This window comes from Mesorhizobium sp. WSM4904 (assembly GCF_029674545.1).
GTDB lineage: Bacteria > Pseudomonadota > Alphaproteobacteria > Rhizobiales > Rhizobiaceae > Mesorhizobium.
The window spans coordinates 1,967,603-2,022,571 of record NZ_CP121354.1; the positions used below are offsets into that span (position 1 = coordinate 1,967,603).

Consider the following 54,969-nt stretch of genomic DNA (forward strand, 5'->3'; position numbering starts at 1 on the left):
GAGACGGCGGCGTCGCTGGTGGCGCCGCCGCTCGGCGGCCTGGTGCGCATCGGGATCCCAGCCGAGTACGGACGCTCGATCCTGTCGCGGGCGCTCGGCGAATTCGCCAAGCGCCATCCGCGTGTGGAGGTCACGGTGCGCTACGCCCATTCGGCCTCGCAGGTGAGGTCGCTGGCGGCGGGCGAGCTCGACCTCGCCGTGGTGTTCGAGTGGGAAGGCTTTTCCGGCGGCGAGGTGCTGATGCACGATCCGACGGTATGGGTGACATCGACGCTGCACCACATGCATGAGGAGCGGCCGGTGCCGATCGCGCTCTACAGCCGCGACGGCTGGTGCCGCGACTTCGCGATCAAGTCGCTGCAGCAACGCGGGCTCGACTACCGCGTCGCCTATACCAGCGACACCAATGGCGGCCTGACGCTGGCGGTCACTTCCGGGCTGGCGATCGCGCCGATCTCGCGCAGCAACATCCCAGCAGACTGCCGCGAGCTGACCGCCGCCGACGGCTTCGGCGACATCGATTCCTCCAACGTGGTGCTGCACCGCAATCCGCTTGCGACCGGCGAAGCGATCGACGGCATGGAGAACGCGATCCGTGAGGCCTTCCTGCTGACCAGGCAGGCGCAGGCAACGGCCAACCTTTGATCCGCGACTTTGGCAAGATGCTTTGGTCGGTCCGACCTATTGGCGAATCGCCAGCGCGGCCGGCGGAGCTTCGACAAAATGGCCGTGTGAACTATTTCAGCTCGAGCAGCCGTTCGAGATAGCTGCGCTCGATATCGGGGCTGAGCGCATTGCCGAGGCGCTTGCGGATCGCCTCGAGGATCTGGCGGGCACGCTGCACGTCGATCTCGTCCGGCACCTTGACCGAGTTGCCGTCGTCGGGGCCTTTCGTGGCGCGCGGCCGGCCGAGGGGGTCGCGGTCGGCGTCCTGCTGACGCCCGCCCTGCTCGCTGCCGCCTTGGTCGCCCTGCATGGCCTGCATCTGCTTCATCATGTCCTTGGCGCCACGGCGCAGCGCCTCCAGCGCGCGGCCCTGGTGACCGACCGCCTGGTCGCCTTCGCCTTCGCCCAGCGCCTGCTCGGCGTCGCCCATGGATTTGCCGGCCTCGCCGAAGCCCTCATTGGGCTGCATGCCCATGCCTTCAAGGCCTTTCTTCAGCTTGTCGAGCTCGCTCTGCAGTTGGCCCTGGCCCTCCTGCAGCTGCTTCAGCGCGTCGGAGAATTCCTGCGGCGACATCGGCTTCTGCCGGCCGAGCGGGTCGCGATCGTTGCCGGTGCCTGGCTGCTGCCCTTCCTGCGACTGGCCCTGCTGGCCATCCTCGCCCATCTGCTGATCGCCATTCTGACCGCGCTGGCCACGCTGCATCTGGTCGAGGCGGAAGGTGTCGTTCATCATCTCCTGCTGACGGCGCATGATCTCGCCCAGCTTGTCCATCTGCTGGCGCATCTCGCTGTCCTGCTCGCCGCCTTGCTGCTGGCGGCCGGCCTGCAGGTTGTTCATCATGTCCTGCAGTTCCGACAGAAGCTGCTGGGCTCGGTCGCGGTCACCGGATTTGGCGAGGTTCTCGATCTCGTCCATCATCCGGTTGATGTCGCTCTGGCGCAGTTCCCGGCCGTTCTGCTGCATCTGCGGCGCGTTGGGGTTCTGCTGCGCGCGCTGGGCGAATTCCTGCAGGAACTGGTTCATCGCCTCGCGCAGTTCCTTCATCGCCTTGTTGAGCTCTTCGTCGCTGGCGCCGTTCTTGATGGCGTCCTGCAGCGCCTGCTGCGCCTGGCGCAGCCGCCGCTCGGCGGCCGACAGATTGCCTTCTTCGATGCCGAGCGCGATCTCCCACAGGTAACCCACCTCGTTGCGCAGCTGATCATCGGTCTCGGCGAGCTTCAGCCGGCTCCTCGCGCTCATGATCGCGAGATAGTGCGACATGTTGTCGAACGTATCCTCGGGGCGCAACGTGATCGCGTCCATCAGGTCGAGCACGCGCGGCTTGGCGTTGGTGTCGAGCGCCAGCAGCCGGCGCTGCTCGATCACGGCGCGGGCCAGCGGATTGGAGAAGGGCCGCTCCGGCATCAGCAGCGTCTTGGTTTCGCTGGTGGCGGTATGGCCGGCATCGTCCGTGGCGGTGAGCGCCAGCTTGATGGTGCTGCCGGCCCAGACATGCTCGGTCAGATCCTTGGTCGTCTTGGCCGCGTTCGCCTTGCCGCCGCGGCGCGGCAGCGTCAGCGGCATGTCGGGCGGGCCGTAGAGCGGATGCGCATTGGCCGGCGGCGGATCCGACAGTTCGAAGACGGCCTTGGCGGAGGCCGCGCCATAGTCGTCGTCGATCTGGTAGTTGAGCTCGATGGCGCCGTTGACGGCGCGCTTCGGTTCGCCGACGAAACGGATCGTCGGCGGCTTGTCCGGAATGATGGCGAAGGCCCAGTGGCCGAGATCGTCCTCGCCGGACTTCAGCGTCAGCGTGCCATTGGTGCTCAGCTTGCCGGAGAACTGCCGCACCTTGAGTTGGGCAGCGGCTGGGGGCACCGGTTGGGCGGCGGCGGATGTGCCATCCTTCGGCGCGGCCGGCTCGATGGCGCGGTCATTGCCGTTCGTGTCGGCATAGTTCAGTGTTTCCTCACCGGTTCCGCCGGTGACGCGCAGCGAGACGTCGCTGCCCTGCGGGACGCTGAAAGTCTGCGCGGCCTGATTGACATCGGCGGTCAGGAACAGCGGCGGCTTGCCGGTATAGGCGGGCGGCGTCACCCAGGCATCGATGCGCGGCGGCACGGTATCGCGCACGGCACGCGCGACGAAGCCGTCGCCGATCCTGCCGCCAAAAGGCCCGAAGGAGAAGGCGAAGGCGGTGACGAACAGCAGCCCGACCAGTGCCCGCAGGCCCCAGCGGTCATAATCCGGCACGCTCGTGCGCGGCCTGTCGGCGCCGAGGCTGGAGAGCCGCTCGGCCATGCGCTTCTGGTGTTCGCGCCACAGCGCCTGCGAGAAAAGGCTCTCCGCGCCGCTCGGCCGGTCGGTCTGCACCTGCACGGGGCTGTGCAGCAGCTCGTTCGCGGCTTCGATGCGCCGGTCGACCTCGGCGGCGGAAGGAATGCGGAAGAAGCGCAGCGGATAGAGCGCCGCCAGTGCCGATATGGAGAACAGGATCAGGAGGGCGATCCGCGCCAGATCCGGCAAGCGCTGGAACAGACCCAGCCACGAGACGCTGAGAAACAGGCCGGCGACCACCGCCAGCGGCAGCAGCAACGGCCAGCCACGCTCGAAGATCATCGAGGTCCGCGTCGCCAGCCGGCTCAGGGCAAGTCGCCCGGCCAGGCCGCGTACGCCACTGGAAATGGGTCGTTCCGTCATCGGCCCTTCCTGCCCGGGCGGGATAGCCCGGACCTCATGAGCAGAGGATAACACCAAACACGGCGAAGGCGAGGCAGGTTCCGAAAACGTGAAGGGCTTCGCCCCGTTTATGGTCAGAAATTCGCGGGATTTGTGTTGGAACCGCAGACCAGAACGGCCAAACGCTCGCCGGGGGCCGGCGCATAGCGGCCGGAAAGCATCGCGGCAAAGGCGGCGGCTCCGCCGGGCTCGGCGATGATTCGGGCGCGATCCCACAGCGCTTTCTGGGCCGCCACGATGTCGTCGTCGCTGACCAGGATCGAACGCTCGACGAAGGCTTCCGCGATCGGGAACATCATCTCGCCGACGCGCTTCGGCGCGAGCGAATCGGCTGCGATGCCCTCGGCCGGCGCATCGACCGGCTTGCCGGCCTCGAAGGCGCGGTAGAGTGTCGGCGCGCCCTCGGGCTCGATGGCGATGATGCGGATGCGGCCCGCGAACCAGGCGGCGATGCCGCCGATCAGGCCGCCGCCGCCGACGGCGACCAGAAGCGTGTCGAGCTCGGGCAGGTCGGCCTCGATCTCGAGGCCGAGCGTGCCCTGGCCGATAAGCGTCTCTTCCTGGTTGAAGGCATGAATCTGCAAGGCGCCTGTCCTGGCGGCGAAATCCTCGCTGGCGGCGAGCGCCTCGGCGTAGCGCGCACCGCCGACGACCAGCTCGGCGCCGTAGCCGCGGATGCGCTCGAGCTTCGCCGGTGGGCTGACTTCCGGCACGAAGATGGTGGCCCTATGGCCGAGCTTCATGGCGGCGTAGGCGACGGCGGCGCCATGATTGCCGCCTGAGGCGGCAACGACGCCGGCTTCCGGCACCTGCCGCTCGAGCAGGTTGGTGAAAGCGCCGCGCGCCTTGAACGAGCCGGAATGCTGCAGGCATTCGAGCTTGAGATCGACCGGAAAGGCAGGTCGGCCGAAATCGGCCATGTCGACGCGCATCACCGGCGTGTGGCGCACATATGGGCGGATGCGCGGCTCCACGGCGGCAATGCGTTCGCGCGTGATCGTCGCCTTGGGGAACGTGCCGGTGTCCGCTGCGCTAGTGTTCAACATGGTTTGCTCCTCGGGATTGACTTCAATTAGTAACTTAGCAAAATGGCTAAATGCAAGAGGTCGACATCCTAAAGGCAATCGCCAACGAACGCAGGCTGCAGATCCTCGATTGGCTGAAGGATCCGCGCCTGCATTTCCCGCCCCAGGCCGATGGCGATCTGGTCGAGGATGGCGTCTGCGCGCTGCTGATCGCCGAAAAGCTCGGCATCACCCAGGCGACGCTCAGCGAACATATGCGCGTCTTGACCCAGGCCGGCCTGCTCAGCGCCAAGCGCACCAAGCAATGGATATTCTATCGCCGCGACGAGGAGAGGATCGCTGAAGCCAAGACGCTGATCCAGCAGAGGATCTAGCGCCTCGCTACGCTAGCCAATCGGGCAACGAATCCAGCCCAATCAGTTCCTCATAGGTCTGGCGCGGCCGCACGACATGGAAACGATCGCCGTCGACCAACACTTCCGGAACCAGCAGCCTTGTGTTGTAGGTGCCGGCCTGCACCGCGCCATAGGCGCCGGCGGTAGCGACGGCGATAAGGTCGCCCGACTTCAGCCTGGGCAGATCGCGGTCGAGGCCGAGGAAGTCGCCGGTCTCGCAGACCGGCCCGACAATATCGACCTTCATGCGCGGCGTGGCGGCCGGCGGCTGCACCACCGGCTTGATGTCGTGGAAGGCGTCGTAGAGCGTCGGCCGGATCAGATCGTTCATGGCGGCGTCGACGACCAGGAAGTTCCTGGCGTCGCCTTCCTTCACATAGATCACTTCGGAAACCAGGACGCCGGCATTGCCGACGATCAACCGGCCTGGTTCGAACATCACCTTCAGGCCGAGCCGGGTGACATGCTTCCTGACGATCTCGGCATAGGCGTCGGGCAGGGGCGGCGGGCTGTTGTCGAGGCGGTATGGGATGCCGAGGCCGCCGCCGAGATCGACGTGCTCGATTGAATGGCCATCGGCGCGCAGCACGCCGACCAGCTCCACCAGCAGCGCGAAGGCGTCGTCGAAAGGCTGCAGCTCGGTGATCTGGCTGCCGATATGAGTGTCGATGCCGGTCACCCGGATGCCGGGCAGCTCCGCCGCGCGGGCATAGACCTGGCGCGCCCGCTGCCACGGGATGCCGAACTTGTTCTCGGCCTTGCCGGTCGAGATCTTCTTGTGGGTCTTGGCATCGACGTCCGGATTGATGCGCAGCGAAATCGGCGCCACCTTGCCGAGCGCCACCGCGCGCGCCGAGAGCAGTTCGAGCTCCGGCTCGGATTCGACGTTGAAGCAGAGGATGCCGGCGGAAAGCGCAAAGTCCATTTCGCGCGCGGTCTTGCCGACGCCCGAAAACAGGATCTTGCTAGCCGGGATGCCGGCGGCCAAGGCGCGTCGCAATTCGCCTTCCGACACCACGTCGGCGCCGGCGCCTTGTCTCGCCAGCGTCTTCAGCACGGCCTGGTTGGAATTGGCCTTCATGGCGTAGCAGACCAGCGCGTCGAGCCCGGCAAAGGCTTCCTTGAAGACGCGCAAATGCCTGGTCAGCGTCGCCGTCGAATAGCAATAGAAGGGCGTGCCGACGCTGGCGGCGATATCGGGGATTGCCACATCTTCGGCGTAGAGCACGCCGTCGCGGTAGTCGAAGTGGTTCACGGGAAAAGGTCCGAAAATTGGAGCACGATGAGATCGGACGATCTCATCGGCTCTAGAGCAAGGGGTCGAGGATGAACTTCTTGTCCTTGACCGGTTTCTCCGGCTCGGGCGGCAGCGGCTGCTTGGCTCGCTCAGCATCCTTGCGCGCCTGCACTGCCGCTTCGTAGGGGGTATCGAGGCCGCCCCTCCTGCCGCAGGCCGTCACGGTGACAACCGCCGCCAGCAGCGCGAGCGTCACCAAAATCCTGCCTCGGGTCATCGATCCATCCGTTCGAAACTGTTTTGTCCAGCCGCCGCTTTTAGCCGAGTTTGCAGCGCATTGCATCCCGGCATTACGCCTTGGCCAGGCGCTTTTTCCAGTAGCGGATTTGTTTCTTCACTTCCGACGGCGCGGTGCCGCCGAAGCTCACACGGCTCTTCACCGAATTCTGCACGGCAAGCACCGAGAAGATGCCGTCGGTGATGCCGGGATGGATCGAACGCAGGTCCTCCAGCGAGAGCTTTTCCAGGCCGACCTTCTTCTCCTCGGCAAGGGCGACGGCGCGGCCGGTGACGTGATGGGCCTCACGGAAGGGGAGGCCGAGATTGCGCACCAGCCAGTCGGCGAGGTCGGTCGCGGTGGCGTGACCGGCGCCGGCGGCCTTCTTCATGGCGGTGGCGTTCACGGTCATGTCGCGCACCATGCCGGTGGTCGCCGCCAGCATCAGGTCGAGCGTCTCGGCGGCGTCGAAGACCGATTCCTTGTCCTCCTGCATGTCCTTGCCATAGGTCAGCGGCATGCCCTTCATCACCGTCAGCAGCCCGACGAGGTGGCCATTGACGCGGCCGGTCTTGCCGCGCACCAGCTCGGCGGCGTCGGGGTTCTTCTTCTGCGGCATGATCGAGGAGCCGGTCGAGAAGGAGTCCGAGAGCCGGACGAAGCCGAACTGCGGCGTCGACCAGATGATGATCTCCTCGGCGAGCCGCGACAGATGCGTGCCGCAGATGGCGGCGATTGACAGGAACTCAAGGGCGAAGTCGCGATCCGACACGCTGTCGAGGGAGTTGCGCATCGGCTCGCGGAAGCCCAGTGCCTTCGCCGTCATATGGCGGTCGATGGAAAAGCTGGTGCCGGCGAGCGCGGCGGCGCCCAGCGGGCTTTCGTCCATGCGCTCGATTGCGTCGTTCACGCGCGACAGATCGCGGCCGAACATCTCGACATAGGCCATGCAATGGTGGCCGAAGGTCACGGGCTGCGCCGCCTGCATATGGGTGAACCCGGGCATCACCGTTGCCGCGTGCTCCTCGGCGCGTTCGAGGAAGGCGGCGATGAGGTCCTTCAGCGCCTGGGCGACCCGCTGGCATTCCTCCTTGACCCACAGCCTCAGGTCGAGCGCCACCTGGTCGTTGCGCGAGCGGGCGGTGTGCAGTCGGCCGGCTGCCGGCCCGATCAGCTCGGCAAGGCGGGCCTCGACATTCATGTGGATGTCTTCGAGCTTGGTCGAGAATTCGAACCTGCCAGCCTCGATCTCTTTCAGGATCGTGTTCAGGCCGTGAGCGATTTTTTCTTGATCGGCCGCCGAAATAATGCCCGTCTGCGCCAGCATCTCGCTATGGGCGATCGATCCGCGGATGTCCTGCGCATAGAGTTTGCGGTCGAAGGAGATCGACGCGTTGATCGCTTCCATGATCGCGGCCGGACCCGAGGCAAAACGTCCGCCCCACATCTGGTTGCTGGCCTTGTTGTCGCTCATCGCTATAACCCGTGCTCCGGAGCAGTTCTAAGAAAAATGGCAGACGGCAATAAATTCTTCCCGGCCCCGCGCCTCATCCTCGCCGCTTTGGTGGCGGGCGTGCTGGCCGGCGCGGTCGCGGTATATGTCAGCGAGAGCGGTTCTGGCAACAACGCCCAGCCGCCGCAGGCTGCGGCAGACAACAGCAAGGATGATGTCGCCTGCAAGGCCAAGGCCGGGCGGGCCAAGCAAGTCGCCGCAAAGGCCGTCGGCCAGGTCGCGGCGTTGCAGCCGGCGGACCCGCCGCAGTCGCTGAGGAGCCTTGCCTTCAACGGACCGGACGGCAAGCCGATGACGATCGCCGACCATGCCGGCAAGACGGTGCTGCTCAATCTCTGGGCGACATGGTGCGCGCCCTGCCGCGCCGAAATGCCGGCGCTCGACGCGCTGCAGAAGGAGAAGGGCGGCAATGCCTTCGAGGTCGTCGCGGTCAATATCGACACCGGCGACGACGCCAAACCGAAGAAATTCCTCAAGGAGATCGGCGTCGAGACGCTCGGCTATTATCGGGATCCGACGATAGCTTTGTTCAACGAGGTCAAGACCCGCGGGCTGGCGCTGGGCTTGCCGGTCACCATGCTGATCGACGGCGAGGGTTGCCTGATCGCGCATATGAACGGCCCGGCGGAATGGTCGAGCCCCGACGCCAAGCGGCTGGTGGAAGCCGCACTTGCACCGTGATCCTCAAGCTCGGATGCGTGTCATCGCGACTCACTCCACGCGGACGGTGACGATAAGCGCGTCGTGATCGGCGCTCGGGCTGCCATCCGGCAACAGTGCCGGCAAAGTCGCCGCCGCGCTTGCCGCAAGGCCACGGGTGAAAAACCAGTCGATGCGGCCGATCGGCGTCGGATCGCCGGCGGCGCGCCGCTGCGTCGGCCGGTCGAGCGTGTTGGCGTCGCGCCAGCGGTAGCCGTGGTCGGCAAGCACCTGAAACAGCGGTTCGTGGCGCTCGACGTCGATCAGCCGGCCGGGTTCGGCGGCAATCCGCGCGCGCCAGGCGGCAGGGTCGTCGTGACGCTCTTCATGGCCGGCGGTCAGCGTGTTGAAGTCGCCACCGATCAGCACTGGCGCGTGCGCGTCATATTTGTCGATCTCCTCGAGGAGATGGCGTGTCTGGTCCGCGCGGCCGGCGGGATCGGTACGGTTTTCGAGATGCACCGAAACAACAGTCACGCGGCGGCCGCCGAGCAGCACCTGGCCGCCGATCGCCATGCGCCCGCCGATGCGCGGCTGGCCGCGCTCCGGGCGGAACCAGCCGCCGGCGGCATCCAGGCGAAAGAGGAATGGGCGCTCGAGCGGCACGGCGCTGGTCACGGCGTTGCCGTGGAAGCCTTCCCTATTCTCGGCCTCGCCCGTCGCCATCTGTTCCGAATCGTTGCCAATGCCCAGTTCGACGAACTCGACGCCATAGGCGAAAGCGTGGCCGAGCCGGTCGGCAAGCCGGCTCAGCGGATGACCGTTGCCCGAACGGGCCATGCCCTTGTCGACCTCCGTCAGCAGAACCACGTCCGGCGCCTGGCCGGCGATGGTCGCGGCGATAGCATCGACATGGCGAAGCCGCTCGACGTTCCATGCCATCACCGTCAGGCTTGCGCCTGCGCCATCGCGGGACGTCCTGCCGCCGATCTCGATCTCGCCCAATGCCGGAATGGCGGCAGCGTGGCGCATATGGGTGGCGCTGCCGCGCGGGCCTTCCCGCATTGCCTGGCGGTCAGCCATCGGCACATGGGTCAATTGCGCGACAAGCATGTCATTCGTCCAATTTGGCCGGCGCTCAACTTAGCCGGTTAAGCATGAGTGGTCTTTACGCCGCTTCGCGGCGCCCTAGCTTCCTAGACCGCCGAGATGACGTTTTCATGCCGGCGCGACCGCCGAGGGGGAGGAGAGACTGGCTGTCCACAGGGCCTTACCTACCGGTCCAGGGGCCACAACAGAACTGTCACATACCTTCTCTAAGAGAGCGGGCAAGGACTGCGCAAAACCTTGTCGAACTGCCACTCAAGAGGGAAAAACCATGACCATCATCAAGCGGGGCTTCGCTGCCCTTGCCGCCGGCGCGCTCAGCACCGCGCTCGCGGTTCCTGCCTTTGCAGAGCCGGTGAAATTCGATTTCTGGTTCGGCCTGTCGGGCGATCTCGCCCGTGTCGTCGATACGCTGTGCAAGAACTTCAACGCCTCGCAGTCTGATTATGAAGTGGTCTGCACCAGCCAGGGCAACTACGACGCCACGCTGCAGAACACCATCGCCGCCTTCCGCGCCGGCAAACAGCCCACCGTCGTCCAGGTCTATGACGTCGGCACCGCCACCATGATGTTGTCGGGCGCCTACAAGCCCGCCGACAAGCTGATGGAAGAGAACGGCTACAAGATCGACTACAGCGACTATTTCCCCGGCATCGCCCGCTACTACGCGACCTCGAAGGGCGAGATGCTGTCCTTCCCGTTCAACTCGTCGACGGCGCTGATGTACTGGAACAAGGACGCCTTCGCCAAGATCGGCAAGACCGAGGCGCCGAAGACCTGGGAAGACGTCGGCGCCGACCTCAAGGCGCTGAAGGACGCCGGCTATGATTGCCCGATGGCAATCAACATCTCCGGCAACGAAAGCTGGCAGTTGATGGAGCAGTTCTCGGCCATCCACAACCAGCCGATCGCAACCAAGAACAATGGCTATGACGGCCTCGACGCCCGCCTGGAGATGAACAAGACAAAGTTCGTCCAATACGTCACCGACCTGAAGAAGTGGTATGACGACGGTCTGATCAAGATCAAGTCGAAGGACCTCGGCCAGGACATGGTGCAGGCCTTCGCCACCGGCACCTGCCAGGTCATCATGACCTCGGTCGGCGACCACGGCACGGTTGGCAAGACCCAGAAGGAAGGCATGAACTGGGATGTCGCCGAGCTGCCGGTCTATGCCGGCACCGAGCGCAAGAACTCGCTGGTCGGTGGCGCTTCGCTGTGGGTGCTGTCCGGCAAGTCGGACGCCGAATACAAGGGCGCGGCCGCCTTCCTCAACTTCATCCACGACCCCAAGACGGCTTTGTTCTGGTCGACCAACACCGGCTACATTCCGGTGACCAAGTCGGGCTTCGAATACATGAAATCCAGCGGCTTCTACGACAAGGCCCCCTACAAGGGCCGTGAAGTGGCGATCGCCAGCCTGACCGCCTCGGAGCCGACCGAGATCACGCGCGGCATCCGCCTCGGCAACTTCACCCAGATCCGCGCCGAATTCGGCACGCAGATGCAAGCGATCTTCGCCAACAAGGAGAGCGTGCAGGACGGCATCGACGCGCTGGTCAAGAACGGCGACGCCATCCTCGACCGCTTCCAGCAGACCTATCCGAACAAGACGCTGCCCTAAGCAGTAGACATTTTGAGGCCGCCCGTCGAAACTCGACGGGCGGCCGTTTCATATCCGAACCAGGCATCGTCGGCGGATCGATGGAAAAACGCGTCACTTTCGGCAGATGGACGATCGGCATCCTGTTCGCGGTGCCGCAGCTCCTCCTGATCTTCACCTTCTTCTATTGGCCTGCCGGCCAGGCGGTCTACTGGTCGCTGACGTTGCAGCAGCCCTGGGGCGGCGGCAACATCTGGGTCGGCCTCGACAATTTCCGCTCGATCCTCGCCAATGCCGACTATTGGAATTCGATCACCGCCAGCATGATCTTCGCCGGCATCAGCACGGGCCTTGCGATGATCATCGCGCTGGTCCTCGCCGCCTTGACCGACCGGCAACTCGCTGGCTCATGGCTGTATCGCGTCGTGCTGATCTGGCCCTACGGCATCGCGGCGCCGGCTCTGGCGCTGGCGTTTCGTTTCATCCTGGCGCCGGAAGCCGGTTTCATGGCCGCTGTCAACAAGTTCTGGCCCGGCTTCTGGGATCCCGGCCTCAACGGCGCCGACGCCATGGCCTCCGTCATCATCGCCTTCTCGTGGAAATATGTCGGCTACAATTTCATCTTCTTCCTGGCCGCCCTGCAGGCCATCCCGCGCTCGCTGATCGAGGCGGCGGCCATGGACGGGTCAGGCGTCGTCCGCCGCTTCTGGGACATCCAGTTCCCGCTGATCACACCGACCATCTTCTTCCTGCTTGTCATCAACATCACCGAAAGCTTCCAGGATTCCTTCGGCATCGTCGACATCATGACCGCCGGCGGCCCGGCCAACGCCACCAATTTGATGGTCTACAAGATCTATTCCGACGGCTTCAAAGGGCTCGATTACTCGGGCGCGGCTGCGCAGAGCATCATCCTGATGCTGCTCATCGTCCTGCTGACCATCGTCCAGTTCCGCTTCATCGAGCGGCGCGTGCATTATCGTTGAGGCGGCCATGGTCGAGCGCACCCCGATCCTCAACTTCTTCACGCATCTTATCCTGTTCGCCGGCTTCGTATTCTGCGTGGCGCCGTTCGTCATCGTGGCGATCGCGGCCTCGCACAATCTGAAGGACGTCAACGACGTGCCGATGTCGCTGCTGCCGGGCAGCGATTTCTGGGTCAACATCAAGACGGCGTGGACGACGGCCGATCTCGGCCCGAAGCTCTTCAACTCCTTCATCATGGCGTTCGGCGTCGCCGCCGGCAAAGTGATCGTGTCTGCGCTGACGGCCTTCTCGATCGTCTACTTCCGCTATCCCGGCCGCATGCTGATCTTCTGGCTGATCTTCATCACGCTGATGCTGCCGCTCGAAGTGCGCATCGTTCCGACCTACGCGGTGGTCGCCAACGTGCTCGATCCCTATCAGGCGATCATGGATCTGACGGGGCTTTCCTGGCTGATCCAGAAGATATCGGGGGTTCAGGTCCAGCTCAGCCTGGGACTGCTCAATTCCTATAGCGGCCTGATCCTGCCGCTGGTCGCCACCGCCACCGGCACATTCCTTTATCGCCAGTTCTTCCTGACCGTGCCGGACGAATTGACCGAGGCCGCGCGCATGGACGGCGCCGGCGCGTTGCGCTTCTTCGTCGATATCCTTCTGCCGCTGTCGCGTAACAACATGGCGGCGCTCGGCACCATCATGTTCCTGTGGGCCTGGAACCAGTATCTGTGGCCGTTGCTCATCACCACCGACCAGTCGCATGCGATGGCGGTGACAGAGCTGAAGCAGCTCATCCCCAACGTCGGCGGCGCGCCGGAATGGCATATCGCCATGGCCGGCACGCTGATCATTATGGTGCCGCCGATGATCGTGGTGGTGCTGATGCAGCGCTGGTTCGTGCGCGGCCTGATCGCCACCGAAAAATAGGGAGACGATAAAAAATGGCCTCCATTGTCATCCGCGACGTCCGGAAGAGCTATGCCAAGATGCAGGTCGTGCACGGCGTCAACCTCGATATCAGATCCGGCGAGTTTGTCGTCATCCTCGGCCCGTCGGGCTGCGGCAAGTCCACACTGCTTCGCATGATCGCGGGGCTCGAGGAGATCTCCGACGGCGCGATCGCCATCGACGGCACCGTGGTCAACAAGCTCGAGCCGCGCGAGCGCGGCTGCGCCATGGTGTTCCAGAACTACGCGCTCTATCCGCATATGAGCGTTGCCCAGAACATCGGCTATTCGCTGAAGGTGGCCGGCGTTCCCGCCGCCGAACGCAACCAGCGCATCCAGGCCGTCGCCCGCATCCTGGAGCTCGAGCATCTGCTCGACCGCAAGCCGATGGCGCTCTCCGGCGGCCAGCGCCAGCGCGTCGCCATGGGCCGCGCCATGATCCGCGAGCCCAAGGTCTTCCTGTTCGACGAGCCGCTCTCCAACCTCGACGCCAAATTGCGTGTCCAGATGCGCTCGGAGATCCGCAAACTGCATCGACGGCTCAATGCCACCTCCGTCTTCGTCACGCACGACCAGGTCGAAGCGATGACGCTGGCCGACCGGCTGGTGGTGATGAATGGCGGCCGCGTCGAGCAAGTCGGCACTCCGGTGCAAGTCTACAGTAGGCCGGCGAGCCGGTTCGTGGCGACCTTCGTCGGCGCGCCGGCGATGAACATGCTCGAAGGCACGGTCACGCTCGACGGCGTGTCGCTGCTCGGCGACAGCCGCAAGCTCAACGTTTCACGCGCCGGCCTCCCGGTCGGCTCGAAGGTCGCGGTCGGCATCCGGCCGGAGGCCGTGCGCATGGTGGCGCCGGGAACGCCCGGCGCGCTGGCCGCGACGGTGGACCTGGTGGAAGAGCTCGGCGCCGGCCGGGTCGTCTATGTCGATCTCGACGGCGCGCCGTTCTCGGTGGTGACCTCCGAGACCGTCCATCCCGAGCCCGGTAGCGCCATCGGGCTGCAGTTCGCGGAGAGCGACCTGCATTTCTTCTCTTCGGAGACCGGAAGCCGGCTCGACGTGTTCAAGGCTTCGGTGCCGGAGCCGGCTCTGTAATCGCCGAGGCAGTCTGCCCAAATTCGCAAGAGGGTCCGGAATGAAGATCATCCAGGTTACCGACGTCCATCTCGGCGGTCGGGGCGAGGTCCGCTACGGCGTGAACCTGCATGAGCGGCTCGACCGCTGCATCGACCACATCAATGCCCGCCATGGCGACGCGGCGCTCTGCATCTTCACCGGCGACCTGACCGAGTCGGGCGAGACCGAAAGCTATGCCGACCTGAAATCGGCTCTCGGCCGGCTCTCCGTGCCGTACCGACTGCTGCCCGGAAACCACGACCGCCGCATCAACCTCGTCGCCGCCTTCCCGGAAAACGGAACCGACCGCAACGGTTTCGTGCAATCGGTCTTCGATACGCCCGAGGGCCGGCTGGTGTTCCTCGACAGCCTGGCCGAGGGCCGCGTGACCGGGGAATTGTGCGACGATCGGCTCAGCTGGCTGGACGCCAGGCTTGCCGAGGCCGAGGGCAGGCCGGTCTATCTGTTCCTGCATCATCCGCCGGTCGAGCTCGGCTTGACCATTCTCGATCCGCTCGGTCTCGAACAGCCGCAGAGGCTGCTCGATGTGCTCGTCCGCCACGGCAATGTCCGCTACATCTTCTTCGGCCATGTCCATCGCGACATTGCCGGCACGGTCGCAGGCATTCCGTATTCGGCGCAACGTGGCCTGCATGCCCGTTTCATGCTCGACTTTGTCGGCGACGAAGTGGTCGAGCAGGCGCCGCCCGCCTATTCGATCATACTGATCGATGGCGCACGCGTCGTCATTCACAGCCACGATTTCCTGGAGAACTGGCCGCTCTGGTCGCCGGGGACAGGCGAGCGCGTGCGGTAGATCACCCGAGCAACAGTGTGGGCATTCCCCGTCCTTCGACCAGCTTTACCGCTCTCCTATCGAAGGACACGAAGGTTCCACCACCGAGCCACTGACCGTCGAATGCGATCACGCCATCCGCGAAATCGCCCCCGGCGTCGAGTATAGCCAGGCCCGCTTCGATCGTCGGTCGGTTGATCACGACGTTGCGCATGTCAAGGATGCGGTGGATCGAGGCGGATATGTCAGCCCGCGCAACCCGGTAACTTCTATCCAGCACCCAAACAAACTCGCAGAGCGCTTGAACGCTGATCGCGACCAACTCGGCCCCTTCCAAGGTCTCGGCTGCTGTCCGTTGTTGCGCTACGTCATCGCCGACGACAAGGCGCAATAGCACGTTCGTGTCGAGGCTGATCTTCACTCGCGCTCGACCCCGCGCATCCCGCCCGAAGCGCCGGCGTCGGCGATAGCATCGTTGATCTCCTCGATCGAAAGCCGTGCGCCGTTCGTCTTGCCCTTGAGCATCCCGCTCAGCTTTTGCCAAGAGCCCTTGCCCTGGTCGGCTTTCAACTCCGCCCGCCCGCCAGGCAGAAGATCAAGCCTGATCTTGTCTCCGGGCTGGATGCCGAGGTGCTTGAGCACCTCCTTCCGGAACGTGACCTGGCCCCGTGCCGTAACTGTCAATGTCGTCATGATGAGGCCTCCAAAGGCTAAAAATAATGCAGAAACGCATTATTTCAAGGTGGAGTTCAAGCAAACACGTGCGCCTTGCCTATGACGGTGAGGCGCACGATCTCGCCGATCGCCGGCGCGTCCATGCCCGTCTTGCGCAGGATGAGCGGCGTGTTGCCGATGGCCGCCGCATCCGGCGGGTCGGGGCTGTTGAGCAGCCGCACCGCGATTGTGCAGATAGAGCCGGCGAATTCGGACCCCGTCACTTCGCCGAACAGCATGTCCGGCGTTCCCGACATGCCCTCGCGCGAAGTTCGTTTGAGCAGCACCTGCTCGGGCCTGAGCATGATGCGGGCGACGTCGCGCCGCTCGGCCGTGTCGACCGCGATGCGGCCGAGCGGCGAGATGGCAAAGCCGTCTGCGATCTTGGCCGGCACGATTATGGCATCGCCGAGGAACTCGGCAACCATCCTGTCCTTGGGCTGGAAATAGAGCTCGCGCGGCGTGCCGACCTGCGAGAACAGGCCGTCGCGCATGACGGCCACCTGGCTGGCGAATGACAGTGCCTCGGCCTGGTCATGGGTGACCAGGATGGTGGTGATGCCTGCCTCTTCCAGAAGCTCGGCAACTGCCTTGCGCATGGATGCGCGCAAGCCGGTGTCCAGCGCCGAGAACGGCTCGTCGAGCAGCATCAGCCGCGGCTTCATGGCCATGGCGCGGGCAAGTGCGACGCGCTGCTGCTGGCCGCCGGAGAGCTCGTGCGGCCGGCGCTTGAGGACCGCCTTGTCGAGGCCAACGATATAGGCGAGCTCGACGATGCGCTCCATGCGCTTGTCCTCGCCGCGCGACATGCCGAAACCGATATTGTCGGCGATGGTGAGATGCGGGAAAAGCGCGCCGTCCTGTGCCACCACGCCGATGCCGCGGCGATGCGCCGGCACGGCTGCGCCGCCATTGGCGAGCACCTTGCCGTCGAGCGCGATGCGGCCGCGATCCGGCGCTTCGAAGCCGGCGATCAGCCTGAGCAGGGTGGTCTTGCCGCAGCCGGACGGCCCGACAATCGCGGTGCGGCTGCCGCTTTCGACGGTAAGGTCGACGCCGGCGAGCGCGGCCACCTTGCCGTAATATTTCGCCACGTCGTTGAGTTCGAGGAAGCTCATCGTCCGGCCATCCGCTTCGACTGGACGTAGAGCATCAAGGTCATCGGCAGCGACATCGCGACCATGATCAGGGCGTAAGGCGCGGCGGAGGCGTAGTCGATCTCGCCGCTGTAGGACCAGAAAGCCATCGCCAGCGTGCGGGTGCCGTTCGGCGCCAGCATCTGGGTGGCGGTCAATTCGTTGGTGATGCCGAGCGCCACCATCGCCATGCCAGCCGCCGCGCCCGGCGCCGACAGCCGGATGGTCGTCGCCCACAGCGCCCTGAGCGGCGGCCGGCCGAGACTGGAGGCGGCGCGCTCGAGCTCCACCGGCGCCTGCGCGATCGAGGCGCGCAGGCTGACCAGCGCGCGCGGCAGGAACATCAGCGCATAGCCGAAAAGGATGGTGAAGAGCGTCTGGTAAAGCGGCAGCGCGATGCGCACGGTGATGGTCACCAGCGCCAGCGCTATGACGACGCCGGGCAACGATCCGACGATGTAGTTGCAGCTCTCGAGCAGGCGCTGCAACGGGCTTGGCGCGCGGATCGAGATCCAGGCCATAGGCATCGCGGCAACGGTGGCAAGCAGCGCGCCGGCGATGGCGAGGAACAGCGTCTGGCCGAGCGCCAGGCCGATTTCGTCCCAGCGCCAGATATCGGCGCCGCCGGCGAGCAGCCAGCGGCCGACGGTGACGAACGGCACGCCGAGCGTGAGCAGCGCGGTGATGGCGGGCAGCAGCAGGCAAGGCAGTGTGGCGTGGCCGAGCCGGACACGCTGCTGCTGGCGCGCCGCGCCGGAGCCGACGCGCGCATAGCGCTCTTCGCCGCGCACGACGACCTCCACGGCCAGCAGCACGAAACAGCAGGCGACCAGCACGGCGGCGAGCATGTTGGCCGCCGGGCCGTTGAAGGTCGACTGGAACTGGTCGACGATCGCCGTGGTGAAGGTGTCGAAGCGGATGAAGACAAAGAGGCCGTATTCGGCAAGCAGATGCAGGCCGACCAGCAGCGAGCCGCCGCAGATGGCCAGCCTCAATTGCGGCAGCACGACACGCGCGAAAACGCGCCACGGGCCGAGGCCAAGGGCGGCCGCCGCATCTTCCAGCGCCGGGTCGAGGCGGCGCAGCGCCGCGGCTATCGGCAGGTAGAGGAACGGAAAATAGGCGATGACGGAGACCAGCACGCCGGCCCAGAGCCCGTGCAGGCCGGGCACGAGACTGATCCAAGCGTAGCTATGGACGAAAGCAGGAATGGCGAGCGGCGCCACCGACAGCCACGACCACAGCCGGTTGCCGGGCAGGTCTGAGCGCTCGATCAGCCAGGCGAGCGCCACCGACAGCACGATGGCGACCGGCACCGACACGACGACGAGCAGGATGGTATTGACCAGGAGCTCGCCGACACGCGGCCGGAAGATCAGTGCCAGCACCGTTCCCCAGCCGGTCTGGATCGCTGTCCAGACGATGAAGGCGAGCGGCAGCAGCGCGATCAGCGAAACGAGGGCGGCGGCAAGCGTGATCCATGACGCGGACCGCCGGCTCTGCCTTGCGGCAGCCGGCAGGCCTGGACGCGTGAGGTGGATCGCGGACGCCATCAGAAGGAATGTGCCGCCTTGAAGCTATGTGATGGACCGCCGATGCGGCCGGGAACGCAGATGATCGTCATCGACGAGGCCATCTCCAAAACAAAAGCGCCCCCGCGGAAAGCGAATTCCCGCAGGAGCACGGTCGGTTGTCCTTTTAGGACGAACGCGAACTAAAGCAAGCCGGCTTGCGTCATCAGATCGATGACCTTCTTGGAGTTCAACTTCACCGGGTCGACTTTCGGCGCCTGCAGGTCGGTGAGCGGTACCAGCTTCGGGTTGGACTCCTCGCCCTTGCCGACCGCGTATTCATAGGATGTGCCGGTCTTCAAGACCTCCTGGCCGCCCTTGCCGGTTACCCATTTCAAGAAGGCCTGTGCTTCCTTCGGATGCTTGCTCGAGGCCAGAACGCCGCCGCCGGAGATCGACACGAACGCGCCCGGATCCTGGTTCTTGAAATAGTGCAGGCCGACGCTCTTGCTGTTCTCGCCGGTCTTTGCCTGATCGCCGAAATAGTAATAGTGGTAGATCACGCCGCCATCGATCTCGCCGGCATTGACCGCCTTCATCACCGTGCTGTTGCCCTTGTAGGCGGTGGAGTTCTCCTTCATCGCCTTCAGCCAGTCCGCGGTCGCGGCCTCGCCCTTGAGCTCAAGCAGGGCGCTGACGATGGCCTGGAAGTCGGCGCCGGACGGCGAGGCGGCCCAACGGCCCTTCCAGCTCGGATCGGCGAGGTCGAGCAGCGACTTGGGCAACTGGTCTTCCTTGAGCTTGTCCTTGTTGTAGGCAAAGACGGTGCTGCGGGCGGCGACGCCCACCCACTTGCCGCTCGAGGGCTGGTATTCCTGCGGAACCTGGGCCAGCGTGTCGGCATCGACCGGCGCGAACAGGCCGGCCGCCTCGACCAGCGCCATGGCGGGCGAATTCTCGGTCAGGAACACATCGGCCGGCGATGCGGCACCCTCGGCGACGATCTGGTTGGAAAAATCGCTGTCGCCGCCATTGCGCAGCGTAACCTTGATGCCGGTTTCCTTGGTGAAGCCCTTCGCCCATTCCTTGGCGAGGCTCTCATGCTGGGCGTTGTAGACGATGATGCCTGCATTCTCGGCCAGGGCCGGCGCGACGACCAGGCTGGCTGTCAATGCAACAGCACCGGCAAGGGTGGAAAGAGCATATTTCATGGCATGGTCCTTGATCTTCGTGATCCGCCCCGGGAGGCGACTGCACCTATCAATACCTGATAGCGGTAGTCAACATTGTGAAGGTGGCTCATTCCGTCGCGGGGGCGTGAAAGCCGGCGCCACGTGGACAATGCCATGTGATTGGGTGTCACGGAACCTGCGGAGCGCTGGCGGTCCCCGATGGCCATTCGTTGTTTCAAGCCGAACAACCTCCGGCCGCACGGGGCCCGCAATACCGGGTCCCGTGCGACGCGGTCGCCGGGCGAATGCGGTCAGAGCCGTTCGGCTCGTATCTTCAGGATCTGGTACAGCAGCTCTCGGATGCGCCGCCAGATCGTCAATGGCCTGGGCATGGCTCCGCCTCTCGTTCGTGCAATCCTTGAGCCGCAGGTTCAGGTGAGCTGCGCGGCCAGCGCCACTCCGACCAGCGAGGTGCCGATCCCTGCCGCACGGATGGCCGCCGGCCGGCTCCGCAACGTCAGAGCGGCCAGCACTCCGGTCGCGTGCAAAGCCGAGGTGCTGGCGAGGAAGCCGATCGCATAGGCCATGCCGCTAACCGTCTCCGGAATCTCGAGCCCGTGGGCGTTGCCGTGGAAGAGGCCGAAGAGCGCCATCAGCGTTGCGGCGAAGGCAAGCGGAAACGGCCTGGCGAGCGCGACCATGGCGCCGAAAAACATCAGCGACAGCGCGATCCCAGTCTCCAGCGACGGCAAGCCGATACCGGCGATCCCAAGCGTGGCCCCCGCGACCATCGCCGCCACGAAACACGCCGGCACGAGGATGGCGGTCTTGCCGCCGGTTCGCGCCGCAATGATGCCGACCGACAGCATCGCAAGCAGATGGTCGATGCCGGCCAGCGGGTGTTGAAGGCCGCTCAGAAGGCCGTGGACATGAAAGCCCCCGCTGTGAGCGAAGGCCAGTGACGGTGTGAGAGCGGCCGCGGCCGCCGGAGCAAGCCTGGTGAGAATCGAAAGCATTCTGTTCATCGGTCTGAACCTGTCTGAGAGGGGAGGATCCGGGTCAAAACCGGCGTTCACTGTCCGGGCATAGCGATTTCGGCCGCCGCGGACCTGTCGATCAGAAGTCGTGCCTCGCTGAAATCGAGAGGCCGCTGGCCATTGCCGTCATGGTAGACGAATGCCAGGCGGCGCCGGTGTGACGTCAGCTTCGCGGGCAGCGGGTTGTAGGTCACGCCGGCGCCACCGATCAGCGGCATCACGGCGCCGACATCGACGATATCCTGCGTCTCGACCCGCAGCAGGTGCAGCCGCCGGCCGTCGGTGGTTTCGCCGAGGAACGGAATGCCGGCGAGCCGCAGAAAACTGGATGGATCGGGTGCCCGCGCGAACCCGTCGAGAAAGGCTGTCTCAACGAGATCGAGATCGGTCGCGCGCGGGTCGGCCGGCTCGGGCGCATGCTCGCGCGGCAAATGCGGCGTCTGCCACTGCAACGGCTTGCCGGCCGGCCCGTTGTGGCCGACGGCGTGCGGATGGTGATGGTGGCCGGTCGGGCCGTGATGGTGGTGGCCTTCGCCATGATCGTGGCCGTGGTGATGTTGGTCATCGTGCATCGTCAAAAGCTCGCCGGCTTGTCGATGATGGATTTGTGCTTGCCCAGCGTGCCATGGGCGACCATCGAGCCGAGCGTCTCGACGACGACCCGCACACCGAACAGCGCGGTGATGTCCGAGGTGTCGTATGGCGGCGAAACCTCGACCACTTCCAGCCCGCAAATGCCGGGCGCCGAGACCAGCCCGAGCAGCTTCAGCGCCTCACGCGGCAGGAAGCCGCCGGGCTCGGGCCAGCCCGTGCCTGGCACGAAACCACAGTCGACGCTGTCGACGTCGAAGGAAATATAGACGGCGTCTGCGTCCTTCCACGCCAGTTCGAGCGCGATCTCCGCCGTCTTCTCCAGGCCCATCTGCTCGATGTCCGAAATCGTCAGCACGTTGGTGCCGCGCTTCCTGGCCTCTGCCACGCCATAGCGGGGCACCTGCCAGCCGCCGATGCCAAGCTGCACCAGATTGGTGGCCGAGACGTTCGGCAGGTTGGTCGCCCAATACCAGGGCGTGGTGTGCATGCGCTCGTCGAGATCCTTTTCCTGGATATCGATATGGCGGTCAAAATGGATGATGCCGATACGTTTCGAGGTGACGTCGGCGATGCCGCGCACGCAAGGAAACCCGATCGAATGATCGCCGCCCAGCATGATCGGCAGCGCGCCCGAGGAAGCGACATGGCTGACGCCCTTGGTGATCTGGTCGAAGCTCTTTTCGAGATTGGCCGGAATGGTGAAGACGTCGCCAGCGTCGCACAGCGTCATCTGCTCGCGCAGGTCGACGCCCAGCTCGTAGTTGTAAGGCGTGTAGAGTGCCGAGATGCGACGGATGCCCTGCGGCCCGAAACGGGTTCCCGGACGGTAGGTGGTGCCGCTGTCGAAGGGAATGCCCATGACGGCAGCGTCGTATCGGCCGACATCGCGGACATTCTCGACATAGGGCGCCTTGAGGAAGGTGTTGATGCCGGCGAAATGCGGCAGCTCGCCGCGCGCGAAGGTCGGGATTGACTTGTCGGTGATCGAATCCGATCCGGGCAGGCCCATGTCCAGCGCCCATTGCTGTTCCTTGCGCCAGCCGTCCTCGGGCAGCTTTCCTTCCGCCTCGATCGACTTCCAGCCCTGCGTCTCGCGGATCTCGAAGTTGGGATGATGCAGGCGCTGGCGCGGCTGGCGATCAAATAGCCCGGCCCGGCGGTGCCGGCGCGCTGGAATGTCTCTGTGCATGAAAAACCTCCGTTACGACGCCGTCGTCGCGATTGCGCTGTCCAGTCGGGTCGTCCCGACCATCGCGGCCACTTCGGCCACGTCTCGTGCGGAAGCCCGGCTCTTGCGGTCGAGCTTCAGATCGTAGGTGATCGTCGCGCCGTAGGCGGACGGAAACTGGGGATCGTGGCGCACCTTGTCGAAGACAAGCACGCGGGTACCAAGCTTGAAGGCCTCGCCGATGTCGTGGGTGACCATGACCACGGTCATGCCGTGCTCGTTCCACAGCTCGGTAAGCAATTCGTGCATCTCGACGCGGATGCCCGGATCGAGCGCCCCGAACGGCTCATCGAGAAGCAGGATCTGCGGCCGGCCGAGCAGGGTCTGGGCAATCGCCAGCCGCTGCTGCATGCCGCCGGAGAGCGATGCCGGATAGAGGTCGCGCGCATGAGCGAGGCCGACGCGCTCCAGCATGGTTTCGGCCTCCTGCCGCGCGCTTCTGCGCCTGGCGCCAAAGACGCGGCCGAAAGGTCCGCCGGAGCGGAAGTCCTCGACCAGCAGCAGATTCTGCAGCGCGGTCAGATGCGGAAACACCGAGTAGCGCTGGAAGACGATGCCGCGCTGCGGCGTCGGTTCCGGCACGATCGGCCGGTCTCCGATGACGACCACGCCGCCGCTCTGCTGCTCCTGGCCGAGCAGGATGCGCAGGAAGGTCGATTTTCCGCAGCCGCTGGCGCCGACCAGCGACAGGAATTCGCCGGGCTCGGCGGTGACGCTCACGCGCTCCAGCACGCGGGCATCGCCGTAGCTCTTTTCCAGGCCGTGGACGACGATGCGGCTCATTTGCCCGACCCCGGATGTGCCCAAGGGGAAACCATGTGCGAGAGCCGCGCGAGCAGCCAGTCGGTGGCGACGGCGAGCAGCGTTATCCAGACGACGTAGGGCAGGATGACGTCCATCGACAGGTAGCGCCGAACGAGGAAGATGCGGTAGCCCAGCCCCTCGGTCGAGGCGATGGCCTCCGCCGCGATCAGAAACAGCCAGGCCGGTCCGAGCGCCAGCCGCACGCAGGTGATGAGGCGCGGCATGGTTTGCGGCAGCACCAGCCTCAGAACCATGGTCCAGCTGTTGCCGCCGAGCGTCTGTGCCTTGGCGATGAGCTCGGGTGGCAGTTCTATGACCCGGTTGGCGATGTCGCGCACCATGACCGGCGCCACGCCAATGGCGATCAAGGTGATCTTGGCCGTTTCGCCGAGGCCGAGCGCGATGAACAGGATCGGCAACAGCGCCAAGGGCGGGATGACGCAGACAACGGTGACGAAGGGCAGGAGAAACGCCCTGACGCGCGGGATGAAGCCGATGGCGACGCCAAGCAAGAGCGCCACCAGCGTCGCCAAGCCGACGCCCGCGAACAGCCTGACCAGGCTGGCATAAGTGTCGGCCCACAGGATCAGGTCGCCGGAGCGCTTGTCCGGCACGGTCGCCAAATCGAAGAACGCCGACCACATCTGTGCCGGGGAGGGCAGCAGCTTGTCATTGGCGTTGACGGCCAGCCGTTGCGCCGAAGCGGACAGATAGGCCACGGCAACGGCCGCGAAGGGCAGCGCGCCAAGCAACACCGCTCCGCCACGCGAGACCGTGGCGTTGATCAGGCGAAGCCGCGTCTTCGGCACGCTGGGGGGCGGGCTGGCTGTGTTCGCGCCCGCCCCGGCTTGCATGGCACCGGTTCCTCTGGCCAGCATGACGATGGGTCCTAGAGCGTTCCGGCCGCCGCCTCCGCCATGAAGGCCGGGTCGAACCGCAGCTTGACGTTTCCGGCATCGCCCAGCGTCGAGCCGTCGGGGAAGCTCATGCCGATCACGTCGACAGTGGGTGCATTGGTGCCCAGAATGCCGTGGCTGAACAGGAAGTTGCGGACGAGATCCATCGTCTTGGGCAGTTCGGCGCCCTTGGTGAACTCGACCGCCTTGGCCGGCTCGAAGAACATCGCCGTCGACGCGAGCTGAGCATCGAAGCCGGCAAGATCGGTGCCGGACGCCTTGGCCATCTCTTGCTTGGCCGCTTTGCCTTCGGGCGTGCCGGAGGTCATCAGGGCCATCGCTTCGTACCATGCGCCGACGAGCGCCTTGCCGAGAGCCGGATTGTCCTTCAGCGTCGCGGTGTTGACGACCATCAGGTCGATGATCTCGCCGGGGATCTGCGTCGAATCGAACACCTTGTGAGCGCCCGGCATGGCGACGATCTCTGAGACCAGCGGATTCCAGGTGACGACCGAGGTGACGTCGCCGGTGCCATAGGCAGCGACCATGTCGGCATCGGAGGTGTTGACCACGGTGATGTCCTTCTCGGCGAGCCCGACCGTATCCAACGCGCGCGCCAGCAAGTAGTGCGAGACCGAGAGCTCGACGAGGTTGACCTTCTGGCCGGCAATGTCCTTGAGCGCGGTCTTGTCCTTGAGGATGACGGCATCGTTGCCGTTGGAGAAGTCGCCGACGATCAGCGCGGTGGTGTCGACGCCGCCTCCGGCGGGGATCGACAGCGCGTCCATATTGGTCATCGAGCAACCGTCGAAGCCGCCGGCAGTGTACTGGTTGATGCTTTCGACATAATCGTTGATGCGGGTGATCTCGACGTTGATGCCATATTTGTCAGCCCATTTCTTCATGATGCCGCTGTCGGCGAGATAGCCCCATGGCATCCAGCCGACATAGATCGACCAGCAGATCTTGAAGTCTTTCTTGGGCGCCGCTTGCGCGGCCGGGATCAAGGGAAGGCTGAGTGACGCGGCCAGGATGATTGCAGCCAGCTTGCGAAGCATTGCGTACCCCTTTTTGCGGTCCGGATTGCGTCCGGACTTTTGTTGGGGTTCACGGAGCGCGCATCCGGGAGAGGTTCGCGCCAGCAAACCCGTGCAGGGTTCTCCCGGGATTTTGGCCCGCCGTGTTCCGCCGGATGCCTCAATGCATCCCTGGCGGTTGCGTCTCTCGGACCAGCACCGTGATAGACACGGCCGGAACCCTAGACGCTCTGCACGCCAGTTACGAAGCAAGGGCCATGCCAATCTGAAAGGCACCGGCCCGAGGCTGTTTTCCCGGGTTCCGAAGTCGACCGCAGCATGCCTATGGCGCAAAAATCATCGCAGCGCCGCCGAAATAAGCAGTATCGTGTCGTGCAACCGTCTCGGATGCTGCATGGGCCGCGCCTTTTCGCGAAACTTAAAAGGCGCGGCGGTCGTCGCAAACTTTCGTGATTTTCCGGCACTTTGGCTTGGACATTATTTCGCCGGCCACGTAACAAACCGGGGCCGAGACGCGAACATCGGGGGTAAACTTCTTGTGACCGGCAAGGACGAAGCCGAACTTTCCCGGCTGCTCAGGGCCGCGATCGCGGGAGACGAAAGGGCTTATGCCGACTTTCTGCACCGGATAGCCGCTCTCGTTCGCGGCTTCGTCCGGCGCAAGATCGTTCAGGGCGGGGTCGACCCCGAGGATGTCGTGCAGGAAACCTTGCTGGCCATTCATGTGAAACGGCATACCTGGCGCGAGGACGCTCCGGTCCTGCCGTGGGTCTACGCAATCGCCCGCTTCAAGCTGATCGATGCCTTCCGCAGGCGGGGCCGGCGCATCGAGGTCGAGATCGACGAGATCGCCGAGACCTTCGCCGAGCCGGAGGCGGAGACGGTCAGCGAACGCGACATAAACCGGGCGCTCGACGGCCTGCCGCCTTCGCAGCGCTCGGTGGTTTCCTCGATCTCGGTCGACGGCCACTCGATCGGCGAAACGGCGGCCAAGCTCGGCATCAGCGAGACGGCGGTGCGCGTTTCGCTGCATCGCGGCCTTGCCGCGATCGCCAAAAGGTTCGGACGACAATGACATGAGAACCGAGGATCTCATCAAGGCGCTGGACGCCGATGCCCGCAACAAGGCGATGCCGCTTGGCAGGGCCTGGTGGCTGGCCGTCGGCGTGGCGGTGGCGGTCGCGGCGGCGGTCTTTTTCATGACCATCGGCCCACGCCCGGACATCATGCCGGCCATGCATACGATGCGCTTCATGTCGAAGTTCGTCTTCACCCTGGCGCTCACCGCTGGTGCGTTCGCCTTGATCCGGGCGCTGTCGACGCCCGGTGCGGCGAGCAGGCGGGCAAAGCTGTGGATGGCCGCCACCCCCGTGCTCGTCGTGATCGCGGTGATCCTGGAGCTTTTCGTCGTGCCCGAGGCCGAATGGGGCAGGCGGCTCGTGGGCTCCAACTGGATGATCTGCATGAGCTTCATCCCGCTGATCGGCATCGGCCCCCTGGCGATCTTCCTCGGCATGCTGCGCTACGGCGCGCCGACCCGGCCGGTGCTGGCCGGCGCGGTCGCGGGCCTTTTGGCGGGCGGATTGGCGGCGACCTTCTATGCCGCGCATTGCTTCGACGATTCGCCGCTGTTCGTCGCCACCTGGTACACGATCGCGATTGCCTTCCTCACCGCGCTCGGCGCGCTTGGCGGGCGGTTTTTCGTCCGCTGGTAGGGTTGCACACCGATCCTTAATCATACCGGCAATTGTTTGCCGGTTAGCGGAGTAGCCGCCGCCGCTCATGCAACCATTCCTTAAAATCGATCCGCCAGGGTTGCGGCAACGCGCAGCGGCGCATTGGGTGGGATCGCATTTGTGGCGTGGTTGAGTTGGAAAGGTCCGCGGGCCGGCAAGCGCGCCGTGCCCGTCTTGATGGCAACGGGGCTCGTTGTCCTGACTGCATCGATCCTGTTGCCGGCGCTGGAACTCGGCTCGGACGCGCTGAAGATCTGCCTGCAGATATCCGTCGCCGTCACGGCCGTCACGCTGTTTGTCTCGGCGCTGTTCATCCGCAAGATCATCGACGACCGCCGGCAGATTGCCGAGAGCGAGCAACGCTTCCGCCGGGCCATGGAGGATTCGGCGATCGGCGTCGCCATTGTCGGCCTCGATGGCCGCATCGTTCAGGCCAATCCCGCCTTCGCCGACATGCTCGGATACACCCGCGCGGAAATCGAGGCGCTGACCTTCTTCCAGATCACGCATCCCGACGATCTGCAGATCGGCCGTGAGACGATGACGAGCCTGAAGGAAGGCAAGATCCATTCCTTCCATTTCGAGAAGCGGTATCTGCGCAAGGACGGCACCCCGGTGTGGGCGCAGCTTGCCGGCTCGGTCATCCGCGAAGAGGTGACGGGCCACCCTCTCTATCTCGTGTCGCAGATCGAGGAGATCGATGCGCGCAAGCAGGCCGAAGCGCGCATCGCAGAGGCGGAGACGCGTTGGAACTTCGCGCTGACCAGCGCCGGACAGGGCGTCTGGAGCCTGGATATGCGCAAGGGCGGCACGACCTATTCCGAAACCTGGGTGAGGATGCTGGGTTATGCCGATGGCGAGCTCGATGGCGACCCCGACCGCTGGCTGACGATGATCCACCCGGACGACCGCGAGCTTGTCGCCGAGGCGGAACGCGCGCACCTTGCCGGCGAGACGCCTTTCTTCGAGGCCGAGTTCCGGATGCGCCACAAGGACGGCCGCTGGGTCTGGATCCTCGATCGCGGCAAGGCGATCGAACGCGACGGCGAGGGCCGGCTGATACGCGCCATCGGCAGCCTGACCGACATCACCCAGCGCAAGGAAGCCGAAGAACGCCTCAAGGTTTCCGCGGCGATGCTGGCCGACGAAAAGGAACGGCTCAGGGTGACGCTGCAGTCGATCGGCGACGCGGTCATCTGCACCGATGCCGCCAATCGCGTCACCTTCATGAACCCGGTCGCCGAAAAACTGACCGGCGTTGCCGCCGGCGAGGCGCTGGGCAGGGTGCTTGGCCATGTCTATTGGCCGGTCGACGAGGAAACCGGGCAGAGGATCGGCTTGACGCGACCTTCGGCAGCCGATCGCCATGACAGCGACCAGAATACCCGCGCCGTTCTCATCCGGCGCGATGAAACTCGCTGCAGCATCCGCCAGGTCGTGTCGCCGATCATGAACGACCGCAACGATTTCTGCGGGCTGGTCATCGTCTTCCAGGATTTCACCGATGCGCGCGCCCTGCAGCGCCAGCTGGCCTACGCCGCAGCCCACGACGCGCTGACCGGGCTCGCCAACCGTTCGAGCTTCATCCGCACGATGGAGGAGCTGGTCGATCAGTGCCGGCTCCATGGCGGCGAGCACCAGTTCATGTTCGTCGACCTCGATCATTTCAAGGCGGTCAACGACACCGGCGGTCACGCGGCGGGCGACGCGCTGCTGAAGCGCGTGGCCGATGCGATCCGCAACGTGCTTGGGCCCGAGGACATCGTCGCCCGTCTCGGCGGCGATGAGTTCGCGGTCGTTCTGAGGTCAGGCGCGCCGGCGCGGGCGGCGATCGCGGCGCGCTCCATCATCGATGCTATCCGCAACCTGAACTTCAGCTGGGACGGCCGTGCGCATTCGATCGGCGCCAGCATCGGGCTCGCACCGATCCGCGCCGGCTGCGGCGAGGTGGACGAGATCATCGCCCGTGCCGACACTGCCTGCTATACCGCAAAGGCGGCCGGCCGCGGCTGCGTTTCGGCAGCACCGGACGAAGTCTCGAAGGTCGGGGCGACGCCTCTGCCGCTTGCCGCGGCATCCTGAAAGCCGCGCGGGAGGGCGTTCAATCGCTGGGCTCAGCGCGTCGGCACCGGATGGTCGCCGCGATAGTCGTAGAAGCCGCGTCCGGTCTTGCGACCCAGCCAGCCGGCCTCGACATATTTCACCAGCAGCGGGCAGGGACGGTATTTCGAGTCCGACAGGCCCTCATGCAGCACCTGCATGATCGACAGGCAGGTATCGAGGCCGATGAAGTCGGCAAGCTGCAACGGACCCATCGGATGGTTGGCGCCGAGCCGCATGGCGGTGTCGATGGCGTCGACAGTGCCGACGCCCTCATAGAGCGTGTAGATCGCCTCGTTGATCATCGGCAGCAGGATGCGGTTGACGATGAAGGCCGGGAAATCCTCGGAGACGGTGATCGTCTTGTCGAGATGGTTGACGAAGGCCTTGGCCGCTTCGAAGGTCTTGTCCTCGGTGGCGATGCCGCGCACCAGCTCGACCAGCTTCATCACCGGCACCGGGTTCATGAAATGTATGCCGATGAAACGCTCCGGCCGGTCGGTTTGCGCGGCGAGCCGGGTGATCGAGATCGACGAAGTGTTGGTTGCCAGGATCGCTTCCGGATTGAGCTGCGGGCAGAGCTGGGCGTAGATCTTGCGCTTGACCGTCTCGTCCTCGGTCGCCGCCTCGATCACGAGGTCGGCAGCGGCGAGATCGGCCATGGCGGAGGCCGCCGAGATGCGCGCCATCGCCTCGTTGCGCGCCTTTTCCTCGAGCTTCCCGGAACCGACCTGGCGGGCCATGTTGCCGCTGATGGTGGCGATGCCCTTCTCGATCCGGTCTAGCGACAGGTCGTGGATCAGGACCTTGTAGCCGGCCAGCGCCGAGACATGGGCGATGCCGCCACCCATTTGACCCGCGCCGACAATGCCGATCGTCTCGATCTTGCTCATACCTACCCCATCCCGTATCGAGCACTTCCGCTTCTTCGAAGCACGGAAACGCTCCTCTCTCTTTGTTTGTCGCAACTCCGAAAAGCCGCTACGCACTTTTCCTGGAATTGCCTGAGCCTTAAGCGGCCTGCTTTTTGTGCAGTGCAAACTAAAAGGGCGGGGCGACTTCGTCTACCCCACCCTTCGGATTTTAATATGCCTAAGCAGAAGGCGTCAAAGCGCCTTTTGCAGCTCCGGCAAGATGACGAAGAGATCGCCGACGAGGCCGTAGTCGGCAACCTGGAAGATCGGTGCCTCCTCGTCCTTGTTGATGGCGACGATGACCTTCGAATCCTTCATGCCGGCAAGGTGCTGGATGGCGCCGGAAATGCCGACGGCGATGTAGAGGTCGGGAGCGACCACCTTGCCGGTCTGGCCGACCTGCCAGTCGTTCGGGGCATAGCCGGCGTCGACCGCCGCGCGGGACGCGCCAACGGCGGCGCCGAGCTTGTCGGCGACGGGCAGTATGACTTCCTGGAACTTCTCCGACGAGCCCAGCGCACGGCCGCCAGAGATGATGATCTTGGCCGAGGTCAGCTCCGGACGGTCGTTCTCGGAGAGCTTGTTCTCGACGAAGGAGGAGAGGCCGGGATTGGCCGCGGCGCCGACCGTCTCGACCGAGGCCGAACCACCCTCGGGCGCGGCCGAGAAGGAGGCGGTGCGGACGGTGATCACCTTCTTGGCGTCGGTCGACTGTACCGTCTGGATGGCGTTGCCGGCATAGATCGGCCGCTTGAAGGTGTCGGGCGAGACCACCTCGATGATCTCGGACACCTGCGCGACGTCGAGCAGGGCCGCGACGCGCGGCGCGACGTTCTTGCCGGCCGACGTGGCCGGCGCGACGATCGCGTCGTAAGAGCCGGCGAGCGACACAACGAGCGCGGCCAGCGGTTCGGCGAGACGCTCGGAAAGCTCGTCGGCTTCGGTCAGCAGCACTTTGCGAACACCTTTCAGCTTGGCGGCGGCGTCAGCGGCGGCCTTGGCGCCCTTGCCGGCAACCAGCACGTCGACGTCCGAGCCGATCTGGAGGGCCGCCGACAGCGCCTTGGCGGTCTGGTCGGAAAGGGTTGCGTTGTCGTGTTCGGCGATGAGGAGAATTGCCATTTTCCTGTTCCTTTCCTGACCGCTTCAGAGCACGCCGGCTTCGTTCTTGAGCTTCTCGACGAGCTCGGCGACGCTCTTGACCTTGACGCCCGCCTTGCGGCCGCCCGGCTCCTCGGTCTTGATGACCTTGAGACGCGGCTTGACGTCGGCGCCGTAGTCGGCCGGGCTCTTCTCGTCGAGCGGCTTCTTCTTGGCCTTCATGATGTTGGGCAGCGAGGCGTAGCGCGGCTGGTTGAGGCGAAGGTCGGCGGTGACGATCGCAGGCATCTTCAGTTCCACGGTCTGCAGGCCGCCGTCGACTTCGCGCGTCACCTTGGCCTTGTCGCCGGCAAGCTCCACCTTGGAGGCGAAGGTGCCCTGCGACCAGCCGAGGAGTGCGGCCAGCATCTGGCCGGTCTGGTTCGAATCGTCGTCGATCGCCTGCTTGCCGAGGATGACGAGGCCCGGCTTCTCGGCTTCGACCACGCCCTTCAGCACCTTGGCGACGCCGAGCGGCTCGGTCTGCTCGTCGGTCTTGACCAGGATGGCGCGGTCGGCGCCCATGGCGAGCGCGGTGCGGAGCGTCTCCTGCGCCTGCTGCGGACCGATCGAAACGACGATGATCTCTTCCGCCTTGCCGGCTTCCTTGATGCGGATCGCTTCCTCGACCGCGATCTCGTCGAACGGGTTCATCGCCATCTTGACGTTGGCGAGCTCGACGCCCAGTCCGTCGGCCTTGACCCGGACCTTGACGTTCGCATCCACAACCCGCTTCACGGGCACAAGGATCTTCATTTTCCTGTCACCTCTCCTGAGATAGTCGGGCGCGCTATAGCAGTGTGCGCCTTGTCAGAGTTGTCGAAAGCCGACATTCCGGGCGGAATTCTGGCCTTCGACCGCCAAGAACCTGTTCCACCCCGATCTTTCAATTGTGCATGATCTTTCCCGAAACCGGTTCCCGCGTTTCGGGATCATGCCCGGGGTGGCGTTTCCGTAGTGGCGGCAATCCGGCGCGTCAATATGCACGACGCACTCAAATCGGTTCAATCCCGAGGCGACGCAGCGCCGCGGCCCCATTGCGGCGCCGGCTGCGCCGGGGTTTCGGGTGTTGCCCCTGACTCTGTCGGAACAGGTATCTGCTGGACATTCGGCGTGGGGTCCGGCTCGCCGTCGGCGCCGGCAAGCAGCGGCACGCCGCGGCTGCGCAGCACCAGAACAAGAACGGAGCCGGCGACGATGCCGCCGATATGGCAGGCCCAGGAAATCTGGTCCTCGCCGCCGGCGGCAAACATCACGATCTGGAACAGTATCCAGAGGATGAGCGGGATGAAGGCGGGAATGCGCAGGGGAATGCGCGCAAAGGCCAATACCCAGACCTTAACCCGCGGATAGAGGATCAGATAGGCGGCGACCACGCCGGCGATGGCGCCGGAGGCACCGATCAGCGGCACCTGCGAATCCCAGCCAACCAACCCTTGAACGAAAGCACCCGCCGCCGCGCAAGCGAGGTAGAAGATCAGGTAGCGGATATGGCCGAGCGCGTCCTCGACATTGTCGCCGAACACCCACAGGAACAGCATGTTGCCGCCGAGGTGGAAGATGTCGGCATGCAGGAAGGAATAGGTGAGATAGCTGAGGCTTTCGGGAATGACGACGAATTCGGGCGACAGCTCGACCTTGTCGTGGACCACCGAAGGGATGAAGCCGAGGCCAAGCACCGCGGCGTTGGTGAAGTTTTCGCCTCCGAGCGTGGTCGCGAAATAAACCAGCGCGTTCACTACGATCAGGCCGATCGTCACATATTGCAGCCGGATATGGCGCAGCCTGTTGGTGTCATAGAGCGGGATGAACATCGGACCCTCCCGCCATACCTGATTGTCAGCGGTTCTTGCCGGGAACCCATAGCACGTCGGCATTTCCATTGTCATTGACCGCGCGGGCGGCGACGAACAGGAAGTCCGAGGCGCGGTTGATGTATTTCAGTGCTTCGCGGTTGACATGCTCGGCCGGGTCCTGCGCCAGCGCCACCATGATGCGCTCGGCGCGTCGCGCCACCGTGCGCGCCAAATGCAGGGCGGCTGCCGCCGGCGTGCCGCCATTCAGCACGAAGGACTTCAGTGGCTGCAGGTGCTTGTTGAGAAGATCGATGTCCTTTTCGACGCGCTCGGTCTGCGCGGCGACGATGCGCAGCGGCTCGTAGTCGAGCGGCTTGCCCTCGTCCGGCACCGCCAGATCGGCGCCGAGGTCGAAAAGGTCGTTCTGGATGCGCGAAAGCATGGCGTCGATCGCAGGATGATCCGCTCCGGTGTGCAGGCGCGCCATGCCGATGCAGGCATTGGCCTCGTCCACCGCGCCATAGGCCTCGACGCGCAGGTCGGATTTCAGCCGCCGCTCGCCGCTGCCGAGACCGGTGGTGCCGTCGTCGCCGGTGCGGGTATAGATCTTGTTGAGCTTGACCACGTCGTTCTCCTTCCGGCGAACGTCATTTGCGAGTGAGCCAGACGACCAGCAGGATCAGCGCCAGGGCCACGGCCTGCAGCAGAACGCGCGCCTGCATCAGCTTGTTGGAGGTCACGCCGGAGCCGCCGCGCATCATGTTGACGAGGCCGCGGATCAGCACGACGACTACGGCGGCCATGACGATCAGGGCGAGGATTTTGAAGACGGTTGCCATGAGCTGGCTCCAGTTCGGTTTCGGTCAGGCGCGCCTGGCGAGCACGCGGTAGAGTGCTGATGCCGGCAGGATGCGTTTGAGCACCACGCCGATCTTGGCCGGCACCGTTACCACATAGTGCGGGCGTGGGCGCTGTGACAGAAGCGCGTGGCGCAAGGCGGCGTGGACCACCTCCGGTCCCGGCTTCAGCCGCGAGACGCTGCCGCCGGCCTGCAGCCGTGCAAGCTGTGCCTTGTAGTCGGCGCGGTGGGCGGAGTGCTCGATGTCGATGTTCTTCAGGAACCACGCCAGGCCGTTGCTGGCGATCTTCGAGGTCACCGGCCCCGGCTCGATCAGCGAAAGGTGGATGCCGCTGCCTTCGAGTTCCTGGCGCATGCACAGCATCAGGCCTTCGAGGGCATGTTTCGACGCCGAGTAGGCGCCGCGAAAGCGGACCGGAGCGAGCCCCAGGATCGAGGAGCAGTGGACGAGGCGGCCGTGGCCCTGGCGGCGCATGACCGGCACGATGCGCCGCGTCAGATCGTGCCAGCCGAAGAAATTGGCCTCGAACTGCTCGCGCAGCGCCTCCACCGGCAGGTCCTCGACGGCGCCGGGCTGCGCGTAGGCGCCGTTGTTGAACAGCGCGCCAAGCGTGCCGCCCGTGCGCTCCAGCGCGGCGTCGGCCAGCGCGGCGATGGATTCCGGCTCACGATAGTCGAGATAGAAGGCCTCGATGCCATCGGCCTCGAGAGCGGCGATGTCGGCCGGTTTGCGCGCCGTGGCGAACACGCGCCAGCCTTCCGCCTGCAACGCCCGCGCGCAATAGGCGCCGATGCCTGAGGAGGCGCCGGTGACGATGATGCTGCGCAACTGTTCAGCAGTGGGCAACGTTGTCTGACCCCGGGGTTGCCATTTGCCGCAATCACTTCCCATATTCGCGGCGTCGACACAATCGAGCGGAGCGCCGGTCCTTGCTCAGGAATATCGTCGCCGTCAAGCGCGTGCTCTACGATGCGATCGGCCATTTCACGACGGACGACGGCTGGGCGATGGCCAGCCATCTGGCGATCACCTCGCTGATGGCGCTGTTTCCGTTCCTGATCTTCGCCACCACGCTGGCCAGCTTCCTCGGCGCGCGCGCCTTCGCCGACACGGCCGTGCATCTGGTGTTCGACACCTGGCCGGAGCAGATCGCCAAGCCGATCGCGCGCGAGGTGCAGAACGTGCTCACCGTGCGGCGCACCGACCTTCTGACCTACGGCGTGCTTTTGGCCGCCTACTTCGCCTCGAACGGCATCGAGGCGCTGCGCACCTCTCTCAACCGCGCCTACCGGGTCGCCGAGACGCGCGGCATCATCTACCGCCGGGTGCAGAGCATCATCTTCGTTTTGATCGCGACCGCCTGTTTTCTCGCCATCAGCGTGCTTCTGGTGTTCGCGCCGCTGCTGGCGCGGCTGGCCGAGGCGCAGTTTGAATGGATCAAGCCCTATATGGGCACGATCACGATATGGCGCTACGTCATCGCCTCGACGGTCATCGTCATCGGCCTTTTCGCCGTGCATATCTGGCTGCCGGCCGGCAAGCGCCGCTTCGTCTCGATCATTCCCGGCATCGTCTTCACGCTGATCGCCTGGCTGGCCGGTTCGACCATCTTCGCCATCTATCTCGACCACTTCTCGTCCTATGTGACGACCTATGCGGGGCTCGCCTCCATCATGATCGCGGTGGTCTTCCTCTACATGATCTCGGCCATCTTCATCCTCGGCGGCGAGCTCAACGCCTCGATCAGCCGGTATCTCGAAGCGCGCGCGAGAGTTGGCTGAGCTCGCGAACTGAGGAACTGAAGAAAAAGCGACAATAGCCGGCGGTACGTTTCCCTCTCAATTCCTCAATTCCTCAGTTCCTCAATTCCTCAGTTCCTCAGTTCCCCAGTTCCCTTTTCCTTCGTCTGCCGCGCCGTCGCCAGGGCGACGCCCAGCGTGGCTATCGCCATGCCGGCGATCTGCAGCGCATTGAGCGCTTCGCCGAACAGGGCCCAAGCGATGACCGCGGTGACGGCCGGCACCAGGTAGAACAGTGAAGCGACCTTCGACATCTCGCCGTCCCTGATCATCACCATCAACAGGAAGATGGCGCCGACCGACAGCACCAGGACCAGCCAGGCCATGGCGAAGACGAGCTCGCCGTTGATGGTGATCGTGTGCGTCTCGAAGGCGAGCGACCCGAGGATCGTCACGATCGAGCCGCCGACATACTGCCACATCGTCGCCGAGACGAGGTCGCCGCCGGAGGCGAAGCGCTTCTGCCAGATCGTTCCGGCGGCCATGCCGAGCACCGAGATCAGCGAGGCCGTCAGCGTCGCCGCGTTGACGCCGCCGCCGATCATGCCGAGCTTCGGCCAGAGCACGATGACGACGCCCAAAAGCCCGACGGCGAGGCCCGCCCAATGGCGCGGCAGGATCGCCTCGCCGAGGAATTTGCCGGCAAGCACCGCCGTGATCAGCGGCTGCAGGCCGACGATCAGCGCCGAAAGTCCGGCCGGCATGCCTCTATGGATCGCCCAGAACACGCCGCCCAGATAGACGCCGTGCATGAGAACGCCGGCCATCGTCGCGTGAAGCGCCTCTTCGCGGCTCGCCCTGCGCGAGCCGAGCAGCACGGTCAAGCCCGCAAACAGGATCGCCGCCAGCACGAAGCGTATGGCGAGGAAGGTGAAAGGCTCCGCCCACGGCATGGCATAGCGCGCGCCGATGAAGCCGGTCGCCCACAGGACGACGAAAGAGGCGGGAATGAACCGCTTGATGCTGTGCATTTTCGGGAGGAGCTCTGGCTGCGGGTGAAGAGTCAATGACGGCAATTGCTCTAATGCCGTTCAATTCGGCAAGCAAAACGAAACGGTTGATCCATAAGCTCATTCGAATTCAACAAACGGTGCCAGAGGGGCATGGCGTTAAGGCACGCCATGGGCAGGCATGCTTTTGCATCTCGGTACGACCTGGCTGCTGTTCGCGGTGGCGACCGTCGCCGTCTTCGGTTTCTTCTTCGGCACCGCGCTCGATGCCATCATGAAGGACGACGGCTTCGGCTCGACCGGAAACACGCTGCTCTTCACGCTGGGTTTCTTCGTTGCCGTCATGGTCGCCAACGAGCACGGCATCACTTTCAGGGACCTCAAACTTGCTGTGGCGTGGGGCCTGAGCGGCGCTTTCGTGTTCATCAGCGTGATGGCGCTGATCAAGGCCGGGCTGGCTCGTCTGTAGCCAGTGCGTCGAAAACCCAGCTAGAGCCCGATCAGCTGCCTGACGCCCTGCGGCGACACGCCTGCCTGCCTCAGCGCGGCAAGGCCGGTGTCCTTGAGGCTCTTCGACAATTTCCTTCCGTCCGGTCCGAGGATCAGGCGGTGATGGAAATAACGCGGCGCCGGGAGGCCGAGCAATTCCTGGAGCAGGCGCTGCACGCCGGTCGCCGCGCAAAGGTCCTGGCCGCGCACGACATGGCTGACGCCCTGCAGCGCGTCGTCGACCACCACGGCAAGATGATAGCTGGTCGGGATGTCGCGGCGCGCCACGATGACGTCGCCCCAGGCCTGCGGCCTTGCCTCGACCGTGCCCGTCGCAGCCATGGTCCCGTCGGTGAATTCGATCCACGACAGGGCGCCCGCCATGCGCGCCGTGGCGGCTTCGACGTCGAGCCGCCAGGCGAAAGACATGTTGTCGGCAATGCGCCGCTTGCGCTCCTTCATCGGCAAGGCCTTGTCCAGAGGCGGATAGAGCGGCACGCCGTCGGGGTCGCGCGGCCAGTCGCGGCCACGTTTCTCGGTCTCGGCAATGAAGGCGCGGATCTCGCCCCGGCTCATGAAGGCGGGATAAACCAGTTCCTCGGCGATCAGCCGGTCGAGCACGGCCTTGTATTCGGAAAAATGCTCGGACTGGCGCCGCACCGGCTCTTGCCAGGCGAGGCCCAGCCATTTCAGGTCGCGGTATATGCCGGCCTCGAATTCCGGCGTGCAGCGGGTGATGTCGATATCCTCGATGCGCAGCAAGAGCCGCCCGCCCGTCCGCGCCGCCATTTGCTGGTTGAGCAGTGCCGAATAGGCATGGCCGAGATGCAATTCGCCGTTGGGGCTCGGCGCAAAGCGAAATGTCAGGAGCGTCATGTCTCAGGCGGCGTTCGGGTTGAAAGGCGCTTCCGCCGGTTGATAGTTAGCCATCAATTGCCGATCTGGGAACAAGCAACGTGCAACGCATCGCCTCGCTCGACGACATTGCAGCAGGGCTGGACGCGCTCTGCCTCATCGATCCGCGGCTGGAGAAGGTGCGCGGCATGGCGGGCGAAGTGCCGCTCCGGCTGTCGGAGCCGGGATTCGGGAGCCTCGCCTCGATCATCGTCTCGCAGCAGGTGTCCCGCGCCAGCGCCGATGCCATCTTCGGCCGGCTGACCAGGCTGGTCGACCCGCTGACGCCGGAAGGGATACTTTGCGCCGGCGAGGACATTTTTCGCGAGGCCGGCCTGTCGCGGCCGAAGCAGCGCGGGTTGATCGCCGTCGCCGAAGCCGTGGCCGGCGGGCTCGATCTCGATCACCTCTGCTCGCTCGACGCCGGCGAGGCGATCGCCGCGATGACGGCCGTGCCCGGCATCGGCCCCTGGACGGCGGAGTGCTATCTGCTTTTCGCCGCCGGCCATCCCGATGTCTTCCCCGCCCGCGACGTCGCGCTGCAGACGGCGGTCGGCCATGCGCTGGGCATCGACCCCCGTCCGCCGGAGAAAACACTGATTCGGCTGGCCGAATCATGGAGCCCGTGGCGGGGTGTCGCGTCGCGGCTTTTCTGGGCCTATTACCGTGAATTGAAGGGCCGGGATGCGGCGCCCCCTGTCGAAATGGCCAAAAAAGCATGAAAATCATGCATTTTTGACCGTTTCGCGGAACGACAATCCGCTTCACATCCTTGTCATGTCGGGCTTACAGTATCCGCGCCGTTCGGTTACAGCGCCGGCCATCCGGTTGGATGAGCTAAAACGCTGTAGGACTTTTGAAGTGGCGCATGATCCTTTCCGAAAATCATACGATTTTCGGGGTCACGCGCTGAACCAAGGAGGCCAACAACGTGACGGTTGCCGTATCTCCGGATGGGCTTCCCGCGCTGGTGCTGAATGCGGACTACCGTCCGCTCAGCTATTACCCCTTGTCGCTCTGGTCGTGGCAGGACGCCATCAAGGCCGTCTTCCTCGACCGGGTCAACATCGTTGCCGAGTACGAGCACGCCGTCTCCTCGCCGACCTTTTCGATGAAGCTGCCGAGCGTGGTGAGCCTCAAGGCCTATGTGAAGCCGTCGCGGCACCCGGCCTTCACCCGCTTCAACGTGTTCCTGCGCGACCGCTTCCAGTGCCAGTATTGCGGCACGACCGACGACCTCACCTTCGACCATGTCATCCCGCGCCATCGCGGCGGGGCGACGACCTGGGAGAATGTCGTGGCCGCCTGCTCGCCCTGCAATCTCAGGAAAGGCGGCATGATGCCGGCGCAGGCCAAGATGTGGCCGCTGCAGAAGCCCTACCAGCCGACGGTGCACGACCTGCATAACAACGGCCGCCTGTTCCCGCCCAACCATCTGCATGAAAGCTGGATGGATTATCTGTACTGGGATGTCGAACTGGAACCTTGAGATCGTTCGATAATTCGGGAGGCTGGCCGCCTGAAGCAATTTTCTGCGCTTCCGGTGCTCACGGACTTAAATGTCCGCTCCGCTCCGGTTCTCGAAAATCACTTCATCCGGCTCAGCCTGCCGAATTCTTTGAACGATCCCGCGTCGGCGCCCTAAACTAGTCGCGGGAAAGCGCACTGCGGAAGGCGACGGTCGCCAGGATAAGGCTGGCGATGGCGTTCCAGCCGGCGAGCGACAGGCCGAGGATGCGAAGCGCTGCCTTGTCGCAGGAGGGCGGGACGAATTTGTCGAGCGCGTCGAGCACGCCCTTGCCGCCGGTATCGACCGGGCCGGCGCCGGCGGTGCAGTCTGCCGGACCTTTCCACCAGGCCCATTCGACGCCGGAATGGTAGACGCCGAGATAGAGGCCGTAGAGCATCAGCAGGCCGCCGATCGCCAGCAGCCCGCGCGTCACCCAGGCCGGCGCGCGCAGCATCGAGGCGATCGCCGCGACCAGCATCAGCGGCGCGCCGATATAATAGGGGGTGCGCTGCTCGAGGCAGAGATGGCAGGGGATGTAGCCGCCTATGTACTGGAAGGCGAGCGCGGAGCCGACGGTAGCCGCCATGGCAACCGCGAGAAACAGCGCGGCCCGAGTCCGCTGGCGTCCTGTGTCGGCATTCATGGTCGCTGTCATCGGTCCTGGTCCGTTCGCTTGGCTGTTACCCGTGGGCGTATCTGACGAGGATATAGAGCAAAATCAGGGCAGCGGCGCCGGCACCGACAATCGTTCCCAAACGCTTCTCGATGAACTCCTTGATCGACTCGCCGTAGCGGCGCAGCAGCCAGGCAAGCAGCAGGAAGCGGGCGCCGCGCGCGACGATCGCAAGCCCGATGAACAGCAAGAGGTTGACGCCGATGACGCCCGACAAGATGGTCACCACCTTGATCGGCGGCAAATGCGCCGCGCCCGAGGTGATCAGCATCAGGATGATGAAGCCGACGCCGGATGAGGTACGCAGCGCCTCGAACTCATCATACTTGCCGTAGAATTCGAGGATCGGCTTGGCGACCGCCTCGTAAGCGTAATGGCCGATGAACCATCCGGCGATGCCGCCCAGCACCGAAGCGACCGTTGCGATCAGTGCATAGCGATAGGCGCGGTCGGGCCTGGACAGCGCCATCGGCAGATAGAGCACGTCGGCCGGCACCAGGAAGACGGAGCTTTCGACGAAGGCGATGAAGGCCAGCCACCATTCGGCCGATTTCCTGGCCGCCAGCGACAGGGTCCAGTCGTAAAGTCCGCGAAGCATCGGCTCTCCTAATGCGGTTGACGCAATCCAGACCTGGAATTGCTCTAGTGCATGCTACCCGAAGCGCTTAGCGGTTTTGGGCAACGACAGGCAGGAAGACAAGAACCCAAAGCGCCGCAGCAGACGCTTCCGGCTGAGGCGTTTCGGCGCGCCGTCTGTCTAGAAAGTTTTTGTGCGCCGCACAATGGCAGCGTCTTCACGAAACCGTAAGGCGCGGCTGGCGCTGGCAAATCGGCAACAGGCCAGTTGACGAAAGGCCCTCGGCCCGTATAGTCCGCGCCCATCCAGGCCGCCCGGCCTGAGCCCCTATGGCGGAATTGGTAGACGCGCTCGACTCAAAATCGAGTTCCGCAAGGAGTGCTGGTTCGATCCCGGCTAGGGGCACCATTGACCGCCTTGGTCGCCAGGCTAACGCCGCCAGAAGTCACGGTGGGCAGCGAGAAGCTGGTCCTCGATTTCGGGGAAGGGGCCGTGAACCTCGACCTTCTTCTGCCCGGAACCGAGCACAACGCGCGAGGACAGGCTCATCGTCGGGTTTTCGGGATGGTCCCCGGTCAGCGTGAGAAGCTTGCTCTCCTCGAAACCGTAGACCAGCCGGCCGATATTCGCCCAGTAGAGCGTTCCGGTGCACATCGCGCACGGCTCGCCTGTCGAGACCAGCGTGCAGGTCCAGAGAAACTCCGGCGAATAGGCTGCCGCCGCGCGCCGCGCAAGTTCGGTTTCGGCGTGATGCACGGTGTCGATATTGCCCTGGCGCATGAGGATCGCGTCCTCGGGGCCGACCAGCACCGCGCCGAACGGATGATGGCCGTGCGCGGCTGCGTCGCGGGCAACGGCATCTGCCGCGAGTAGGTGGGCGATCATCCGGTCGCGCGTCATATCGCGCAGATTAAGGCACGGGAGGCGGCGCGGGAAGGGCGGGAAGTTGTCTCGACATGAAATTCCTCGCGGCCATGGGCCAGGATCACGCGATGCCTGGTCATCTTCAACCAGCCGCACCATCGACGCCGACAGCGCTGCTGCAGTTCCCAGGCGGTAGTAGGTTGGAGCTACTGCGAATTCGGTATCCCGTGCCTCTGGGTCGGACCTGCAAAGCGGGATAGAATGCCTGGCGATATGCGTCTCCGAACTGCGGAAATGCGTCGAAGCAATGGAATTCTGAGCCCTTCTTGTCCGGACGGTTGAGACGCAACCATGGCAAAAAGAAAATCGCGTGCCAGGCCCAACGGCGATCTCGTAAAGCTGATGGCGACCAGGCCGCGAGCGGTTGCCCTTGCAGCGCTGCATGTGAGTGAGTCGGTGCTGCTCGAGCTCGAAGCATCCGAACTCTTGTCAGCCGCGGAGATTAGAGGGTTGCTCAGGGACGCGTCGACGACGTTGCGCAACGCCGCCGATGAAGTGGACAACCGAAGCTGCCTCGTTGCCAGCAAAATAGTCGAGTCGATGCGGGAAAACTTCAAGAGGAACAAAAGCTGACCGGTTCGCCCCAAAACGAAATTCAAATCCTGGTGCCGGCCATTCTACGGAACAGGTGCATGTTCAACGGAAATGAGGCGTTGTACTGATCGCATCTGTTTGATGTACACTCAATCCGAGGAGGAAGTTGGGGGAGGAAAATATTGGGCGGGGCAATAGATGACATACTCTTCGCATCCTTTTTTGCGGGCAAATGAGAATCGTCCAGTACACGCCGGATTTGACGACGACACCACCGCACTGATCAAGGCGCTTGGGTTCACGCCAAGACGCTATGCGGCGGAGACGGTGATCGTCAGGCAGGGCGAGAACAAAGATCGGATGTTCGTCGTCGAGTCGGGCTGGGGCTGCATTGCTCATGAACTCGCCGGCGGTCAACGACAGATCCTGGACTTCGCCCTGAAGGGCGATATCGTGCTGCCTCAGTTCAACGGAGGCGGCGCTCTCGAGACATTCGTGGCGCTAACCGACCTTTCGGTGCTGGTCGCTTCGACCAAGACATTCGCCCTTGCCGCCATGAAATCGCCTCCGCTCTTTTCCGTTATTCTCGAGGCACTCGTGCAAAACGGAGCGGTGATCGCCCAACATCTCACCAATGTTGGACGGCGCAGCGCGCTGGGACGGTCGGCGCATCTGTTCCTCGAACTGATCGCGCGTCTGGAGCGGGTCGGCGCGGTCAACCATGACAGCTTCGAATGTCCTCTCACCCAGTACGATCTCGCGGATGTCCTCGGCCTCACTCCGATCCATGTCAATCGGATGCTGCGGGAGTTGCGAGAGCGCAAGTTCCTCGAATTCCGGCATGGCCATGTTCGCATGATCGATCGGGCGGGGCTGATAAAGTTTGCCGGGTTCGCGGGCGAATATGTAGAAAGTTGAGGCGCTTAAAGGGTTTCCAAGTCCACCGCGAGCATACACTTCATCGCATATTGCCCGTATGCCCTTGCGAATACCGCCCTGGCTGCGGCCAGACCGTCAGGCCATGCGGCTCGACACCGACGCGGATCTTGGTCACCGCGCCTGACATCGTGTCGATCATATAGACCTCGCCGTCGAAGCGGCCGGACAGCCAGAGCTGCTTGCCGTCGGCGCTGACATTGCCCATGTCGGGGCTGCCGCCGTCCGGGATCGGCCATTGCGCGACGACCTGGCGCCTGGCGAAGTCGATCACCGTCACGCTGCCAGGCCCGTCGGCGCGGCCCTGCTCCATCTTGTGCGAGCCGCGGTTCGAGACGTAGAGCCGCTTGCCGTCGCGGCTGACGACAAAGCCGTGCGCGCCTATGCCCGTCGCGATGAAGCCGATCTCCTTGAAACTGTCGCCATCGATGAGGAACACACCGTCGTTCATCATGTCGGCGACGTAGAAGATTTTGCCGTCGGGCGACAGCCTGATGTCCTGCGGCATCGCCCATCTTCGACAGATCGAGATGGCCGAGCACCTTCCGGTTCTTGAGGTCGATCTTGGCCAGCCCGCCGTCGCCATATTCGCAGGTGAAGATCGCGTAGGAATTGTCGGCCGCGAAGTCGGCATGGTTGATGCCGGGACAGGTCGGCGTCAGGATGATCGATTTCAGCGTCATGGTCTGCGGATCGCGCAGGTCGAGCTGCTTCAGGGCCTCGTCGACGATGATGGCGGCGCTGCCGTCCGGCATGAAGTACATGTTGTAGGGGTCGTCGACCGGCACCTGCTTGCCGGGCTTGGCGGTCGTCGGATCGATCGGCGTCAGGCTGCCGTTCCTGCCGGTGCCGTTGTTGGCCACCCAGAGCGTCTTCAGGTCCCAGGACGGAACGACGTGCTGCGGCTTGCTGCCGACCGGAAACCTGCCGACCTCCTTCAGCGTCACCGGGTCGATGACGGAAACGCTGTTCGAGGAGCGGTTGGGCACGTAGACGCGCGACAACGCACCCGCCGTGGCCGGGCTCATATGGCCGGCGGTGGTGTGGACATAGATGTCGACGAGCGAAGGCGGGGGCTCGCTGCAATCCTCGGGGCAAGTATCGGCCAGGGCCCGGGCCGGAAGCATGGCGATCAGGACGAGCGGCGTACAGAGGCGGGCGAAGCGCAGGAAGGTTTCGATCATCGGGAAATGCATTGTGGTGAAGGTTGGCCGGACCCGGCCGCCGGATGCCATAGCCGGTGTGCAGCCTTTCATCTAGCGCCTTTTCAACAGGCCCCGCATGCGGTTGCGCAGGATGCGCGCCATGTTGCGGGTCTCGCGGTAAAGGTGGAGCTGCGAGGCCGCCTGGCGGGCCAGCCGGTCGGCGTCGGGCGTCAGGCCGACCACCAGCGTGCCCATCGGCTTGCGTTCCGTCCACAGCCGGCTCATCACCGGATGGTCGGGCACCGCGCAGGAATCGGTCATGACGATGTTGGGGTCGTCGAGGTGCTGTTTCGTCACCTCGATCATCAGAAGCGTGCCCGGCGAATAGGCGGAGAGCGCCTCGTCATAGGCCGTCTTCCAAGTATAGGCGACACCAGCCTCGACGAACACCACGAGGCAGGCGATGGTGCGGCCGTCGAGCGTCAGCGAATGGATGCGGCACATGTCGTGCTCGGCGAGCCGGTGCACGGCCTCGCGGGCGAAGGCGGCGCGGTAGCGGTCGATCGCCATGGCCGTGCGCTCGCGGCCCTTCCAGCCGGCGGCCTCCAGCGTCAGGAAGCCCTCGATGGCGTGGCGGATTTCGTCCTGTCCGCGCGCCACGACATGCTCGAGCTTGCCGAGGTCGGCGAGGCGCCGCTTCAGGCGGCGGAATTCGCGATGGTGATGCGAGCGCAGCGAGGCCTTGAGATAGCCGTCGCCGTCGGCGTCGCTTTCCAGCACCGGGCGCTCGACCCTGCCGGTGGTGACCAGGGTCAGGCCGCGGCTGTCGGCAAAGGACGTGAGCAGGCTCGCCACGGGACCGTCCAGCCGCATGTCGGGCAGCACGAACACCTTCGGCAGCTTGAGATGCGGCCTCCCCAGCATCGAGAAGAAATCCTCGATGACGCCGACCGGATCGTCGCGGTCGACCAGCGGCGTGCCGAGCGGACCGAACGGGCTCGACCATGTGCGCATGACCGATACGCCGAGCGGGATCGCCGGCCGCTCGACCGAGAACGGCACCAGAAGCCGCAACCGGTTGCGGAACTCGTCGCCGTCGCGGATCACGGCCAGCCGCACCTCGCGGTCCTCGAGCCTCGGCATGGCGGGGGCCAGGAAGCGCGGGTTGAAGAACACATTGGGCTCGATCGTGCGGGCGCTGAGATAATCGAGCTCCTCGACGAGGTCGAAGCCCGCGGATGCCGGATAGATCGCGAGCTTGCGCTCCGGCCGGTTGTTGGCGAAGAGCTCGATATGGGCGGGATCGGCCTCCCTGGCGAGGCCGGCAAGGCCCGACACCATGGCGCCGGCCGGGCCGCCGCTGGTCTCCTCAAGCAACGGAACGGCGGCCATCAGGCGATTTCCTTATTTGCAGGCACGAAAATCGCCATGACGATGCCGAGCTTGCGCCAGACGGTGAAGGACAGCGCGCCTGCCTCGAAGATCATGGCGAGGCTGGTGGCGATCGCGGCGCCCCAGAGGCCGAAGAGCGGGATCAGGACCACGTTGAGACCGATGTTCAAGGCAAGCGTCATGGCGTAGACGGCGGCGCAGATGTTCTGGTTGCCGCTCATGGTGAGCAGGCTTTCGCAAGGGCCGACGGCGCCGCGCGCGACGACGCCGAAGACGAGCAGGAAGAGCAGCGGATAGCCGGCGGTGAATTCCGGGCCGAACAGCACCAGCATCGGTTCGCCGAGCGCGAGCACCAGCAGCGCCATCGCTAGCGACGGCCAGAAGGTCCAGGAGACGGTCTCGCGGGCGAAGGCGGCGAGCCTTTCCGGCTCGCCATGGGTGAACTGCGCATAACGCTGGGCAACGCCCGCCTTGACCGCGAAATAGACGAAATGCACCAGCGCCAGCGTCTTCACCGTGGCGAAGTAGACGGCGACGTCGTTGGGGTCGAGATAGGCGCCGACCATCAGCACGTCGGCATTGGTGAGCAGGAAGAAGAAACTCTCGACCAGGAAGATCGGCAGCGAGACGAGGAACCACCGGCTGAAATGCACGGTCATCGGACCGGCCGGGATCTTCTTGTCCATGCGGGAGGTGACGCCCATCAGTTGGCCGAGCGTCGTGATATAGGTAGCGGCAATCGAGGCGAAGATGGCGGTCTTGGCGTCGGGGGCGTAGTTCAGGGCGAGCATTGCCGCCATGAACGCCAGGATCAGCACCGGCCGCACCAGATAGGTCGGCGACAGCGCGAACAGCGCCCATGAATTCGCCCGCGCCAGCCCCTGCAGAAGATCGCCCATCGCGATCATCGGCAGGCAGATGACGCCGAGGATGAAGGGGATGACGTAGTAGCTCTCGATCCAGGGCGAGGCGAGCCAGACGCCAAGCGCCCCGAGGCCGGCGATCACCGTCGAGGCGATAAGCACGAACAGCCGGCTCGCCAGGACAATGCCGCGCAGCTCGGCGAGCATGCCGCGCTCGCGGTACTCGGGAATGAAGCGAATGACCGAGGTGTGGAAGCCGAGGCAGGCAAGGTTGCCGACGATGACCATCGTCACCCAGACCAGCACGAAGATGCCGTATTCGAACGAGCCCATCCAGCGCGCCATCAGCACCTGGCTGACGAAGGCGATGACGGCGCTGACGATGCGGATGGAAAAGGCGATCAGCGACATGCGGCCGGCTTCGCCGCGTTCGTCGGCGGTGAACAGCGCGGCGTCGATGCGGCCAAGCAGCGGGCGCATGCGCCGCGCCCAGCGCTGCGGCAGGAACCGCCCGGCAGTCGTAGCCGCGGAAAAGCGCACCCCGAATTCTCTCCCTTTTCCGCCTCTTTCCAGGATTTCGGTCTATCCGAAACACCTTAAGAAACGGTTGGGTGAGGAGGGACAGCGGGCAGCGAAAGGCGAGCGAGCGCCGGGGATTGCCCGTAGGCAAGGGGAGCCAGCCGGCGCCGCGCTCGCCCTTCCCCTGGCAGGGGAAGGGAGGACACCGGACGCGGCGCCGGTGTCCCAAGTTCCACAGGGACGCTCTTACATCCCCTTCATCGCGTCGCAGGACACGTTCGGATTCATGTCTGCGAAGGCGCCGGTCGGATTCGGCTTCCAGGCCCAGACGTGAAGCTCGTAAAACGGGCCGAGGCCGTAGCGGTTGGGCGCCGTGTTGAAGTTGAACAGGTGACCTTCGAGCGAGGCCGGACCCTTCGAGGTGATGTACTCGACGGCGATCAGCTTCAGCGTGCCGTCGGCCATCGGTTCGTACATCACCGCCTCGGGCTTGGCGACGTTGACGGCGTCGTCCTTCAGATAGGCGGCATTGACGCAGTGTATGCCCATGGCGCCGCCGGTAAGGCCGCTGGCGCAGGGGATCGGCGCATAGCCTTCGGCCTTCGCCGCCGCCACGTCCTCGAAGCGGCTATCGGCCGCCCGCACCTTTTCGGCCAGCGAATTCATGGCCTCGGCGCTGACGGCGCCGGCCGCCATGACGGTCAGGGCCGAAACCGCGACGAGGCACCGGGACCAGTTGTGGATGCTCATTTTTCCTCTCCAATTCGGTTGAGGCGCGCAAAGTCATAGCGGGCCGGTCAAAGGCCACGTTCAAACGCCTGTCGCGCCTGTCGTTGCGGGCCTATCGGACCCGCTCGTCAGATCACCAGTGATGCCACCAATATTCCCAGTATTCGCGCGGCATCTCGCGCTCATCGAGGCCGATATCGCGTCTCAGATAATCGTCCCGCGGCGGCAACCGGCGGCGCCGGTTTCGCACAGGCGAAAGCAGCGCCGCCATGGCCCGCCGGATGAAGCCGCGCCGTGGCGTGAGGATATCGGCGGGGGCGGATATTCCCTCGCTGTCCGGCATGACATCAGGTCCGCCTTCGGCAGGGACGATCTGAAGCGCATCTTTGCGCCGTTGATCAGCGATAAAAGTAAGGGTCGAGGACCCGCACCTCCGTGATCTTGTCGACGGGAAGCGAATTCTTCTGCGCCGTGCTGCGGATCGCCTCGGGCGAGGGCGCGTCATAGACGCAGAAGCTCTTCGACTTGTCGGGTGAAACGAATGACTGCACCCAGGTCACGCCCTTTTCGGCGTTGCGGGCGATGACACCGCCCATGGCTGCCGCGCCGGCATCGTTCATCGGCACGTTGAGGCCTTCGGAAAATGTGCGTTCAACCAGATAACGAGGCATGATTGGTTTTCCTTTGGTGATTGAATCGCGCTCGGTTCAAGCGCGGCCGGACTAAAACCACGCTCGCAAAATCCGCGCATCGGCACCTTTCCCCATATTTGGCGGGACGATTCCCCATGTTAGAAACGTTATTTGTGGAGAGATGAACCTCAATGTGTGGAAGGTCACATTATTGAGCGCCCGTCCGGACTATCGAGGCGGCGTCCCGCCGCGGTTAAAATCCTGACTTCGCGAGAGAGAGAGAGAATGCTTCTGGAAAGGCAGACGCAGCTCCAGCAACTGGAGGCCCTGCTGACGCATGCGATGCAAGGCTGCGGCCGCGTCGTGGCGCTGTCGGGCGAGGCCGGCGCGGGCAAGACGGCGCTGGTCGAGGCTTTCGTAGACCGCGTGGGCGTGGATCATGTGGGCGTGGATCGTGTCGGGCAAGGGGTGACCTTACTCCGCAGCGCCTGCGAGGACCTGTCGATACCCGATCCGCTGGGGCCGCTCTACGACCTCGCCCGCGAGGCGCAGTGGGAACTGCCGCGGGCGATCGACGATCGGCAGGGGCAGCGGCTGCCGCTGTTTTCCGACGCGCTCGACGTCTTCGAGGCGAAGGGTCCGAGCCTGCTTGTCATCGAGGACCTGCATTGGGCGGATGACGCGACGCTCGATCTCGTCCGCTTTCTTGGCCGGCGCATTGCAAACTCCCACATTCTGCTCTTGGTCACGGCGCGCACCGATCGCAGCGAAGGACAGATGCGCGTTCGCCGGGCACTTGGCGAGATCCCGGCCGGCAATGTCGCGCGTATCGAGGTGCCGTTGCTCAGCGGGGCCGCCGTGCTGTCGCTCGCGGAGCGGGCCGGCCGCGACGGCGACGCGATCTACCGGGCCACCGCCGGCAACGCCTTCTTCGTTACCGAACTGCTCGCCGCCGAAAGCGACAGCGCGTTGCCGGCGAGCGTTCGCGACGCGGTTCTGGCGCGGGCCGAACGGCTGTCGCCCGGCGCCCGTTCGATGCTCGACGCGGTGTCCGTGTTTCCGCGCCGCGCCGATGCCTGGGCGCTCAGCGGCCTGTGCGGGATCGCGGCAGCCGGCCAACTCGCCGAATGCGTCAGCCAGGGCCTGCTCGAGGATTTCGGCGACGGCTACGCCTTCCGGCACGAGATCGCTCGCCGGGCCATCGAGATGGCGCTGACGCCGAGCCGACGGCGCGAGTACAACCAGCGCGCACTGGCGGCACTGCAGGAGAACCCGGATGTGGCCACCGCAAGGCTGGTGCATCATGCGGTGGAGGCGCAGAACCTGGAGGCGGTGCGCACGCTTGCGCCGCTTGCGGCGCGCGAGGCTTCCCGCGTCGGCGCGCATCGCGATGCCGCCGGCCATTACGAGGTCGCCTTGCGCCATTCCGACGGCCTACCGATGGAAAGCCAGGCGGCGCTCCATGAAGGCCATGCCTTCGAATGCCATCTCATCGGCCGCATCGACGCGGCCATGGAGGCACAGGGCGAAGCGCGCCGGCTGCAGCAAGCGCTGGGCGACAGGCTGAAGGAAGGCGACAGCCTCAGATGCCTGTCGCGCTTCGCCTATCTGCTGGGCGACCGCGAGGCAGCGGATCGGTTCGGGACACAGGCGGTCGAGCTGCTGGAAACGGCCCCCGACAGTCCCGAACTTGCCATGGCGTACTCGAACCTTTCCCAACTGGCGATGCTGGCCGAAAGGCTCGACGAGACGCTTTCGCTCGGCGGCAAGGCCGTGGAGCTGGCGGAGCGGCTGAACCGGCCGGACATCCTTTGTCACGCGCTCAACAATGTCGGGGCAGCCGGACAATGGCTGGATTTCGCCAAAGGGCGGCGCGACCTCGCCCGCAGCCTTGGAATCGCCCTTGCAGGTAATTTCCAGGAGCATGCGGCGCGCGCCTTCACCAATTGCGCCTGCGTCGAGATGAACCGGATCAACCTCAACGAGGCGGAGGCCCTTCTCGACCGTGGCATCGCCTATTGCGTCGAGAACGATCTCGCGACCTGGCGCGACTACATGCGCGGCGTGCAGGCGCAGTTGTTGCTGCGGCGCGGCCTGTGGAACGACGCGGCCGCGGTGGCGCATGACGTCATCGACAACGAGGCAACGACCGCGCTCGTGCGCTACCCGTCGCTGGTGGCGCTGGCGAGGCTGCGCATCCGGCGGGGCGATCCTTCGGCCGAGCCGGTGCTGGACGAGATGAGGCGGTTCCTGGACAAAGGCATGGAGCTGCAGCGGCTGGTGCCTTACGCGATGGTGATGGCCGAGCTCGCATGGCTCTGGCAAGGCGACAGGGAAGAGGCGCTGCGCCTGATCGACCTGGCTGAAAGCCTGTCGCCGACGCGCGCCGTGTTCGGCGAGCTGGCGACCTGGCGGCAGCTGCTGGCGCCTGACGATGATCCGGGTGAGACCGGCGGCATGGCGGAGCCGCATCGCCTTCTGCTTGCCGGCGACTGGCGCGGCGCCGCGGCATTCTGGGCCGGGATCGACGCCCCCTTCGAACGCGCGCTCGCCCTGCTGCAAGGCGACGAAGCGGCGTTGCGCGAGGCGCTCGACATCTTCGAAGGGCTTGGCGCAAGGCCGGTGGCGCAGCACGTGCGCGGCATGATGCGGCAAAGCGGCGTCAGCCATATCGCGCGCGGACCAAGGCAGGCAACGCGCGCCAACCTCGCCGGTCTCACCCAGCGCCAGATGGAAGTGCTGCAACTGATCGAGCGTGGCTTCTCCAACAAGAAGATCGCCGCGCACCTGACCATTTCGCCGAAGACGGTCGATCACCATGTCTCGGCAGTGCTGGAGAAGCTGGAAGCCGTCTCGCGCGGCGAGGCGACGGCCGCGGCGCGGGCATCGGGATTGTTGTGAGGCTTGTTTCCTGCGCCTGCCCCTCATCCGCCCTTCGGGCCCCTCGTCCCCGTTGAACGGGGAGAAGGAAGAGGGAGTCAGGCGAAGGCGCCGTGGCAGTGCTTGTACTTCTTGCCGGAGCCGCAGGGGCAGGCCTCGTTGCGGCCGACCTTGCCCCAGGTCGCCGGATTCTTCGGGTCGCGATTCTCCGGTGCGACGATGGCGCTCTGATCCTGGCGGACCAGCAATGCGGTCTCGCCGCCCTGGAAATCGTCCTCGCCCGTGGTGCCGTCGATATGGCTGCCGAACATGTCGGGCGCAGCCGGCGGCGGCGCTTCAGCCGCTTGGCGGACGAGCTCGACGCGCATCAGCTGCGCGGTGACGGCCTGGCGCAGATTGCCGAGCATGCCCTGGAACAGCTCGAAGGCCTCACCCTTGTATTCCTGCAGCGGGTCGCGCTGGGCATAGCCGCGGAAGCCGACGACCGAGCGCAGGTGGTCGAGATTGACGATGTGCTCGCGCCACAGATGGTCTAGCGTCTGCAGCACCACCGAACGCTCGACATAGCTCATCACGTCGGGGCCGAAGCGCTCGGCGCGCTCCTTGGCGGCTGCCTCGGCGGCGGCCGAGATGCGTTCGCGGATATCGTCCTCGGCGATGCCCTCTTCCTTGACCCACTCCTCTACCGGCAGGTCGAGGTTGAGATACTGCGCCACCTCTTCCTTCAGGCCGGCAACGTTCCACTGCTCGGCATAGGCGTTTTCCGGGATGTTCTTGGTGACGATTTCCTCGATGACGCCCTCGCGCATCTCGGTGACCGTCTCGGACAGGCCTTCGCCGTCCATCAGCTCGATGCGCTGCTCGAACACCACCTTGCGCTGGTCGTTGGAGACGTCATCGTATTTCAGCAGATTCTTGCGGATGTCGAAGTTGCGCGCCTCGACCTTCTTCTGCGCCTTTTCCAGCGCCTTGTTGATCCACGGGTGGATGATGGCCTCGTCTTCCTTGAGGCCGAGCTTCTGCAGCATGCCGTCCATGCGCTCGGAGCCGAAGATGCGCATCAAATCGTCCTGCAGCGACAAGAAGAATTTCGAGCGGCCCGGGTCGCCCTGGCGGCCGGAACGACCGCGAAGCTGGTTGTCGATGCGGCGCGATTCATGGCGCTCGGTGGCCAATACATAGAGGCCGCCGGCGGCCAGCGCCTTTTCCTTCAGCTGCGCGATGTCGTCGCGGATCTGCTTTTCGCGCGCCTCGCGCTCCGGTCCGGCCGGAACCTCGGCAAGCTCCTCGGCGATGCGCATGTCGGCATTGCCGCCGAGCTGGATGTCGGTGCCGCGGCCGGCCATGTTGGTGGCGATGGTGATGGCGCCAGGCTTGCCGGCCTGGGCGACGATGGACGCCTCGCGCTCATGGTGGCGGGCGTTGAGGACTTCGAAGTTCTTGATGCCTTCCTTGCGCAGGCGCTCGGCCAGCTGCTCGGATTTCTCGATCGAGGTGGTGCCGACCAGGATCGGCTGGCCGCGCTCGCGGGCGTCGCGGATCTCCTTGACGATCGCCTTGTACTTCTCATCCACCGTCCGGTAGACCTCGTCGTCCTCGTCCTTGCGGGCAACCGGCAGGTTGGTCGGGATCTCGGTGACCTCGAGATTGTAGATGTTGGCAAATTCCTCGGCCTCGGTCAGCGCCGTGCCGGTCATGCCGGCGAGCTTCTTGTAGAGGCGGAAATAGTTCTGGAAGGTGACGGAGGCCAGCGTCTGGTTCTCCGGCTGGATCTGCACATGTTCCTTGGCCTCGAGCGCCTGGTGCAGGCCTTCCGAATAGCGGCGGCCGGGCATCATGCGGCCGGTGAACTCGTCGATGATGACGATCTCGCCGTTTCGCACGATGTAGTCCCTGTCCTTCTGGAACAGAAGGTGCGCCTTCAGCGCGTTGTTGACGTGATGGACGATGGCCACGTTCTCCACGTCGTAAAGCGACTCGCCCTTCAAAAGGCCGGCGTCGCGCAGCATGTTTTCCAGCTTTTCGGTGCCGTCCTCGGTGAAGATCGTGGTCTTCTGCTTTTCGTCGACCTCGTAGTCGGCAGGGCCGAGCTTCAGCATGAAGGCGTCGATGGTGTTGTACATTTCCGAGCGGTCCTCGAGCGGACCGGAAATGATCAGCGGGGTGCGCGCTTCATCGACCAGGATGGAGTCGACCTCGTCGACGATGGCGTAGGCATGGCCGCGCTGCACCATCTGCGAACGCTCGTATTTCATGTTGTCGCGCAGATAGTCGAAGCCGAGCTCGTTGTTGGTGGCGTAGGTGACGTCGGCGGCGTAGGCGTCGCGGCGTTCGTCATCCGAAAGACCGTGGACGATGATGCCGACGCTGAGGCCGAGGAACTTGTAGATGCGGCCCATCCATTCGGCGTCGCGCTTGGCGAGATAATCGTTGACGGTGACGACGTGCACGCCCTTGCCGGCGAGCGCATTGAGATAGACCGGCAAGGTGGCGACAAGCGTCTTGCCTTCGCCCGTGCGCATTTCGGCGATGCCGCCATTGTGCAGCACCATGCCGCCGATCAATTGCACATCAAAAGGACGCATGCCCAGAACGCGGCGGGCCGCCTCGCGCACGGTGGCGAAAGCCGGTACGAGCAAGTCGTCGAGAGAAGCGCCGTTGGCGAGATCCTGGCGGAATTTTTCGGTGCGGCCGGCAAGCTCGGCATCAGAGAGCGCCCGCATCTCGTTTTCCAACCCATTGATGGCCTCGACCCGGGGCCGGGTCGACTTGACTCGGCGGTCGTTGGAAGAGCCGAAAACCTTACGCGCGAGAGCGCCGAGACTGACCATCCAATGGTCCTTTCGATAGCAATTTTAGCCGTTTGCGACAGGCGCCTGGCGGGCCCATCAAATCCGCGTGAATGCGGACAAACGCAAAAAGCGCCCGGAAAACGGTTCTGGACGCCAAGTCGTTGGACAGATAAGAGGGGGCTCAACTGATGTCAACGCCGCGTTAGCCCCACGGGCAGCGCCAAATTCCGCCACAATCGGACTGATCTGGAACCTTTCCGCTCAAGCGATCCTTATTGGCAATCCCCATTGGAGTTTATCTTGATGTCCCTGCTGTTCCGCCGCGCGTCGCTCGCCAGCCTTGGCCTGGCCTTCGGGCTCTCGGCACTTTCACTGTCGCCGCTGATGGCACAGGAAACCAAGCCAGCCCAGCCGGACGCCGCGGCTCCCGCCGCTGCGCCGAACGCCATCGTCGCCACCATCAACGGCGAGAAGCTGACCGAGGCTGATCTTGCGCTTGCCGAAGGCGAGCTGTCGCAGCAGTTCCAGCAGCTGCCGCCGGAACAGCGCCGCGCCGCCGCCCTTTCGGCGGCCATCGAAATCCGCGTCATGGCCAAAAAGGCGGTCGACAGCGGTCTCGACAAGGATGCCGATTTCCAGCGTCGCATGGCGTTCCTGCAGCAGCGCGCCCTGCATGGCGAGGTGGTCGAGAAGGAGGTCGTCAACAAGGTTACGGACGCCGAGGTTCGCGCCCGCTACGACCAGGAAATCGCAAACACGCCGCCGGTCAATGAAATCCACGCCCGTCACATCCTCGTGAAGACGAAGGAAGAGGCCGAGGCGATCATCAAGCAGCTCGACGGCGGCGCCGATTTCCAGAAGCTCGCCAACGAGCATACCAGCGACCCGAGCGGCAAGTCGAACGGCGGCGATCTCGGCTGGTTCGGTCCCGGGCAGATGGTGCCGGAGTTCGACAAGGCGGCGTTCGCGCTCGATGTCGGCAAATACTCCAAGGAGCCGGTGCAGTCGCAGTTCGGCTGGCACGTCATCAAGGTC

Annotated in this window: 55 protein-coding genes, 1 tRNA gene, 1 pseudogene and 1 riboswitch (2 of these 58 only partly in view); of the genes and pseudogenes, 20 read left to right on the top strand and 37 right to left on the bottom strand. The window is 64.7% G+C overall.

Annotation, left to right across the window (positions count from 1 at the left end):
* Positions 1 to 645 carry the 3' portion of a LysR substrate-binding domain-containing protein gene (locus tag QAZ47_RS09335; RefSeq protein WP_278233036.1) on the top strand. Its footprint begins 240 nt before the window's first position, so only the last 645 of its 885 coding nucleotides appear in the window; its start codon lies off the left edge, out of view; its stop codon occupies positions 643 to 645.
* A gap of 91 nt (positions 646 to 736) precedes the next feature.
* On the opposite strand, the gene QAZ47_RS09340 is transcribed toward QAZ47_RS09335, so the two are convergent.
* Together QAZ47_RS09340 and QAZ47_RS09345 are read right to left on the bottom strand one after the other, a co-directional pair.
* Entirely contained in the window at positions 737 to 3,346 is a 2,610-nt protein-coding gene (locus QAZ47_RS09340; RefSeq protein ID WP_278233037.1) for a TIGR02302 family protein, read from the bottom strand.
* Positions 3,347 to 3,459: 113 nt separating this feature from the next.
* Positions 3,460 to 4,431, bottom strand: a complete 972-nt coding sequence (locus QAZ47_RS09345) for a threonine/serine dehydratase (RefSeq protein ID WP_278233038.1) — start codon at positions 4,429 to 4,431, stop codon at positions 3,460 to 3,462.
* A 50-nt stretch (positions 4,432 to 4,481) separates the two neighbouring features.
* Between QAZ47_RS09345 and QAZ47_RS09350 the strand changes: the two genes are divergently transcribed.
* Complete coding sequence (locus QAZ47_RS09350) at positions 4,482 to 4,784, top strand: metalloregulator ArsR/SmtB family transcription factor (protein WP_278206445.1); 303 nt, start codon at positions 4,482 to 4,484, stop codon at positions 4,782 to 4,784.
* Positions 4,785 to 4,791: 7 nt separating this feature from the next.
* Here QAZ47_RS09350 and lysA read toward each other — a convergent pair whose 3' ends face one another.
* From lysA to argH, 3 genes are all read right to left on the bottom strand, one after another.
* The gene (gene lysA / locus QAZ47_RS09355; protein WP_278233039.1) at positions 4,792 to 6,060 is read right to left on the bottom strand and encodes a diaminopimelate decarboxylase; all 1,269 of its coding nucleotides are present in this window, start codon (positions 6,058 to 6,060) and stop codon (positions 4,792 to 4,794) included.
* 52 nt (positions 6,061 to 6,112) lie between these two features.
* A complete protein-coding gene (locus QAZ47_RS09360; protein ID WP_066990222.1) occupies positions 6,113 to 6,319 on the bottom strand; it encodes a lipoprotein in 207 nt (68 codons plus the stop codon).
* Positions 6,320 to 6,392: 73 nt separating this feature from the next.
* Positions 6,393 to 7,793 (bottom strand): argininosuccinate lyase, encoded by a 1,401-nt coding sequence (argH, locus tag QAZ47_RS09365; RefSeq protein ID WP_278233040.1) that lies wholly within the window; start codon positions 7,791 to 7,793, stop codon positions 6,393 to 6,395.
* Positions 7,794 to 7,829: 36 nt separating this feature from the next.
* On the opposite strand from argH, the gene QAZ47_RS09370 reads away from it, so the two are divergent.
* The gene (locus QAZ47_RS09370; protein WP_278233041.1) at positions 7,830 to 8,513 is read left to right on the top strand and encodes a TlpA disulfide reductase family protein; all 684 of its coding nucleotides are present in this window, start codon (positions 7,830 to 7,832) and stop codon (positions 8,511 to 8,513) included.
* 30 nt (positions 8,514 to 8,543) lie between these two features.
* On the opposite strand, the gene QAZ47_RS09375 is transcribed toward QAZ47_RS09370, so the two are convergent.
* Complete coding sequence (locus QAZ47_RS09375; RefSeq protein WP_278233042.1) at positions 8,544 to 9,584, bottom strand: endonuclease/exonuclease/phosphatase family protein; 1,041 nt, start codon at positions 9,582 to 9,584, stop codon at positions 8,544 to 8,546.
* Between the two features lie 265 nt (positions 9,585 to 9,849).
* Here QAZ47_RS09375 and QAZ47_RS09380 point away from each other — a divergent pair, with 265 nt between their 5' ends.
* From QAZ47_RS09380 to QAZ47_RS09400, 5 genes are all read left to right on the top strand, one after another.
* Positions 9,850 to 11,202: an extracellular solute-binding protein gene (locus tag QAZ47_RS09380; RefSeq protein ID WP_278233043.1), complete on the top strand. Its 1,353-nt coding sequence runs from the start codon at positions 9,850 to 9,852 to the stop codon at positions 11,200 to 11,202.
* 80 nt (positions 11,203 to 11,282) lie between these two features.
* The gene (locus QAZ47_RS09385; protein ID WP_278233044.1) at positions 11,283 to 12,167 is read left to right on the top strand and encodes an ABC transporter permease subunit; all 885 of its coding nucleotides are present in this window, start codon (positions 11,283 to 11,285) and stop codon (positions 12,165 to 12,167) included.
* Between the two features lie 7 nt (positions 12,168 to 12,174).
* Positions 12,175 to 13,089: an ABC transporter permease subunit gene (locus tag QAZ47_RS09390; protein ID WP_278233045.1), complete on the top strand. Its 915-nt coding sequence runs from the start codon at positions 12,175 to 12,177 to the stop codon at positions 13,087 to 13,089.
* A 14-nt stretch (positions 13,090 to 13,103) separates the two neighbouring features.
* Positions 13,104 to 14,204 carry a sn-glycerol-3-phosphate ABC transporter ATP-binding protein UgpC gene (ugpC, locus tag QAZ47_RS09395; RefSeq protein ID WP_278233046.1) on the top strand — a complete coding sequence of 367 codons (1,101 nt, stop codon included), beginning with the start codon at positions 13,104 to 13,106 and terminating at the stop codon, positions 14,202 to 14,204.
* Positions 14,205 to 14,244: 40 nt separating this feature from the next.
* Positions 14,245 to 15,042 carry a phosphodiesterase gene (locus tag QAZ47_RS09400; protein WP_278233047.1) on the top strand — a complete coding sequence of 266 codons (798 nt, stop codon included), beginning with the start codon at positions 14,245 to 14,247 and terminating at the stop codon, positions 15,040 to 15,042.
* A 1-nt stretch (position 15,043) separates the two neighbouring features.
* Here QAZ47_RS09400 and QAZ47_RS09405 read toward each other — a convergent pair whose 3' ends face one another.
* From QAZ47_RS09405 to QAZ47_RS09455, 11 genes are all read right to left on the bottom strand, one after another.
* Entirely contained in the window at positions 15,044 to 15,442 is a 399-nt protein-coding gene (locus QAZ47_RS09405; protein WP_278206457.1) for a type II toxin-antitoxin system VapC family toxin, read from the bottom strand.
* Positions 15,439 to 15,714 (bottom strand): AbrB/MazE/SpoVT family DNA-binding domain-containing protein, encoded by a 276-nt coding sequence (locus QAZ47_RS09410; protein WP_278233048.1) that lies wholly within the window; start codon positions 15,712 to 15,714, stop codon positions 15,439 to 15,441. The genes QAZ47_RS09405 and QAZ47_RS09410 overlap by 4 nt, the downstream gene beginning before the upstream one ends.
* A 56-nt stretch (positions 15,715 to 15,770) precedes the next feature.
* Positions 15,771 to 16,853, bottom strand: a complete 1,083-nt coding sequence (locus QAZ47_RS09415; RefSeq protein WP_278233049.1) for an ABC transporter ATP-binding protein — start codon at positions 16,851 to 16,853, stop codon at positions 15,771 to 15,773.
* Positions 16,850 to 18,424: an iron ABC transporter permease gene (locus QAZ47_RS09420; RefSeq protein WP_278233050.1), complete on the bottom strand. Its 1,575-nt coding sequence runs from the start codon at positions 18,422 to 18,424 to the stop codon at positions 16,850 to 16,852. Before QAZ47_RS09420 ends, QAZ47_RS09415 begins: the two co-directional genes overlap by 4 nt.
* Positions 18,425 to 18,585: 161 nt before the next feature.
* Positions 18,586 to 19,593 (bottom strand): iron ABC transporter substrate-binding protein, encoded by a 1,008-nt coding sequence (locus QAZ47_RS09425; RefSeq protein WP_278233051.1) that lies wholly within the window; start codon positions 19,591 to 19,593, stop codon positions 18,586 to 18,588.
* A gap of 392 nt (positions 19,594 to 19,985) precedes the next feature.
* Positions 19,986 to 20,570 carry a HupE/UreJ family protein gene (locus QAZ47_RS09430; protein ID WP_278233052.1) on the bottom strand — a complete coding sequence of 195 codons (585 nt, stop codon included), beginning with the start codon at positions 20,568 to 20,570 and terminating at the stop codon, positions 19,986 to 19,988.
* Between the two features lie 56 nt (positions 20,571 to 20,626).
* Complete coding sequence (locus QAZ47_RS09435; protein WP_278206463.1) at positions 20,627 to 21,163, bottom strand: hypothetical protein; 537 nt, start codon at positions 21,161 to 21,163, stop codon at positions 20,627 to 20,629.
* A gap of 2 nt (positions 21,164 to 21,165) precedes the next feature.
* A complete protein-coding gene (locus QAZ47_RS09440; RefSeq protein WP_278233053.1) occupies positions 21,166 to 22,374 on the bottom strand; it encodes an agmatinase family protein in 1,209 nt (402 codons plus the stop codon).
* 12 nt (positions 22,375 to 22,386) lie between these two features.
* Positions 22,387 to 23,196, bottom strand: coding sequence for an ATP-binding cassette domain-containing protein (locus QAZ47_RS09445; RefSeq protein ID WP_278206465.1), 810 nt, complete (start codon positions 23,194 to 23,196; stop codon positions 22,387 to 22,389).
* Positions 23,193 to 24,071 (bottom strand): ABC transporter permease, encoded by an 879-nt coding sequence (locus QAZ47_RS09450; protein WP_278206466.1) that lies wholly within the window; start codon positions 24,069 to 24,071, stop codon positions 23,193 to 23,195. The genes QAZ47_RS09445 and QAZ47_RS09450 overlap by 4 nt, the downstream gene beginning before the upstream one ends.
* A gap of 35 nt (positions 24,072 to 24,106) precedes the next feature.
* A complete protein-coding gene (locus tag QAZ47_RS09455; protein ID WP_278206467.1) occupies positions 24,107 to 25,171 on the bottom strand; it encodes a putative urea ABC transporter substrate-binding protein in 1,065 nt (354 codons plus the stop codon).
* A gap of 99 nt (positions 25,172 to 25,270) precedes the next feature.
* Positions 25,271 to 25,386, bottom strand: a riboswitch (guanidine-I (ykkC/yxkD leader).
* 302 nt (positions 25,387 to 25,688) lie between these two features.
* Between QAZ47_RS09455 and QAZ47_RS09460 the strand changes: the two genes are divergently transcribed.
* The 3 genes from QAZ47_RS09460 to QAZ47_RS09470 all read left to right on the top strand — a co-directional run bounded on the left by QAZ47_RS09460 (position 25,689) and on the right by QAZ47_RS09470 (position 28,968).
* On the top strand, positions 25,689 to 26,225 hold the full coding sequence (locus QAZ47_RS09460; RefSeq protein ID WP_278206468.1) for a sigma-70 family RNA polymerase sigma factor: 537 nt from the start codon (positions 25,689 to 25,691) through the stop codon (positions 26,223 to 26,225).
* A gap of 1 nt (position 26,226) precedes the next feature.
* On the top strand, positions 26,227 to 26,865 hold the full coding sequence (locus QAZ47_RS09465; RefSeq protein WP_278233054.1) for an NrsF family protein: 639 nt from the start codon (positions 26,227 to 26,229) through the stop codon (positions 26,863 to 26,865).
* Positions 26,866 to 27,051: 186 nt separating this feature from the next.
* The gene (locus QAZ47_RS09470; RefSeq protein WP_278233055.1) at positions 27,052 to 28,968 is read left to right on the top strand and encodes a PAS domain S-box protein; all 1,917 of its coding nucleotides are present in this window, start codon (positions 27,052 to 27,054) and stop codon (positions 28,966 to 28,968) included.
* Between the two features lie 32 nt (positions 28,969 to 29,000).
* On the opposite strand, the gene QAZ47_RS09475 is transcribed toward QAZ47_RS09470, so the two are convergent.
* The 7 genes from QAZ47_RS09475 to QAZ47_RS09505 all read right to left on the bottom strand — a co-directional run bounded on the left by QAZ47_RS09475 (position 29,001) and on the right by QAZ47_RS09505 (position 34,587).
* Entirely contained in the window at positions 29,001 to 29,879 is an 879-nt protein-coding gene (locus QAZ47_RS09475; protein ID WP_278206472.1) for a 3-hydroxybutyryl-CoA dehydrogenase, read from the bottom strand.
* Between the two features lie 213 nt (positions 29,880 to 30,092).
* A complete protein-coding gene (locus QAZ47_RS09480) occupies positions 30,093 to 31,022 on the bottom strand; it encodes an electron transfer flavoprotein subunit alpha/FixB family protein (RefSeq protein WP_278233056.1) in 930 nt (309 codons plus the stop codon).
* Positions 31,023 to 31,046: 24 nt separating this feature from the next.
* Entirely contained in the window at positions 31,047 to 31,796 is a 750-nt protein-coding gene (locus QAZ47_RS09485; RefSeq protein WP_278233057.1) for an electron transfer flavoprotein subunit beta/FixA family protein, read from the bottom strand.
* 248 nt (positions 31,797 to 32,044) lie between these two features.
* Positions 32,045 to 32,854 (bottom strand): rhomboid family intramembrane serine protease, encoded by an 810-nt coding sequence (locus QAZ47_RS09490; RefSeq protein ID WP_278233058.1) that lies wholly within the window; start codon positions 32,852 to 32,854, stop codon positions 32,045 to 32,047.
* A gap of 25 nt (positions 32,855 to 32,879) precedes the next feature.
* The gene (locus QAZ47_RS09495; protein ID WP_278233059.1) at positions 32,880 to 33,461 is read right to left on the bottom strand and encodes a cob(I)yrinic acid a,c-diamide adenosyltransferase; all 582 of its coding nucleotides are present in this window, start codon (positions 33,459 to 33,461) and stop codon (positions 32,880 to 32,882) included.
* Between the two features lie 22 nt (positions 33,462 to 33,483).
* Positions 33,484 to 33,675, bottom strand: coding sequence for a twin transmembrane helix small protein (locus QAZ47_RS09500; protein WP_278206479.1), 192 nt, complete (start codon positions 33,673 to 33,675; stop codon positions 33,484 to 33,486).
* Positions 33,676 to 33,699: 24 nt separating this feature from the next.
* Complete coding sequence (locus tag QAZ47_RS09505) at positions 33,700 to 34,587, bottom strand: SDR family oxidoreductase (protein WP_278233060.1); 888 nt, start codon at positions 34,585 to 34,587, stop codon at positions 33,700 to 33,702.
* Between the two features lie 38 nt (positions 34,588 to 34,625).
* On the opposite strand from QAZ47_RS09505, the gene QAZ47_RS09510 reads away from it, so the two are divergent.
* Complete coding sequence (locus tag QAZ47_RS09510) at positions 34,626 to 35,477, top strand: YihY/virulence factor BrkB family protein (RefSeq protein WP_278206481.1); 852 nt, start codon at positions 34,626 to 34,628, stop codon at positions 35,475 to 35,477.
* 89 nt (positions 35,478 to 35,566) lie between these two features.
* Here QAZ47_RS09510 and QAZ47_RS09515 read toward each other — a convergent pair whose 3' ends face one another.
* Entirely contained in the window at positions 35,567 to 36,466 is a 900-nt protein-coding gene (locus QAZ47_RS09515; RefSeq protein WP_278233061.1) for a DMT family transporter, read from the bottom strand.
* Between the two features lie 160 nt (positions 36,467 to 36,626).
* On the opposite strand from QAZ47_RS09515, the gene QAZ47_RS09520 reads away from it, so the two are divergent.
* Positions 36,627 to 36,914 carry a hypothetical protein gene (locus tag QAZ47_RS09520; protein ID WP_278206484.1) on the top strand — a complete coding sequence of 96 codons (288 nt, stop codon included), beginning with the start codon at positions 36,627 to 36,629 and terminating at the stop codon, positions 36,912 to 36,914.
* A 20-nt stretch (positions 36,915 to 36,934) separates the two neighbouring features.
* Here QAZ47_RS09520 and gluQRS read toward each other — a convergent pair whose 3' ends face one another.
* The gene (gene gluQRS, locus QAZ47_RS09525) at positions 36,935 to 37,810 is read right to left on the bottom strand and encodes a tRNA glutamyl-Q(34) synthetase GluQRS (RefSeq protein ID WP_278233062.1); all 876 of its coding nucleotides are present in this window, start codon (positions 37,808 to 37,810) and stop codon (positions 36,935 to 36,937) included.
* Between the two features lie 80 nt (positions 37,811 to 37,890).
* Between gluQRS and QAZ47_RS09530 the strand changes: the two genes are divergently transcribed.
* Complete coding sequence (locus QAZ47_RS09530; protein WP_278233063.1) at positions 37,891 to 38,550, top strand: DNA-3-methyladenine glycosylase; 660 nt, start codon at positions 37,891 to 37,893, stop codon at positions 38,548 to 38,550.
* Between the two features lie 209 nt (positions 38,551 to 38,759).
* A complete protein-coding gene (locus QAZ47_RS09535; RefSeq protein WP_040970486.1) occupies positions 38,760 to 39,317 on the top strand; it encodes an HNH endonuclease in 558 nt (185 codons plus the stop codon).
* A 157-nt stretch (positions 39,318 to 39,474) separates the two neighbouring features.
* On the opposite strand, the gene QAZ47_RS09540 is transcribed toward QAZ47_RS09535, so the two are convergent.
* Together QAZ47_RS09540 and QAZ47_RS09545 are read right to left on the bottom strand one after the other, a co-directional pair.
* Positions 39,475 to 39,993 (bottom strand): disulfide bond formation protein B, encoded by a 519-nt coding sequence (locus tag QAZ47_RS09540; RefSeq protein ID WP_278206488.1) that lies wholly within the window; start codon positions 39,991 to 39,993, stop codon positions 39,475 to 39,477.
* Positions 39,994 to 40,018: 25 nt separating this feature from the next.
* Positions 40,019 to 40,609, bottom strand: coding sequence for a YqaA family protein (locus QAZ47_RS09545; protein ID WP_278206489.1), 591 nt, complete (start codon positions 40,607 to 40,609; stop codon positions 40,019 to 40,021).
* A gap of 302 nt (positions 40,610 to 40,911) precedes the next feature.
* Here QAZ47_RS09545 and QAZ47_RS09550 point away from each other — a divergent pair.
* Positions 40,912 to 40,996, top strand: a tRNA-Leu gene (locus QAZ47_RS09550).
* Positions 40,997 to 41,017: 21 nt separating this feature from the next.
* Here QAZ47_RS09550 and QAZ47_RS09555 read toward each other — a convergent pair.
* Positions 41,018 to 41,488, bottom strand: a complete 471-nt coding sequence (locus tag QAZ47_RS09555; RefSeq protein WP_278206490.1) for a nucleoside deaminase — start codon at positions 41,486 to 41,488, stop codon at positions 41,018 to 41,020.
* Positions 41,489 to 42,244: 756 nt separating this feature from the next.
* Here QAZ47_RS09555 and QAZ47_RS09560 point away from each other — a divergent pair.
* Positions 42,245 to 42,964 (top strand): Crp/Fnr family transcriptional regulator, encoded by a 720-nt coding sequence (locus QAZ47_RS09560; protein WP_278233064.1) that lies wholly within the window; start codon positions 42,245 to 42,247, stop codon positions 42,962 to 42,964.
* Between the two features lie 40 nt (positions 42,965 to 43,004).
* Here the strand turns inward: QAZ47_RS09560 and QAZ47_RS09565 are convergent, their stop codons facing one another.
* On the bottom strand, positions 43,005 to 43,490 hold the full coding sequence (locus tag QAZ47_RS09565) for a YncE family protein (RefSeq protein ID WP_278233932.1): 486 nt from the start codon (positions 43,488 to 43,490) through the stop codon (positions 43,005 to 43,007).
* A 131-nt stretch (positions 43,491 to 43,621) separates the two neighbouring features.
* Here QAZ47_RS09565 and QAZ47_RS09570 point away from each other — a divergent pair, with 131 nt between their 5' ends.
* Entirely contained in the window at positions 43,622 to 43,753 is a 132-nt protein-coding gene (locus QAZ47_RS09570; RefSeq protein WP_278233933.1) for a hypothetical protein, read from the top strand.
* Here the strand turns inward: QAZ47_RS09570 and QAZ47_RS32085 are convergent.
* The 6 genes and pseudogenes from QAZ47_RS32085 to QAZ47_RS09600 form a co-directional block, all read right to left on the bottom strand.
* Positions 43,717 to 44,238, bottom strand: a pseudogene (locus tag QAZ47_RS32085) (YncE family protein); the annotation flags it as partial. The gene QAZ47_RS09570 and the pseudogene QAZ47_RS32085 overlap by 37 nt on opposite strands.
* Positions 44,239 to 45,519: a GNAT family N-acetyltransferase gene (locus tag QAZ47_RS09580; protein WP_278233065.1), complete on the bottom strand. Its 1,281-nt coding sequence runs from the start codon at positions 45,517 to 45,519 to the stop codon at positions 44,239 to 44,241.
* Positions 45,519 to 46,922, bottom strand: a complete 1,404-nt coding sequence (locus tag QAZ47_RS09585; protein ID WP_278233066.1) for a lipopolysaccharide biosynthesis protein — start codon at positions 46,920 to 46,922, stop codon at positions 45,519 to 45,521. The genes QAZ47_RS09580 and QAZ47_RS09585 overlap by 1 nt, the downstream gene beginning before the upstream one ends.
* Before the next feature lie 225 nt (positions 46,923 to 47,147).
* Entirely contained in the window at positions 47,148 to 47,651 is a 504-nt protein-coding gene (locus tag QAZ47_RS09590; RefSeq protein ID WP_278233067.1) for a hypothetical protein, read from the bottom strand.
* A gap of 112 nt (positions 47,652 to 47,763) precedes the next feature.
* The gene (locus QAZ47_RS09595; protein ID WP_278233068.1) at positions 47,764 to 47,973 is read right to left on the bottom strand and encodes a hypothetical protein; all 210 of its coding nucleotides are present in this window, start codon (positions 47,971 to 47,973) and stop codon (positions 47,764 to 47,766) included.
* Between the two features lie 55 nt (positions 47,974 to 48,028).
* The gene (locus QAZ47_RS09600; RefSeq protein ID WP_278233069.1) at positions 48,029 to 48,301 is read right to left on the bottom strand and encodes a DUF4242 domain-containing protein; all 273 of its coding nucleotides are present in this window, start codon (positions 48,299 to 48,301) and stop codon (positions 48,029 to 48,031) included.
* 246 nt (positions 48,302 to 48,547) lie between these two features.
* On the opposite strand from QAZ47_RS09600, the gene QAZ47_RS09605 reads away from it, so the two are divergent.
* Positions 48,548 to 51,163 (top strand): LuxR family transcriptional regulator, encoded by a 2,616-nt coding sequence (locus QAZ47_RS09605; protein ID WP_278233070.1) that lies wholly within the window; start codon positions 48,548 to 48,550, stop codon positions 51,161 to 51,163.
* A gap of 77 nt (positions 51,164 to 51,240) precedes the next feature.
* Here QAZ47_RS09605 and secA read toward each other — a convergent pair whose 3' ends face one another.
* On the bottom strand, positions 51,241 to 53,973 hold the full coding sequence (gene secA, locus QAZ47_RS09610) for a preprotein translocase subunit SecA (protein WP_278233071.1): 2,733 nt from the start codon (positions 53,971 to 53,973) through the stop codon (positions 51,241 to 51,243).
* A 264-nt stretch (positions 53,974 to 54,237) separates the two neighbouring features.
* On the opposite strand from secA, the gene QAZ47_RS09615 reads away from it, so the two are divergent.
* A protein-coding gene (locus tag QAZ47_RS09615) for a peptidylprolyl isomerase (RefSeq protein WP_278233072.1) crosses the window boundary here: on the top strand, positions 54,238 to 54,969 show its 5' portion. It continues 177 nt past the right edge of the window; only the first 732 of its 909 coding nucleotides appear in the window; its start codon is at positions 54,238 to 54,240; the stop codon falls past the right edge of the window.

Excerpts from the sequence above, each read along its gene's own strand:
- QAZ47_RS09595 (WP_278233068.1), bottom strand. The coding sequence starts at position 47,973 with ATGCCGGACAGCGAGGGAATATCCGCCCCCGCCGATATCCTCACGCCA.
- QAZ47_RS09390 (WP_278233045.1), top strand. The coding sequence starts at position 12,175 with ATGGTCGAGCGCACCCCGATCCTCAACTTCTTCACGCATCTTATCCTG.
- argH (WP_278233040.1), bottom strand. The coding sequence starts at position 7,793 with ATGAGCGACAACAAGGCCAGCAACCAGATGTGGGGCGGACGTTTTGCC.
- QAZ47_RS09455 (WP_278206467.1), bottom strand. The coding sequence starts at position 25,171 with ATGCTTCGCAAGCTGGCTGCAATCATCCTGGCCGCGTCACTCAGCCTT.
- QAZ47_RS09570 (WP_278233933.1), top strand. The coding sequence starts at position 43,622 with ATGCCGGGACAGGTCGGCGTCAGGATGATCGATTTCAGCGTCATGGTC.
- QAZ47_RS09410 (WP_278233048.1), bottom strand. The coding sequence starts at position 15,714 with ATGACGACATTGACAGTTACGGCACGGGGCCAGGTCACGTTCCGGAAG.
- QAZ47_RS09480 (WP_278233056.1), bottom strand. The coding sequence starts at position 31,022 with ATGGCAATTCTCCTCATCGCCGAACACGACAACGCAACCCTTTCCGAC.
- QAZ47_RS09350 (WP_278206445.1), top strand. The coding sequence starts at position 4,482 with ATGCAAGAGGTCGACATCCTAAAGGCAATCGCCAACGAACGCAGGCTG.
- QAZ47_RS09505 (WP_278233060.1), bottom strand. The coding sequence starts at position 34,587 with ATGGGAAGTGATTGCGGCAAATGGCAACCCCGGGGTCAGACAACGTTG.
- QAZ47_RS09360 (WP_066990222.1), bottom strand. The coding sequence starts at position 6,319 with ATGACCCGAGGCAGGATTTTGGTGACGCTCGCGCTGCTGGCGGCGGTT.
- QAZ47_RS09425 (WP_278233051.1), bottom strand. The coding sequence starts at position 19,593 with ATGAAATATGCTCTTTCCACCCTTGCCGGTGCTGTTGCATTGACAGCC.
- ugpC (WP_278233046.1), top strand. The coding sequence starts at position 13,104 with ATGGCCTCCATTGTCATCCGCGACGTCCGGAAGAGCTATGCCAAGATG.
- QAZ47_RS09555 (WP_278206490.1), bottom strand. The coding sequence starts at position 41,488 with ATGACGCGCGACCGGATGATCGCCCACCTACTCGCGGCAGATGCCGTT.
- QAZ47_RS09540 (WP_278206488.1), bottom strand. The coding sequence starts at position 39,993 with ATGACAGCGACCATGAATGCCGACACAGGACGCCAGCGGACTCGGGCC.
- QAZ47_RS09520 (WP_278206484.1), top strand. The coding sequence starts at position 36,627 with ATGCTTTTGCATCTCGGTACGACCTGGCTGCTGTTCGCGGTGGCGACC.
- QAZ47_RS09370 (WP_278233041.1), top strand. The coding sequence starts at position 7,830 with ATGGCAGACGGCAATAAATTCTTCCCGGCCCCGCGCCTCATCCTCGCC.
- QAZ47_RS09445 (WP_278206465.1), bottom strand. The coding sequence starts at position 23,196 with ATGAGCCGCATCGTCGTCCACGGCCTGGAAAAGAGCTACGGCGATGCC.
- QAZ47_RS09345 (WP_278233038.1), bottom strand. The coding sequence starts at position 4,431 with ATGTTGAACACTAGCGCAGCGGACACCGGCACGTTCCCCAAGGCGACG.
- QAZ47_RS09420 (WP_278233050.1), bottom strand. The coding sequence starts at position 18,424 with ATGGCGTCCGCGATCCACCTCACGCGTCCAGGCCTGCCGGCTGCCGCA.
- QAZ47_RS09435 (WP_278206463.1), bottom strand. The coding sequence starts at position 21,163 with ATGCACGATGACCAACATCACCACGGCCACGATCATGGCGAAGGCCAC.
- QAZ47_RS09605 (WP_278233070.1), top strand. The coding sequence starts at position 48,548 with ATGCTTCTGGAAAGGCAGACGCAGCTCCAGCAACTGGAGGCCCTGCTG.
- QAZ47_RS09385 (WP_278233044.1), top strand. The coding sequence starts at position 11,283 with ATGGAAAAACGCGTCACTTTCGGCAGATGGACGATCGGCATCCTGTTC.
- QAZ47_RS09415 (WP_278233049.1), bottom strand. The coding sequence starts at position 16,853 with ATGAGCTTCCTCGAACTCAACGACGTGGCGAAATATTACGGCAAGGTG.
- QAZ47_RS09515 (WP_278233061.1), bottom strand. The coding sequence starts at position 36,466 with ATGCACAGCATCAAGCGGTTCATTCCCGCCTCTTTCGTCGTCCTGTGG.
- QAZ47_RS09590 (WP_278233067.1), bottom strand. The coding sequence starts at position 47,651 with ATGAGCATCCACAACTGGTCCCGGTGCCTCGTCGCGGTTTCGGCCCTG.
- QAZ47_RS09500 (WP_278206479.1), bottom strand. The coding sequence starts at position 33,675 with ATGGCAACCGTCTTCAAAATCCTCGCCCTGATCGTCATGGCCGCCGTA.
- QAZ47_RS09375 (WP_278233042.1), bottom strand. The coding sequence starts at position 9,584 with ATGCTTGTCGCGCAATTGACCCATGTGCCGATGGCTGACCGCCAGGCA.
- QAZ47_RS09380 (WP_278233043.1), top strand. The coding sequence starts at position 9,850 with ATGACCATCATCAAGCGGGGCTTCGCTGCCCTTGCCGCCGGCGCGCTC.
- QAZ47_RS09490 (WP_278233058.1), bottom strand. The coding sequence starts at position 32,854 with ATGTTCATCCCGCTCTATGACACCAACAGGCTGCGCCATATCCGGCTG.
- QAZ47_RS09340 (WP_278233037.1), bottom strand. The coding sequence starts at position 3,346 with ATGACGGAACGACCCATTTCCAGTGGCGTACGCGGCCTGGCCGGGCGA.
- QAZ47_RS09450 (WP_278206466.1), bottom strand. The coding sequence starts at position 24,071 with ATGCAAGCCGGGGCGGGCGCGAACACAGCCAGCCCGCCCCCCAGCGTG.
- QAZ47_RS09485 (WP_278233057.1), bottom strand. The coding sequence starts at position 31,796 with ATGAAGATCCTTGTGCCCGTGAAGCGGGTTGTGGATGCGAACGTCAAG.
- secA (WP_278233071.1), bottom strand. The coding sequence starts at position 53,973 with ATGGTCAGTCTCGGCGCTCTCGCGCGTAAGGTTTTCGGCTCTTCCAAC.
- gluQRS (WP_278233062.1), bottom strand. The coding sequence starts at position 37,810 with ATGACGCTCCTGACATTTCGCTTTGCGCCGAGCCCCAACGGCGAATTG.
- QAZ47_RS09565 (WP_278233932.1), bottom strand. The coding sequence starts at position 43,490 with ATGCCGCAGGACATCAGGCTGTCGCCCGACGGCAAAATCTTCTACGTC.
- QAZ47_RS09545 (WP_278206489.1), bottom strand. The coding sequence starts at position 40,609 with ATGCTTCGCGGACTTTACGACTGGACCCTGTCGCTGGCGGCCAGGAAA.
- QAZ47_RS09440 (WP_278233053.1), bottom strand. The coding sequence starts at position 22,374 with ATGCACAGAGACATTCCAGCGCGCCGGCACCGCCGGGCCGGGCTATTT.
- QAZ47_RS09600 (WP_278233069.1), bottom strand. The coding sequence starts at position 48,301 with ATGCCTCGTTATCTGGTTGAACGCACATTTTCCGAAGGCCTCAACGTG.
- QAZ47_RS09465 (WP_278233054.1), top strand. The coding sequence starts at position 26,227 with ATGAGAACCGAGGATCTCATCAAGGCGCTGGACGCCGATGCCCGCAAC.
- QAZ47_RS09475 (WP_278206472.1), bottom strand. The coding sequence starts at position 29,879 with ATGAGCAAGATCGAGACGATCGGCATTGTCGGCGCGGGTCAAATGGGT.
- QAZ47_RS09580 (WP_278233065.1), bottom strand. The coding sequence starts at position 45,519 with ATGGCCGCCGTTCCGTTGCTTGAGGAGACCAGCGGCGGCCCGGCCGGC.
- QAZ47_RS09430 (WP_278233052.1), bottom strand. The coding sequence starts at position 20,570 with ATGCTTTCGATTCTCACCAGGCTTGCTCCGGCGGCCGCGGCCGCTCTC.
- QAZ47_RS09400 (WP_278233047.1), top strand. The coding sequence starts at position 14,245 with ATGAAGATCATCCAGGTTACCGACGTCCATCTCGGCGGTCGGGGCGAG.
- QAZ47_RS09560 (WP_278233064.1), top strand. The coding sequence starts at position 42,245 with ATGACATACTCTTCGCATCCTTTTTTGCGGGCAAATGAGAATCGTCCA.